The organism is Candidatus Villigracilis affinis, assembly GCF_016705895.1.
Taxonomy (GTDB): Bacteria; Chloroflexota; Anaerolineae; order Anaerolineales; family Villigracilaceae; genus Villigracilis; species Villigracilis affinis.
Genome location: NZ_JADJKT010000042.1, coordinates 57,672 through 98,716, shown reverse-complemented (window position 1 = coordinate 98,716; position 41,045 = coordinate 57,672). Strand labels below are relative to the sequence as shown.

Sequence of the window (41,045 nt, the reverse complement as noted above, 5' to 3'; positions counted from 1 at the left end):
CCAGCGCGGGTAACGCAAACCGTTAGGCGCTGGGCAATAAGAATACATCCAAACAAAATGGAAACCACATATGCAATCTGACAATCTCTTAACTCAGGCGATTGATACTTTAATACAAGAAGCCTATCAGCCAAGTGAACCTGGAGTTGCAGTAATTGTGGCAAAGAATGGTCAAGCCATTTTCCGTAAAGGTCACGGCATGGCTAATCTTGAACTTGGCGTGCCAATTGAGCCTGACATGGTTTTCCGTATTGGTTCAGTTACAAAACAATTCACCGCTGTCGCTATACTCATATTGGCTGAACAAGGCAAACTATCTCTTGATGATTCAGTCACGAAGTTTCTGCCAGATTACCCCACTCACGATTATCTCATAACGGTAAAACACCTCCTCACTCATACTTCTGGTATCAAGAGTTATACATCTATGCCAGAGTGGATCCTTTATGGAGAAAAGATTTCGTTGTTCAAGAATTGATAGATTTTTTCAAATATCAGCCAATGGTGTCTGCACCTGGAAAGCGTTGGGCTTACAACAATTCAGGATATATTCTCTTGGGAGCCATTGTCGAAAAGATAACTGGTCAAACTTATGGGGAATTTATCCAGCAAAACATATTTGAGCCTTTGGGCATGGAACATTCTTATTACGACAACCCATCACAGATAATTCCGCAACGTGTTGCTGGATACGATAAGAGCACAAATGGCTTTGTCAATGCGGCTTATATCAGCATGACACAACCATATGCGGCAGGCGCATTGGCATCCACAATAGATGATTTAGCCCTTTGGGATACAGCGTTATACACAGAAAAACTACTCAAACTTGAAACTCTAAAGCAAGCCCATATTTCATACCAACTTCTGGATGGTTCTCCAACAGCATACGGTTTTGGCTGGATGATTTCAGAGTATGCAGGGCATCGAGTTATTGAACATAGTGGCGGAATACATGGTTTCAGGTCACATACAATTCGATTGCCTGACGATCATGCTTTTGTGGCTGTTCTTTCTAACAACGGCGGAAAAAGTCCTCAGAGTTTAGTATTCAAAATTTCTGCGTTAGTCATTGGAGAACCATACCAAGAGCCTACTATTGTAGAGTTGCAACCAGAGATTTTGGCGCGATATGAAGGAATTTACGAAACCAACACTTCAGACAAGTTACAAATTTTCGTGAGAATAATCTGTTCTTTTACAATATGATGATGGTTCGCGCGTAGAAGTTGCCCCATTATCGCCTGTTGAGTTCTATTTCAAAGATATGTCGTTCAATCGTCTCCACTTCATTAGTGACGCAAATGAAGGTATTATTGCAGTAGAAATTCGTCAACGTGTCGGGATGAGCAAACTAGCGAAAAAAGTTCGCGTGTCGGTAAAAAGCGCCTAACAAAGCGTGCAGCAACTGTCTTGAAAGCCAAGAGCAAAACCACCTTGGGAGTATTTTGGCTTTGAGTTTTTCCTGCTCCCAGGCAGAGTCCACGCCCACCACGGCGACGGTCCACGGGCGGAAATCGTTGGTCCACGCCCCAGCGCCAGCCCGCGAGCGCAAATCGTTGGGCGCTTCGCCAAGTTCGAAAAAAGTGGTTTTCTCGTCTTGACATAATAGAATATACGTTCTATTATCCAATAAAGGAGAATACCCATGAAAAAGAAAATCACCATCACGCCAATCCATGTTGCTGACCTGCTCGCCGAGGGCGAGCGGATGCCGGTCTACGTGCACGTCATCGACCATCCCGATGCGCGTGTGCTGGTCGACACTGGCATGACGGATCTGCACCCGGCGGGGGCTGATCTTGATCCCCGCCTCTTTCCACTGAGCGAGCAGGACTTCGACCTGGCTGGCATTGACATCGTCGTCAACACACACCTGCACTTCGACCACTGTGGTGGCAACCACCTCTTCGCTGGCAAGCCGATCTACGTCCAGCGTCGGGAGCTCGACGACGCGCGCAGCAAGGACGACTACACTATTCGCGAGTGGGTCGATGCGCCCGGCGTGCAGTACGTGCCGGTCGACGGCGAGTTCGAACTGCTTCCCGGGCTCCGACTCGTCCCGGCGCCGGGCCACACAGACGGGATGCAGGTGGTCGTCGTTGAGACTGGTGGGCGTCCCATCGTCGTCGGCGGTGACGTGGCGGTTTGGTTCGGCGAACTCGACGAGCCGAAAACCGAAGGCCAGTTGCGGGTGTTAGCGCTCGACCCCGAGCTGGTCTGGCTCACGCACACAGACGAGCCGTGGCGACCTGGTCATGAGGCTTAATCCTTTTTAGCCAAGGCAGGGGTGGCATCGCGGCGCGGAAGTTCCATGTAATAACCACTTCGCTTGCGGGGTGGTTATTACATTTTCCATCTTCGTGACAAAATAAAATTGATATTTGATTGGCATTCTTGGGGAGAGTCCATTTCTGAGTAAATTGCAAAAGGCAGAAAGCGCCCAAAACCGCGTCCTGCACGAGCACTGGGATAACCCTTCGTCAAGCTCAGGGCTGCTGGGGATTCTCCGCGGTTTTCAAGCATTTCTCTAACTTCGTCGAGTTTTCCCTGCTCCCAAACAGAGTCCATGCCCGCCCAGTACCCAGTAACGCAAACCGCCGTGCAGTTGCCGAAAACTAGGGATTTAGTACACTTCCATCTTGACTAAATAGAATGCATGTTCTAAAATCTCTCTTATCTTAATCGAGTCAAGAAAGGATAAAAATATGACACCTCAAGATTCTGCACATCCCCGAATTGTAGGTAGAGACGAATGGCTGGTAGCTCGGGAAACACTGCTTATACATGAAAAGGAACTCACAAAACATTATGACCAAGTCAGCGCCGAGCGTCGCAGACTGCCCATGGTAAAGGTCGAAAAAACATACACATTTAACGGTTCAGAAGGAAAACGCAGCCTTTACGATTTGTTCGACGGACGTAGTCAACTCATTGTGTACCACTTCATGTTCGACCCTTCTTGGGATGATGGTTGCATGGGCTGCACTGGATTTGTAAACGATCTGGGAGATTTATCCGAACTGCAAGTGCGTAACACACAGTTTGTAATGATCTCGCGTGCCCCATTAGAAAAACTACTCGCATATAAAACACGGATGGGCTGGGAACGTCCCTGGTATTCAGCATTTGACACTGATTTCAATCAGGACTTCCAAGTTACAGTTGATGGTGGTGAAAGGCATGGATTAAGTGTTTTCTTCCGTATTGATGATGATATATTTCATACATACTCAACGTACAAACGAGGTTGCGAATCGTTAAGTGATGTTTATAGATTGCTTGATACGACTCCCTACGGACGACAGGAAGATTGGGAAGATTCTCCCGCTGGCTTTCCACAGCGCCCAACTTACGGGTAAGATTTCCCGTTTCTGGCTGGACGACTTCGCCATCCCCGCCCCAGCACAGGTAATGCAAACCGTTGCGCGGTTACTTGTAAAGAGTTATGAGGAGTTTTGAGCAGTGAACAACAAATCTAGTAATCGAATCTTTGCAATGAAGTTTGCAAATGTATACCCACTTTACGTTCAAAAAGCAGAACGCAAAAACCGCACAAAAGAAGAAGTTGATAGGACCATCTGCTGGTTGACTGGCTATAGCCAGGCGGGATTACATCAGCAAATCGAACAGGAAAATGATTTTGAAACTTTTTTTGCGCAAGCACCAGCCATGAATCCAAACCGTTCACTTATAAAAGGTATAGTGTGTGGTGTTCGTGTGGAAGAAATCGAAAATCCACTAATGCAAAACATACGTTACTTGGACAAACTGATCGATGATCTCGCAAAAGGAAAAGCGATGGAGAAGATTCTGCGACAATTATAAGAATTTTTCTGGCTTCGAGTTTTCTCTGCGCCTAAACAGAGTCCTCACCCAACCCAGTGACGGTCCACGGACGGATACCCAGCACCAAGTCCATGGATGCAAACCATCGGGTACTCGCAAAGGATTGACCACATGAATCCAAGCCAAGAAAATAATATCCTTGCACATTTACCAGAAGTTAATGTCGTGCTTCAAGATTTACTTAAAGACGTGCAACGTATTTTGGACGGACGTTTAGCAGGCATGTATCTGGAAGGGTCATTAGCAAATGGTGACTTCGATCAAGATAGCGATATTGACTTTGTCGTAGTCACTGATGACGCAATCGAAGCCGATACCTTTTCTGTACTGCAAATGATGCACGAGCGCATTAATCTTCTGGACACCCAATGGTCTACTAATTTGGAGGGTTCATACGTTTCAAAACACGCACTTCGGCGACACGATCCCGAACACACACACTTCCCTAATATCGAGCGCGGATTCGGCGAGCGTCTTAAAATGGTTCACAACGATGAAACCTGGAATATTCATCGCTATATTTTACGCAAATGCGGCATCGTAATAATGGGTCCTGATCCAACTACATTAATTGACCCTATCTCACCTGATGAACTTCGACAAGCAATGTTGCCAGCCCTACATGGTTGGGCCACACAAATCCTTAACGATCCCAACGAGATTGTTCATCAAGGATATCAGTCCTACACGGTGCTTTCCCTATGCCGCATAATTTACACACTCGAATTTGGTGATATTGTTTCAAAACGCAAAGCATCAGCCTGGGTAAAGGAGACCCAAGGTGAGAATTGGCATGGAATAATTGACCAAGCTTGGATTGGACGACATAATCCGCAACTACCAGCCAGCACAGATGCCATAAATCAAACATTAGATTTGATAAGATACACACTTGATAAAGCACGCTCGGTCCTTTAAATTGCCATAACAAAACCCGCGATTAGCACAAATTCTTAACCAGACAAAAGCATTAAACGCTTGAAAAAAATACGATTTTCAAAAATTCCCGCCTTATGAAACCTGATAGCAGCTGACCGCCTGTTATTTAATTGAATAAGCAATTGCAATAAGCGGCCAGGAATGTACGGCGATCCTAAAATACCTGCTGAAGACAGATCCGGACAGAAAGTTTGTCGATGTTATTCCGTATCTTTCAATATTGAGCAAATATGGCTTAAAAGTTTTCGCAAACCATTTTCAGGGGCATTTCTTGAAAAAGCCTGAAGTTCGTGCAATAATTTAATCGGTTCCGCGGCATTTCTCTGCCCGTCGGCAACTCGAAACAACCTGAGCGGGGAGCCTGACCTTGCGATATTTTCGAAACCTGTTTGATGAGGATGGAGGCGTATCATGTCCGTGATCACCATTTCCAGAGAATTCGGCAGCGAAGGCGATGCCATCGCCCGCAAGGTAGCTCAGGCCCTGGACTATCATTTTGTGGATCAAAAATTTATCGGTACCATTCTCACCCAGTATGGGTATGTGGAATTCGACAAAGAGTTCTCGTCCCTGCCTACGTTTTGGGAGCGTTTCGATGCGCAGCGGGAAAAGCAGCGTGATGTCATGGCGAACATGCTCAATCAGGTGATACAAGCCGTCGCACATCATGGCCATGTGGTGATCCTCGGACGCAGCGGATTTGAAGTACTAGGCGGATTTGCAGATGTCATCCATGTGCGTCTGCAGGCGCCCTTCCCTGTGCGGGTTGGACGCGTCATGGAACAGCAGGGACTATCATTCGAACAGGCGGAAACAGCGGTAAAAAAAAGTGACAAAACAAGGGTAGCCTTCGTCGAGGAATTTTACAAGATACCCTGGGATTCGATCCACGCCTTCGATATGGTCTTGAACACAGGTAAGATCTCACCCGATCTGGCGACGAATTGGCTGGTCGATATTGCGAAGGTCCCAGTCAGCAGCTTCGAGATCGACAAGCCCACCACCGACTCCATTGTGGTTGACCGCATTTTGGCAGAGACTGTTTCCGAAGTCTTGAACTGTGATCATGCTCACAGATAGACATCAATTTGAAATTTGCTCATAAAAGACGGACGAAAATACTCGCCCGTCTTTTATGTTAAACTTACCCAATACTATCCAGTTTTTACATGGAAAGACATTCGAAATTTCCAGGCGCACGAAGCCTGCAAGTTGCTGGAATCAATTCGATAAGAACTTAATGCGAACGGGATAAATGGAGAAGCATGCAAACATTTACAAACACCACGGATGGCATTAAACGAATTTGGGATGTCGAAAAGTTATGGGAAATAGCAGGCCAACTGCCCATCAAAGATGTGCCGTTGGAAAGCATATCAAATCTGGATGAAGTTTCCTGGTTTGGAGCCGCCCCCGATGAAAACCCCACTTGCCGAAGAGTGGCTGATCACGCAAAACGAATTTACGAAGCCAATTTCGATCACCCGGTGATTTTGTCCTCAGCGGGCTGGGTGATGGACGGCATGCATCGTGTTTGCAAAGCTTATTTATTGGGATGGAGCACTATAAAGGCAGTACAGTTCAACCTAGACCCGGAACCCAACGAGATCATTTATAGCCAGGAATGATCGAAGAAAACGATGATGTCCTAGCTCCCGAATTGATACAACAACACGCCAGCAGCGACAGCGAGATTTAAAGAACTGACTCGTCCCTTCATGGGCAGGGAGACGGTCACATCACAGGCGGAGGATTGTTCCCTGGTGAGTCCTTTTTGTTCATTGCCCAACATTAAAACCCATGGGGTTTGAGGGATAAAGGTGTTGTAATCCACATCTGCTTTAGCCGATGTGCCGATGAGCTGGTATTTTCCCTTGTGCGACCATTCGATAAATTCATTGAAGGAAGCTTGAACAATCGGCTTCCAGAACAACGTCCCCATGCTGGCGCGGACAACGGTGGGATGATATAGCTCCACGCCGCCTTCGAGCAGAAAGAGCACATCCGCATCGACCGCATCCATGGTTCGCAGGATGGTGCCGACATTGCCCGGGTCCTGCGGGGAAACGAGCGCAACAGCGCGGGAAAATGTTTTTATTTCAGATAGCTGTGTGCGGCGCGAATGGACCAGGGCAATGATGCCCTGCGGGTTTTCCTTGTCAGCCAGCGATTCCATCACAGAAACAGAAACAGGCTGCGGCGGAATCTTGAGACGGGAGATCAATTCACGCGCAAAAGAACTGGTTAACAAGTCTGGCGCATACAGGACGGATTCGATTTTCCAATCCGCTTCGATGGCTTCGCCGACATGATGTATGCCTTCCACGAGAAAGAGACCCGTTTCAGTACGGGTTTTCTTTTGGCGCAATGCACGCGCATGTTTAACAAGCGGATTGGCGAGGCTGGTGATCAAATCCATGCGCTGATTGTATCCGAAAACAACCGCCGAATGATGTGTATCATTCGGCGGTTGTTGCTTGATGTAATTCGATTACGGTGCAACAACGGTCAGCTTGCCAACCATGCCCGCAATAAAATGCCCTTCTGTGCCACACACGACTTGATACTCGCCTGGCTCGGTGGGCGCAGTGAAGGTTGCGGTGACGGTTTTACCGGGTTCCGCCTCGACCTCCCAATAGATATTGCCCTCATCTTCGTCGCCGAAATCATCACCGATGGTTTGACCGAAATTCATGATGACGAATTCATGAATCACCGCTCCATTATTGACAGCGGTGATGGTAATTTCCTGCCCGGCGGGGATGACAAATTCGGCTGGAGTGAAGATAAATTCCACCATATCCACTTTAAGGTTTGTGGATGGCCTGTTCCCACCACAAGCAGTAACTATGAACATACACACAAGCATGATCGTGCTGAAAACCTTTCTCATATCGAATCTCCTTTTCTGGTATTTAGGATAAAGTTAGTTTACATATTTTCCGAATCATTTTCAATGGGCAGTTTTACCAATTCTTTCACTGTGGATGGGATAGCGAAACTGCAATGATAGAGGGTAGTTTATAATTACCAAATGAAATTCCTGCGATGGCTGGCGCTTTCGTTCGCAATGTTGTTGAGCGCCTGCCAGTCAACCACTTCCCCATCCATCACAATCATTGACGGCGGCCAGGTGCAAGTCGTTGCATCCGATTCACGGGTGCCTCTGGTTTTGCTCACGCAAAACGGCATTACTCCACAACAAGCAGACCGCGTTTTGGTCAACGGCGTTTCGTTTCCCATGGATCAGCCGCTGCCCTCCGTGGATTCCATCCAGTTGCAGCTGCGTCGTGCGGTGGAACTGACCCTGACCACGCCACTGGGAACGCAAACCCTTCAAACTTCTGCGCCTACGGTGGGGCAGGCGTTGACCGAGGCGGGTTACGTCCTTGGGGCGGCAGATTTGATCGACCCGCCTGCTGAGACGCCCATCATAACCTCATTGAATGTGACCTTCACACCCGCGCGTGACCTGACCGTTCAAATTGGCGCGGACGTTGTGAACATCCGCTCTGCCGCAAGGACAGTGGGTGGAGCACTTGCCGAAGCTGGGATTCCGCTCATCGGTTTAGATACCAGTTTCCCGCTTGAGGGCGAAGCGCTGCCCGTTGATGGTCAGATCCGCGTGATGCGCGTTCAAGAGATCATCAGCGTGGCGCTCGAGCCAATCCCATTTGAAACGCAAAAGGTCAGCTCAATCGATGTACCGCTCGGGCAGGAGGAATTGATCCAGTCCGGTGTCAATGGTATTACGATGACCCGTACGCGAATCCGATATGAAGACGGGCAGGAAGTAAGCCGCCAATTGGAGGAGGAGATCGTTGCACGTGAACCGCAGCCGCGCATTGTAAAAAGCGGCGAACAGATCGTAATGTCTCCTTTGCCCGGGGTTTCAGGCGAATACTGGACCGCTGTTGAAATGTACGCAACGGTGTACTCGCCATGCGAATCTGGGACGGGCAGTTGTTCTTATGGCACAGCCAGTGGAGCGCGGGCAGGCTACGGCATCGTGGCGGTGGATTATTCGATCTATAGCTATCTTGCTGGCATGCGGGTGTATATCCCCGGATACGGTACAGCCACCATCGGCGATACAGGCGGCGGCCCGATCATCGAAACGCTGCTCGGTGTGCCGCGCACAAAATGGATCGACCTCGGATTCGATGACGGTGCGATCCAGGATATGACAGGCTGGGTCACTGTATATTTCCTCGCGCCTGCGCCCGCTGAGATCCCCTATTTTTTGAAGTAAACTCTTATCCTTCAACTACATTCCCCGAAGAACACCCGCCATTCCGCTCAGGATGAATAAGAAAACATGACACGAAGTCAAAAACAGATCATTGCCGTTCTTTCAATTGTTGCCCTTGTGCTTATCAGCGCGGCAGGAATTTATGCATTCCGAAGCTATCGGGCATTTGTAACCCAGCCGCTTGGGCCATCACTTCCCATCGCCGCACAGACCATGCCACCAACATGGACACCCGCCGCGACCTCGCCCGTGGGCATGGTGACCCTTGTGCCAACGCTTTCTTTTACCACCCCAACTCCATACGCAGGCTGCGGCGGTACAACCAGCGTCATGCACGTGGTTGCCGTTGGGGCAGACTCACGCTCAGACAATTATCAATACGGTCTTGGAGATGTGATCCGCCTTGTGCGCATCGATTTTGTCACGCCAAAGGTTTCAGTGCTTGAATTCCCTCGCGATCTCTGGGTGGAAATTCCATACATCTCAGATAACCTGAATGGGCAGGATCACGAAAAACTAAATCAAGCCTATCTCTACGGTCAGCCCGGCGATGGCTTTCATTATTGGGACGATCCCAGCGCAGGGCCTGGGCTGCTCTCGCTTACACTCAATCTCAACTTCGGCGCGCAAGTGGATCATTATGTCGCAGTCAACATGCGTACTTTCGTCAACGTCGTCAATGCAGTGGAGGGGATCGATCTCAACGTGCCCGATGACAATGCCGCTCAAAACACAGGCCTGCCCATCGGCAAGCATCATCTCAATGGCGACCAGGCGCTCAAGGTTGCGCGCAATCGTGAAGAAGGCGTATTTGAACGGGCCAGCAATCAAAACCGCGTGCTGTGCGCGCTGCGCCAAAAACTCGCCAGCCCCAAAGTCGTTACAAAGATTCCCGACCTGATCGATTCATTTCAAGATAACATCCTCACCGATTTCACGCCTGAACAGCTTGGGCAGCTTGCATGCCTCGGCACAAAACTCCCGCCTGAAAATATCACCTTCGCTAGCTTCCCCCAGGAGCTATTCAAGGAAAGCCGCATTTACGATCCCGTATTCAAAAAGAATGTCTTTTACTGGGATGTGGATTTCAGCGTCCTGCGTGATTACACTTCACGCTTTCAGGCAGGCACATGGCCCGAACCCAACGCCATCACCACCGATGAAGAAGACGAAGAAGAGATCATCTGCGAATGAGCAATTTCAGTTCCATTCCGCCGCTCGATGCCTCCGCCGTTCTCAAACGATTCAATTTGCGTGCCGATAAAAGCCTTGGCCAAAATTTTTTACAAGACTCATCCGCGCTCGAAAAGATCGCACTTGCCGCCGAGATTCAAAGGGATGACTGTGTCCTTGAGATTGGTCCCGGCCTCGGCAGTTTGACTCGGTATCTGGCAGTCTCTGCCCAAAAAGTGACGGCGGTCGAACTGGACCCTGACCTGCTTGCCCCACTACGGGCAGTTCTCAAGCCTTATCAAAATGTCCATGTCATCCACGGCGACATCCTTGAGCTCAGCATTTCAGAGATCATCGATCAACCCGATTACCTTGTCGTTGCGAACATCCCTTACAACATCACATCTGCCATCATCCGTCACCTGCTCGAAAGCGACCCCAAGCCGCGCCGTGTTGTATTGACCATCCAAAAGGAAGTTGCCGAACGCATCTGTGCCAGGCCCGGCGACCTCAGCCTGCTGGCGTTGAGCGTGCAAGTTTATGGCGCGCCCAGCATCGCTGCAAAGATCCCCGCGAATTCCTTTCACCCCGCCCCCAAAGTGGATTCCGCCATCCTGCGGATCGACATTCACAAAGAGCCGCTCATCCCTGTTGAATTGCTGGATATTTTTTTCAAACTGATCAAAGCGGGTTTTGCCCAAAAGCGGAAAACATTGCGCAACTCCCTCTCCGCTGGCTTGCACATCTCGCCGCAAAACGCCGAGATATTGCTAACTTCCGCGGGAATTGATTTCATGCGCCGCGCAGAGACCCTGTCCATTGAAGAATGGAAGGGGTTGTGTGAAAAGAGATGAGGCATTATGCAATATGGAAAGATTCCCGGGCTCAATAAACCTATAGCGCGCGTTGTGCAAGGCTCAACGATGATCGGAAGCGACCTCGATGAAACCAAAAGCTTCGCGCTTCTCGATAAGGTTTACGCATTGGGCGGCAACACCATCGACACCGCCCACGTCTACAGCGGCGGCAATAGCGAACGTATCATTGGGCGCTGGCTTCAGGCACGCGGCCTGCGCGATAAGATCGTCATTATCACCAAAGGCGCTGCCCCCTCGGCAGACCGTCAGCGCATCACACCTTTCGATATCACCGCCGACCTGCACGATTCACTTGTCCGCCTAAAAACCGATCATGTAGATCTGTATCTTCTGCATCGAGATGACCCAAGTCAGCCCGTGGAACCGATCATTGATATTTTGAATGAACACCGCCGCGCTGGGAAAATCCTTGCATTTGGCGGGTCAAACTGGTCACATCAACGCATTGAAGCGGCAAATGCTTATGCCCTTGCAAACGGGCTGGAGCCATTCGTGGCGAGCAGTCCGCAATATGGCCTCGCAGAGGCGCTCGGAGAACCGTGGCCGCTGTGTCTCAGCATCAGTGGTTCTACAGCCAGCAAAGCCAGAGAATGGTATGTTGAAAATCAACTGCCAGTTCTCGCATGGTCGCCCCTGGCGAGCGGTTTCTTCTCAGGGCGTTTCACCCGTGACAATCTCCATACCTTCGGCGATCGTGAATGGGACCGTGTCTGCGTCAGCACGTATGCATCCGAGCCAAATTTTCAAAGGCTGGATCGAGCAACAGCCCTCGGAAGTGAAAAGGGATTAACCGCCGCTCAAATTGCACTGGCCTTCGCATTAAATCAACCCATGAATATCTTCGCGGTGGTGGGCTCCACCAATATTGATACATTTAACGCGAATGTCCTCGCAAGTGAAGTGCAATTGACCCCGCAGGAAATGGATTGGCTCGATCTGAAAAGCGACAGCCGCTGATCGGCAAAATAATTATCAGCGCCTTCTACATTTTCAGCGTTTAAATTGCTCTTAAAAATAAACCTGCCCACGAAATCTTGATCTCGGGGCAGGTTTATTTTTTGGATTCAATCCGTCATGTCGGGAATTTTCTTCCCAAGATTAATAAAGATCCTCATCATCCACCAATTCAGGCGGCTCCGAATTCAGCGGATAAGCCCAGATACCCTTCTCATTCATCGCCTTTGCGATCTGATAAGGCATGGGCAGTTCATCGAATTTCTGTCCGCTCATAAAATCGAGGATCAGTTGATGGGTCGGCTTTTCGGTTTTGAAGCTTTTCTGCACACGGCCTAGAAAATACTTGGCGCTTTCCCTTGAAATCTGGAATTTCGAAGAGATGACCTCAAATGGTTTTATCTTATCCATGTTGTTCTCCTGCTTTATTGTACCCCGCCCGCACAACTGCCAGAATCATTCAATCCATTATCAAGGGATTGACTCCCAGACCCGCACATTCGAAATCTGACAATTGGACCAGTAACCGCCATTCAGGTCTGAGACTGCGCCGAAATAGATCTCACCCATTCCCAACAGCTTTGTTGTAAAAAGTGTATATTGCCCCACCAGAGCGCCATCCACAAGCACATGCGCAACATCCTTGTTGATGGTCAAGAGGAATTTCGCCTTCGTCCCGTTGCGGACGTTCACCTCCCCGGTGCCAAAGGTGGTGCCGAACAATTCGCATTGGGTCATGCCGTTCTTGCAGTACCCCATCCGCACCGCGTTGTTGGTCAGGATCGCCGTGTATCCGTCGCTGTTATTTTGCACACGATAGGCAAACCCGCACCCGGTGTAATTTGGATAGGTGGTGGAACCTTTGCTATCCAATTCGATATCCGCCCAAAGCGCAAAATCCTGAGCCTCCTGACCGGTCCGCGAAAAGTCAAAAATCTTGGAGGGCAGGGACGATCTCGAAAAATCATCCAGCACGTACAGTTTCCCATTTTGAAACGGCAGATATCCCATTTCGTAATAATTGCGCACTTCCGCTGCCAGATCGCTGGGAAGTTCCGTCGTAACTGAATCAGTTTCCAGCGTGGGAATGACCGCTTCAGTCACGGGCTGCTGCAGTTGAGCAGTCGGTATGATCTCTACGGTTGCCGGGGCGATCCCAGTCGGCAATTGAAATGGGGCTGTGGTGGGAGCTGTCTGTCCGAAATCAATGCTCAGACCACAAGACAGGGAGATCAACACAAAAACGGAAAAAGCCCCAAACACACGATGCAAGTGAAGTTTGCTCATATTTTCCCTCCCGAGAAAAGTGAAAAAAAACAAATTACCTGAACATGTTTTTATAAAGTTTGCGTGAATTCATTGTAGCATTATTGACACTGCCGGGTATCACGACGAACATCACAATTAAATAAAAAAGCCCCGCGAATTTCTTCGCGGGACCAAATTGCAACTCCAAAATCGAAGCTGACTTAGGTGCCTTCTTCCCAGGAATTCAGATAGTGCAACTGCTCATCGGAAAGGATGTCGATCCTAACACCCATCGATTCGAGCTTGAGGCGGGCGATCTCGTTGTCAATATCGGTCGGGACGGAGTACACCTTCTTTTCGAGCTTGTCGGCGTTCTTCGCCATGTATTCGGCGGAGAGTGCCTGGTTCGCAAAGGACATGTCCATCACGGAGGCGGGGTGGCCTTCGGCGGAAGCGAGGTTGATGAGGCGGCCTTCGCCGAGGATGTTGATCTTGCGGCCATCCTTGGTGAGATACTGGTCAACGAACGGGCGGACACGATTCGGTTCGCCCACGCTCATGTCAGCGAGCGAAGGAATGTTGATCTCAACATTGAAGTGACCGGAGTTGGCAACGAGCGCGCCATCTTTCATCACTTCAAAGTGTTTCTTGTCGATCACATTCAAGTCGCCTGTGACGGTGCAGAAGATGTCGCCGATCCTGGAGGCGTCCATCATCGGCATGACCTGATAGCCGTCCATGACCGCTTCGAGTGCCTTCATCGGGTCGATCTCGGTCACGATGACCTGAGCGCCCATGCCGCGTGCGCGGGAGGCGAGACCACGTCCGCACCAGCCGTAGCCAGCGACGACGAAGTTCTTGCCAGCCAGTAATACGTTGGTCGCGCGGATGATGCCGTCCACGGTGGATTGGCCAGTGCCGTAGCGATTATCGAACAGATGCTTGGTCAACGCATCGTTCACTGCGATGACGGGGAATTTCAAAACTTTGTCAGCTTCCATCGCCTTCAAGCGGATGACGCCCGTGGTGGTCTCTTCGGTACCGCCAATGACGTTCTTAAGCATCTGCTTGCGTTCCGCTTCGCTCAGGCCTTGTGCCCATGAAGCGAGGGAAGGCTCGAGTTTTTCGAAACGTCCCATTTCGATGAAGAACAATGAAGAAACGAGGTCAGCGCCATCGTCCTGGGTCATGTGAGGCATATGCTCCAACGCGGCGCGGATGTGCTTGAAGTAGGTAACTTTGTCTTCGCCCTTGATGGCATAGACAGGAATTTCGTATTGATTCACCAAAGCGGCGGCTACATCATCCTGAGTGGAAAGCGGGTTCGAGGCAGTGAGAACGATGTCTGCGCCGCCCTCCTGCAGGGTAATCATCAGGTTCGCGGTTTCGGTGGTCACATGCAAACAGCAGGAAAGGCGCAAACCCTTGAGGGGTTTCTCCTTCTTGAAGCGCTCGCGGATGGAACGAAGGACTGGCATTTCGCGTTCCGCCCAATCAATGCGGCGACGGCCACCTTCGGCTTGATTCAAATCTTTGATATCGTAATTATTCATATTGCTCCTTTATGTGCTATTCGGATCGCGGACTTCAGTCCACAACACCATTATTGTTTTAGGCTTGCGGACTAAAAGTCCGCGCTTATATTTTACTTTAAGAATACATCCAACTTGCCGCCATCGTCAAAATGCTGGCGGAAGCGTTTTACAAATTCGGCGGGAGTGTAGGAATGGTTCTGCGTGCCGCGCTGTTCAAGACAGTATACGGCGGAAAGCGAACCGATCTCACCGCACAATTTCCAATCGAAGCCGTGGGAATAGCCTGCGAGGAATCCGCCGCGGAAGGCATCGCCTACGCCTGTGGGATCGACGATCTCATCCTCAGGGACAGTTGGGATGTGAACCGAGTCACCATCTGAATACAGGTCAGCGCCATCCTTGCCGCGTGTGATGACCAGCACCTTCACGTGCTCCAGAATCTGATCCAGGCTCCAGCCTGTCTTCTTTGAGATCAAACCGAATTCATAGTCATTGCAGAAGAGGAAATATGCGCCTTCCATGTCGCGGGCGAGTTCATGCCCTTCGAGGCGCAGCACCTGCTGGCTGGGATCGTATAAATAAGGGATGCCCAACTCACGGCATTCAGCGGGGAATTTCATCATCGCATCGGGTGCGCTGGGAGAAACGATGACAAGGTCGGGCTTCTTGCCCAGTTCCTTGATGGATTGGGTGGCGGAGTGCCCCATTGCTCCGGGGTAGAACGATGCAATTTGAGCAGAGGCCTGATCGGTCGTCGCAAAGAACGAGGCAGTGAATAATCCAGGCACCACTTGCATCAGCGTCGTATCCACGCCTTTTGAGTCAAGCCAGGTGCGATAGTCGCCGAAATCCTCGCCGACGGTTGCCATCACACGCGGTTTTTCGCCGAGCAGAGCCATGGTGTACGCAATATTCGGGGCAATGCCGCCGCGCTGCTTCGACATGGATTCAACGAGGAAGGAAAGGCTGATCGAGGCCAGACGTTCGGGAAGAATTTGTTCCTTGAAAAGACCTGGGAAGGTCATCAAATAATCGTAGGCAACAGAACCAGTGAGAAGAATGTCCATCTTTATTTCCTTGAAAAAAATTTGCGCCATTTTTCGCTAAAGGAAAAATTACGCAGAAAAATGCGCCCTCTCGCGAGAGCGCACTGAAAGCGGGCAAAGTTTAACACGGGACAAGCGGATTGTAAAGAAATTTTTCAGAAAAATGATTACAGCCTTTAATATCCACCGACGCTGCTTTGCAATGCTTGATAACTTTGGAATGCGAGAAACGCGAACAGGATCGCCATGTAGGTGCTGCCCAGCAGGAAGAAACCGATCAAGGCAAAAGAGATGCCTGCGATCACCGAAACCCAAAGCGATTTGCGCACTCCATTCAACGGGTCCGCTTTGAGCAATACATATCGAGTTACATGGCCGCCATCAAGGGGATAGACAGGCACAAGGTTGAAGATGCCCCAAAAGATATTGACCCATAACAGGTTCAACACGAACGAGTTGAGAACGGCAACGCCAAATGGCAGGACAACATTCACGGGTACCGGGAGTACCAGAAGTAACGTGCCCATCGTCACTGAACCACCCACAACGAGAGTCCCCATGATCGCAAAGGCTGCCAGCAAAAACCCCGAGAAAGGGCCAGCCAACGAAATGAAGATCTCCTGATTCGGCGTGAGCGCAACACTGGCCAAACCGCTCCCCCAACGCATGGATTCGGGCACGGTCAACCCGCCTGAAAAATGCAGGATGATGTTCGACGAAATTCCATAACGCCGCATCGCCAGCGCATGCCCCAATTCGTGGATCAGGATCGAGACAAACACGACCACCACCCAGGTCACCAACTGCACGATCCCGCCAGAGGAAGACCCGAACAAAACGGCGATCACCCAAAACAACGGATGGACGCGCACGGGAATCCCAAAGAAGGAGAAATTCAAGTCAAAACGAGTGGGCGTGGGCGATTGAAATAACATATGAAACAAACCTTTCTATTCTTTGACGACTTTCTTCAAGTTGACATCGAACGGCGGATAGACCACGCCGTTTTCAGTAACGATTCCACTAAGCAGGCGATTCGGTGTGACGTCGAAAGCTGGGTTGCGCGCTTTGGCATTTTTCGGCGCGATTGGCTCGCCCTGAAATTGAATGCCGAGGACCTCGTCGGTGTTGCGCTCTTCGATGGGAATCAAACCACCGTGCGCAAGGGACAGGTCTACTGTGGAAGTGGGCACAACCGCATAAGCAGGGACATTGTTATCTTTCGCAGCGAGCGAGAGCATGTAGGTACCGATCTTGTTCGCTACATCGCCATTGGCGGCCACACGGTCCGCGCCGAAAAATACTTTTTGAGCCTTGCCTGCCTTGAGAAAATAACCAGACATATTATCGCTGATGATCTCATAAGGAATGCCGTACTGTTCCAATTCCCAGGCAGTGAGGCGCGCACCCTGCAAACGCGGACGAGTCTCATCCACCAGCACGTGAATCTTTTTACCTTGTTCATGTGCCGTGCGGATGACGCCCAATGCCGTGCCCCAGTCTACGGTGGCGAGTGCGCCTGTGTTGCAGTGATGGATGATAGTATCGCCGTCGTTGATGAGCGCCGCGCCATGTTCGGCCATGCGCTTGTTGATCGCCACGTCTTCATCGGCGAGGTTTTGTGCCTCGGTCAAAATGGCCGCGCGCACAGTATCGGCGTTTCTTTCGTCTTTCATTTTTTCTGCCACGCGCATCAAACGATCCACAGCCCAGGCAAGGTTAACCGCGGTTGGGCGCGAAGCCTTCAAAACGGCGGCAGATGCCTTTAGATCAGCAATCAGGCCCTCGGTCGAAGTGGAAGCGGATTCATATCCTGCAAGCGCGAGACCAAAGGCGGCGGCGGCTCCGATGGCGGGCGCGCCGCGCACTACCATGTCCGTAATGGCATGTGCAACTTCCTTGTGTCCGCGATAAGAAAGGACCTCGAAACGCGCGGGCAGAATGCGCTGATCGATCATTTTTAGTTCGTTGTTTTCCCAAAATACCGTACGCATGATTTATCCTTTATCGCTTGTTTAATAAACAAGTAAATTTTACCGAAAATTACGAGTGGAAAATAATTTTTCTGTTTACTCAATGATGCGATACTATGTGAAATATTTTTCGTGCAATTCGATCAGTTTTGCCTGCGCTTCGGGCGGAACCCGTTTCACTTCACCCAGCATCTTCGCGCGCCAGTAGATCTCGGAGACATGCTCGATGCGTTCAAGATGGATCAGTGCTTCATCGAGATTTTTTCCATAGGTGAGGCTGCCATGCTGGCAAAGCAAAAGCGCGTTATGGTCTTTGACGAACGGGCGGATGACAGCCGCATCTTCATGCGATGACGGAGTTGCATACGCGGTAACAGGCACATTCCCAAGCGTGAGTAAAACTTCGGGAAGCACATCCACGGGAAATTCAAGGCCCGAAACCGTGAGCGTGGTGGCGAAGATGGGATGTGCGTGCAGGACGGCACGCACATCCTTTCTTTGTTTGTACACTTCGAGATGCATGGGCGTCTCGGAGGATGGCTTGCGATCAGGGCGCGAGGAAATGATATTGCCATCCAGATCGACAACGAGCATATCATCGGCGCTCAAACGGCCTTTGGAAATACCCGAGGGTGTGATGAGGATGTTTCCATTTTCCATGCGTGCGGAAATGTTGCCATCATTGGAAGTGACCAAATGTCGTTCATAAGCAATACGTCCGCATTCGATGATGGCAAGGCGAAGATCGGCTTCACCTGCCGTGGAAGAAAAATTCAACATGGATGCGCTTATTCCTTGATCTCTGTCCAGATCTGATCGTAGAGTGAAAGTGCATTGCCGAGGTCTTCCACTTTATGTCCCTGTGCGAAAATATCAGCTGGGGTGTTGGTGATGGGCGAAGCCATGTAGGCTTCGTATACTTCGGCGTGATTCGCCTTTGCAAAATCAAGCGCGGCTTGATTTGGAATGGTGTATGGGTAATCAACCAGCGTCAACCAGAAGACATCACCCTGCATCATGTAGTTGAACCACGCATAGCTGATATCTGGATGCGGTGCGTTGGTCGGAATACCCATGCCGTCGAAGAAGATGATCGAACCTTCCTTCGGAAAGGCATACTCAAATGCGGCATTTTCCTGCTTTGCCAAAAATGCCTCGCCATTCCAGACGATGCCCAGATCCACATCACCAGCGACAAGCGGGGTCTTGGGGCTGTCGCTGTCAAAGACGCGGATGTTCGGCATGAGTTCGATGAGTTTCTGTTTCGCTTCTTCAAGCTGGGCTTCATCGGTGGTGTTGACATCATAGCCAAGCGTGAGCAATGCCATGCCAATGACCACACGGTTATCATCCACAGCGACGATTCGGCCTTTGTATTCAGGGCTCCACAGATCGGCCCAGGAGGTCGGCGGGTTGGTCACGGTTTCGCTGTTATACACAATGGCCTGCGTTCCCATCTGATAGGGCACGATAAAATCGAGCGTACTGCCGTAGGCGCTTATCAAACCGCCATCCAGATTCTTCATATTCTCGAGTTTGCCCGAGTCAAGTTTTTGCAAAAGCCCTTCGCGGATCAAAACATCGATCATGTAATCGCTTGGGTGAACCACGTCATACGGATTCACGCTCTCGCCAAATGACATCTTCGTATACAACTCTTCGTTCGACGAAAAATAATCCACATTCACATCCACGCCGTAGACCAGCCCGAAGCAATCGATGATATCGGCGGGCACGTACTCCGTCCATGTGAAAATATTGATTTCCTTGCTTTCAAATTCCACGCGCGGGCTGGGTTCGGGGCACACGAATCCAGTCGACGTCACATGCGCCGCGGATTCCTGCGGTTTGGTTCCACACGCTGCAACAGCAAACAACAAAAATGCAGACAAAATCAACCGTCCGAGATGATAAATTTTGTGCTGTATGTTCATTTTTTTACTTTTTCCTCTTTTTATTTTGATATGCCATCGCGCAAAATTTACTGCCGTGTGACATCGGTTAATATATCACACACAAACCCGGATTATCCCGCTTGACGCTCCTGTCTTTTACCAGTATAAAAATAGGATGAAATTCATCCACCCTTCGACAAATCTCCGCCGCTCAAGCCTGCGCGTCTTTCTTGGACTTTGGCTTGCTACGGCGATAACGGCTTGTTCCATCCTTCCAGGTTTCCCCACCATCCCCCCCGGCTGGACGCTGACCCCGAATGTCACCTCCACTCCTGAAGCGACCTCCACCCCGACCATCACACCAACCCCGCTGCCCATCGCCCGCGTGGACAAAGGCGATATTGCGCTATTCAACGGCGACTATGAAAACGCGTTGATCCATTACAAAACCGCGCTGACCGATTCGCCCGATCCACTGGTGCAGGCTGCTGCAAAATGGGGTGAGGCGCGAGTCTATTTTGCAGAGGAACGCTACGAAGAAACGCTGGCATCTACGCAGGCATTGATCACGGGATTTCCGCAATCCATAAATCTAGGGCAAGCCTATTTCCTGCAGGGGCTGGCAAATTATCGTTTGGGAAATTATCAAGCCGCCGCAGATGCCTGGCAGTCCTATCTTGTGGTGCGCCCCGGTCACCTGGATGCGTACGTACAGGAATTGCGCGGCGATGCATTGTATGGGGCGCTGGATTATCCGAGCGCGCTTTCCGCCTACACGGCCGCCATTCAAGCCCCAGCCCTCGGCGATGACATCACATTGGACTTGAAAGTGGCTTCGACTCAGGTCTCCATGGGAGATTACAACTCCGCGCTGGCTTTGTATGACGGCATCGCGGCACGCGCGCCGAACGATTACATCAAGGCTCAAGTGGCGTATGAGTCTGGGTTGGCGTATCAGGCCATCGGTCAAAGTGAAGAAGCGCTGAATCGATTCCGCCTGGCTGTGGAGCAGTATCCGCTTTCGTATTATTCCTATCTGAGTTTGGTGGCTTTATTGGATGCAGGCGGCACAGTCAATCAATTGGATCGCGGGCTGGTGGATTACTTCGCGGGGCAATATGATGTGGCAGTTGCGGCATTCAATCAATACCTCGTCGAAAATCCAACGAATGACGGAACGGCATATTACTATCGCGCACAATCGCATCGCGATCTCGGAAATTACGATGCGGCATTATTGGATTATTCAAAATTCATCACGGACTATCCGACACATCCGCGCTGGGCAGATGCGTGGGGTGAAAAAGCATTCATCGAATGGTACAACCTCGGTTCATATAACGTGGGTATCAAAACTCTCTTGGATTTTGTCGCAGCGGTTCCGAGCAGTGAGATCTCTGCAGATTATTTGATGAGCGCGGCGCGTATTTATGAACGCAACGGCAAGTATGAAGAAGCCATTCAAATTTGGGCGCGCGTTGCAAATGAATACCCTGGTTCCGAGCAGGCCTCCACCGCCACCTTTTTGACAGGCATCATTCATTACCGTAACGGCAACACGGTCCCTGCGCTGGATGCGTTCAATCGCAGCCTTACACTTTCTATGCTGGCAGTGGACCAGGCACGCGCCTATCTATGGATGGGAAAAGCGCAGCTGCAACTTGGGGATGGAGAGGCCGCCGTCAATGCATGGCGCGCCGCACAAGATCGTGACCCTGCGGGATATTACAGCGAACGCGCACGCGACCTTTTATTGGAACGGCAGCCGTTTCAAGCGCCGATCTCGGTCAACCTCGCGCCAAACCTGGAATCTGAACGCAAGGATGCCGATTCATGGATACGCCTCACCTTCAACCTTCCGCTGGAAACTGATCTGAACGGACTGGGTCCGCTTGCAAGTGACCAGCGCGTCATCCGCGGCACTGAATTGATGGAGCTTGGCATTTACGAAGATGCCCGCCTTGAATTTGAAAACCTGCGCGCAGATTTGGAAACAAACATGGACGCAGTGGGCAGCTATCGGTTAATGAATTACTTGCTGGATATTGGGTTGTATCGTTCTGCGATCTTCACAGGGCGGCAGGTGCTTACCATTGCAGGATTGGATGAACACACTGAATCGATGATGGCGCCGCCTTATTTCGGCCATGTGCGCTACGGTTTGTACTATGCCGACCTGGTACTTCCTGATGCGGAGGCGAATCGATTCGACCCATTGTTCATCTTCAGTGTAATTCGGCAGGAGAGCTTATTCGAGGGATTTGTAAAATCCAGTGCAGGTGCGCGCGGATTGATGCAGGTCATTCCATCCACGGGCGGGCAGATCGTTTCGCAGCTCGGCTGGCCTGTCAACTACAGCGATGAAGACCTGTATCGACCTGATGTGAGCATTGCGTTTGGGACTCATTATCTCGGCAACAATCGAGACCTGTTGGGCGGCGACCTGTACGCCGCGCTGGCGGCTTACAACGGCGGCCCAGGGAATGCAATCGAATGGAAAGAACTTTCAAATGGCGATCCCGACCTATTTTTGGAATCGGTACGCTTCGAAGAGACCCGCAATTACATCCGCAGCATTTACGAGATCTATACCATCTATCGTCGATTGTATGGGCTTTCAGAGTAGAACGGGATTATTAGCTCAGAGAGTGCGTCGCACCCATATACCGAATCAAAAAAGGAAGAAGACTTCTACTCACAGAAGCCATCTTCCTTTTGTTTATCTGCTGTTATCAATTAATCAACATGCGCGAGGACGCGTTGATGCGCTGTCTCAACATCCATATCCAGAATGGAGACCAGCTTGTCCCTGCCATTTTCGCCAGCCACCACTTCAACGCGCGAGCGGGGCACACCCAACACTTCAGCGAGGTAACCCACCAACTCCACGTTCAATACTTCATCTGCAGGCTCGGAGGCAAGATGCACCTTCACAGTACCGTCGCTAAGCACACCCACGATCTGGTTACGGCTGGCACGCGGAGTAATACGCACCGCCAAAGCAGATCCACGCTGACCACTATGTAAAACGTATTTTCTAGACATGTTTCACCTCAACTCAAAGAAATCAAGATGGCTATCAATATTCGGGAAATAAAATCGATGGCAAGAATTAAAACCAGGGGGCTGAAATCCATGGAGCCTGCAAGCGGCACAACCCGGCGGATCGGGTCAAGAAAAGGAGACACAATTCGATCCAGCGCCTCACGGACCGGGTGATACGGCGAAACGAAAAACGAAAGCAGAGACGACGCGATCACGATCCAAATAAAGAGCTGGGAGATCACTCTTATCAACAAAATCAAAATCTGAAAATCCATCAAACCTCCGTTTTGTATTGTCGCGGGCCGACGATGGCTGTGCCCACTCTTACCAGCGTGGCGCCTTCCTGTACGGCCACCTCATAATCAGAGCTGGTCCCCATCGAAAGCTCTGAAAAATCCGTGTTCGGAAATTGCGAGGAAAGATAAGCCTGCAGCCGTTTCAATTTCTGAAAGAACGGACGCGAGAACTCTGCCGTTTGGCCGAGCGGCGGCATGGTCATCAATCCGCGGATCTGCAAATTGGGCAAAGCGATCACTGCGGCAATTTCTTCCAACAGAGCGGGCCATTGCGCCTCATCCCAAGCAGACCAGCCTGATTTGCTGTCTTCGCCGCCCACGTTGAACTCCAGCAGAGTCGGGAGGACACGCCCAGCCTCAGCGCAAAAACGATCGAGCCTGCCAGCCAGTTTCAAGCCATCCAACGAATGTAAAAAGTTAAAGTTCACAGCCACGAGCTGCGCCTTGCGGCTTTGCACATGACCGATCATATGCCATTCTACCGCAGAAAACTGACCCAAATATTGTATTTTCTTTACACTTTCTTCGGGATAATTCTCCCCCAAAATCGGCGCACCCGCTTCGATCACCGCGCGCACCACTTCCACGGGTTGGGCTTTGGTAACAACAACCAGACGGACGGATTCAGGATCACGGCCTACACTTCGGGCGGCAACGGCGATCTTTTCAAGCGTTTCCAGATATCGACTACGGATGGATTCAACCAAATTACTCATACCCTAATTTTACCTGCATCTTTCCAATCCTTCGACGCGCTCAGACTCCGCCCTAAGCCTGCAACGCCATTAATGCGCCGAATCTACCCGTTTTGCCTTTTTCTGCTCGATGTGAAAACCAGTCATCCAGATGACAGGCGGTACATACCCCAGAAACCTGGATCTGATCCACGCCTGCTTTTTGAAGCTGTATGGAATTCGATGCCCACAGGTCCAGATAGGCGCTTCCATTTCTGGTTTGCAACATCTGATCGGCTTCCGTGCCAAATTTCTCCTGAAACTGTGCAACGACTTCAGCACCCACTTCGTAATGGTCCACGCCAATGGAGGGGCCGATGCCAGCGACGATGTCTTTGGGATTACTGCCATAGTGGGAGCGCATCCCTTCGACGGCGGCACCCACTACGCCGCGCAAGGTTCCCATCCAACCTGCATGGGCGATGCCGATGACTTTTTTCTTCGGGTCGTGGAAGAGGATCGGCACACAATCGCCAAAACGCATGAACAGTGAGACATTGGGATTATCGGTGAAAATGATATCGGCTTTCGCGGAGGGTTGATCGAGCGGACGCGGTGCATCCGCGTAGACAATGTCTGTTCCGTGTACCAGCCACACGTCGTGGATGGATTCGGGTTTACATCCCATGGCTTGAAAAACACGGATGCGATTCGCGGCGACATGCGCAGGGTCATCCCCCACCGATCCGCCTAGGTTGAGCGAATGCCACGGTGCAGGGCTGACCCCGCCGCGACGGGTGAAGACCGCTTGGGTCACTGCGTTGGAAAAAATGTCAAAGCGATAGTAACGAAGCCTGTCGTTTTCGTGGAAGGGCATTATTGCGAAGCCTCGTTGACAGCGAATTTCTTGATGTAATATTGGCGTGTCTCAGCCATGGATTCTTCGATGTTGGGGTAGGCAAACCACGCGGTGGCCAAACCGAAAAGAGCACCAGTGAGCGCACGCAGGAACGGTGTGCTTTCGCGATACGGAACGACTGTGGCGAGCCATGTCCAGTTGAATTGGCTGAAGAGCTGAGAGAAGCCGTCGAAGCCGATGGGCGCAATGCCGATGATCAACCACAAGACCCAATGCAATGATTTGATGCGGCGGCCTGTGATACCAAAAACGATTCCGAAAAGCAGGATGGCGAGGTAAATGGCGACATCGCGTTCGCACAATGCAACCTTGTAACCGACCGTCTCATCACCAACATAGGCACGCGCTTCAAAACGAGTGAAACTGTACGGGTCATCAAGATGGGCAATTCCCGTCACTTCTTCGAAAGTCTTTACACCTGCCACATTCGCCTCTGCCAGCGGATAAAAAGCCTGCTCCCCATACAGGAAGAATGACCTGAATCCGAATTGATGGCAGAGTGGGCTGTAAATTCGATAGATGGCTTTGGCGGGAAGTTCCGCACCCATTTTCATCAAGGTCGGCGCGAGAAGCGGCAGGCCCACATAAAACAGCATGAACAAATTCAAGATCAACAGGTAACGTTTTGCGATCCAAAATGAAACACGATCTCCAGTGGTCACAGTCTTTCCTTTCTTGACACGTATTTGATAATCAGGGTCACCAACCTGCTCCAATTGATTCTTTCTATCGGAGGCAGCGCCGAGGGTCATTTGTAAATTCTGGCGAGAGATGGGGGCTTTCAGGGTGTATGGACCAACCTCTACAACGGGAATCTCGATCCCGTATTTATCGATCAATGCGGAGTCGGTTTCAATATCCACTTCAACCAGGCGATGCGGGTATTTCGATTGCAGCTCCTGCAATTCGGTTTTCACTTCGTCGCACAGTTTGCAATTCTTGCGGGTATAGAGAGTTACATTAAGCATGAAAAGATCCTGTTAATTAATTTAGACGGCAGTGAGCCTGCCACTGCCGTCCGAGTATAAATCAGGAATGGATTGAAATTAGAGTCCAAAATCGTAAAAGAAGAACTGTCCCTGCTGCGCGATCAATTCGAATACACCAGTGAAAAGCATGACACCGATAATAACAAGAATCACGCCCATGGCAATTTCCACGTAGCGCATGGTCTTGGCATAGTTCCGCAAAATATTTGTCACCCAGCCGATGCCCAGTGCAGCGACCAGGAACGGAATTCCAAGGCCGATGGAATAGGACGTGAGCAATACAGCGCCTTGGGAAATCGAGCCGCCATTTAACACCACGGTAAGGATTGCACCAAGCACAGGTCCAACACAGGGAGACCAGCCCGCCGAGAAGAACACACCCATCAACGCAGAAGAGAAATAACCCATCTTCGGGTCCGGCGCCTGTTGAACGCGGGTGTCATACGCCAAAAAAGAAAGGTGAAACACACCAATCATATGCAGGCCAAAAACGATCACAACAATGCCGCCGATCTTTGCCAGCCAAAAACGCAATTCATAAAGCAGGCCGCCTGCAAATGCGGCAGCGACGCCCAGCAAAACAAAGACCGTGCTGAATCCCAGCACAAAAGCAAGCCCATGACTGAACGTGATCCAGCGGTTTTTGCTGTTGCTCTCACCGCCTGCAGCACGTCCGCCCAGATACCCTACATAAGCAGGCACCAGCGAAAACACACAGGGAGAAAGAAAGGAGGCCAATCCCGCGAGAAAGGCAAGCCCAACACTAATTTGGGAAAATTCCATTTTTAATACCTCAAAAATAAATCCTTCGTCCTGAGCAAAACTGCACACCCATTGTACGGTGCAGTCGAAGGACGGAGGAATTTGATTACAACTTCAATTCCTTGGTGGTCACCACAGTTCCGTGCTCGGGCCAGGTCATGCGCGCTTCACATTGCGCAAGGGAAATATACGGCGACGACCAGCGGAAGATCCATTTGGCATCTTCGGGTTTCACATTAATACAGCCGTGCGAGCGCCTTTCGCCGAAATCGTTATGCCAGAAAGCGCCGTGAATGGCAATGCCGTCACCATGAATGACCGTGCTCCATGGAACGGCAGGCGTGGAATATCCGGAGGCGGAACCGCCTCCGCTCATGTTCAATGAAATGATCTTCCAATGGGTCAGCAACTCACCCACCGGGGTTGCGCGCTCTTCAGAGAGTGCGCCTGTGGCATCAAATTTCGCGCCGCTGGAAATACGACAGAAGAAAACTTCGTTATTCCCTTCAAAGCAAGACAGATTCTGATAGGTCAGGTCTGCGACGATTCGTTTCTCGTTCGGGTCGATCTCCGGGCTGATCGGGGCAACGTCTGTTTCGGTGAGGACTTTCAATCCAGCACCATCCAACCAGAAAATATCGCCAAAGCCATATCCATGACCGGGCGATTCGTTCCAACGATATTCCGCAAAACCATTCGCGGTGCGGACCTGATCGATCCAAACCACCTGCCCATAATAGACACGCGGCGGGAAGTTATATTGAATCAGGCTTTGAATCCACGGGGAAATTGGAGGGGTCTCGAGGGTCAGGTCAACATATGGAACGGTCACCTCCGCCCAAAAACCAGGCTGCCCCGCTGGCATTTCGGTAATTGGAGTGTTCGGCAAATTTCTTGTCGGCTGTACACGCGAAGCCCATACATATCCCTGCGGGGTTTCAAGATATTTCTGATTCGTCAAACCGATGACACTGCCGATGACCTCACGTCCCCACGGCATCAAATAATCAGCGGGCATCGCTCCAATCACATTATTCAGGATCGGGTTGTTATCCGGACGGCTTCGCACATCGGTCTGATCCACAAGGCGGCCGATGATATCCCCAGCAGGAAATTGCGGCAATCGCTTCGGGGTATAAAGTTTTTCGTAATATGTTTCAGAAAAGTAGGGCTTGAACGCAAGAGCGCCCAGACCAACCCCTGCCACCTTTAGAAAATCACGACGGGAAAAATTTTGTTTCATCTTTACCTTTGTAGAAAAATCAGATCGCGGACTTCAATCCGCTTTTTTCAAAGTTAGCGGACTGAAGTCCGCATTCCAACATTCAGCAAGGATACCTGCAAACAAAATCAACGTCAACAGCCTTGTGAGAAATCATTAATCATTCAGGTAATTTTCAAGCGCACCCAGACAATTCGCGCTCAATTTGTGACCCACTTCATCTTCACAATAGATCACCCGTGCGCCAGCCTGCTCAAGTAATTCAATTGAAGCGCGGGCACGGTCAATGGGAATCATTTGGTCCTGCGTGCCATGCGCCACGAAAATATTTTTTCCAGCCAATACCTTTTGCTCTATCTTTTCATCCAACCCGGAGGGCATAAAACCAGCCAGCACCCCCATCTTGCGGACTCTGTGCGGATAGAGCATTCCCACCACATTGGTCATGGCCGCGCCCTGACTGAATCCCATCAAATCGAATTGCAGCGCATCCAACTTAACCGAAGCTGAGTACTCATCAATGAGGCGGATCAGTGCCTCAGCCGCTGGCTGAAGCATTTCGAGGCTGGGCCTGCCAAAGGTCAGGGCTTGAGACGGGCGCCAGGAGAATCCGCTTGGGTCTGTGGGGTGCGGCGCGCGCGGCGCGATCAAGTGATAATTTGTCGAGATCCTGCGGGTGAAAACCCACATCGAGTTTTCGTCGCCTGTAAAACCGTGCAGCATCACAAGCAGCCGCGGCGAAGCGGAATTCGCCTCGCGGACTCTCAACGTCCAATCGTTAAACGTGATCAAGTTTGAACTATTTGCGCCCGGCATTCTTCATGATCCAATCTGCAGCATAAAATATTCCAACGATCAAAACAACGGGAACGAGCCCGACCATGAGGCAGAAAAATCCCATCGAAGCCGCGCCGCCACCATAGATCAACCAGATCAAGCCAACCCCAACGACAAGCAGCAGAACCACAGCGCCGATGATCAGGCGCCTGTTCGTTTGTTTTTCATATTCCTTTAAATCACGACTCATTGTATTGCTCCAAAAATCTTTTTACTGATTCGAACAGGCCATGAAACCGCCCGTTTGATCTGTAGCAACATTTCTTCGGTTGCCTGCTCGCCAAGCATGGCTACATCAGCCACCACCACTTTATCCAACAGGTTGATATGATGTACCGCAGGGCGTATAAGGACATCGGGCTTATCCAATTCCAAACGGAAATGTGCCACAGCGCGGCTGCTCACATCCACTGCGCGCAGGAAAATATCGAGGGACTGGGCGAAATTCATGCGTGAAATCCGCTCCACAATGGAGCGTGGAAGGATCTGTGGCATGGGAATCGTATAGGTGGGCACGGGTTTGTCCATCGGGTCGTTGAGTATCACCGCCACCACAGGCAAATTCGGCGACAACATGCGCGCCACCGAAACAGGGACGGGATTCAACACACCGCCATCCACCAATTCCCAGCCGTTCATGCGCTGCACCGGGAAAATCCCTGGCAACGCAGTGGTGGAAAGAAGCGCATCCACCAACGTCCCCTTGGAGATGATGACCTCGTCTCCCGATTTCACATCCACCGCGGTGACGGCACAAGGGATGCGCAAGTCATCAAAAGTCTTTCCACCCACCACATGATTCAACAATTTACGGACGCCCGAAATCCCAAGCAGAGACGGGCCGTCTTCGGGGTCGCGCCCGTAAAGGCGACCTTGATCCACATCTTCAAATATTTTCTGGATATCATCGGGAGAGTACCCAGCAGCATAGAAAATGGCGACAATGCCGCCGAAGCTGGTCCCTGCCACGGAACGAATGATAAATCCTTCTTTTTCGAGGCGGCGAATTACGCCAATATGAGAGTTTCCCTTGGCTCCACCACCGCCTAATGCCAGTGTTATTTCCATTGTTTTTTCGTTTCGTCGTTATAGAGTTTGGCAGTTTGTTAGACTGCGTTGAGAATGGTTATTATACCTTTTACGCAGTTTGCAATCTTTATATACACAAGAACAGGCCACGCATGGAGCGTGACCTGTATAAAGTAATGACATTCCCTGGCAGTTAGAGGAGCAACTCCGCAAGCGTGAAGAGGCCGCTTTAATTCGGGTCGCGGATCAGCCAGACTGCCACCCCGCCACCGACAAAGGCGGCAACGATCAAAATCCCCACCAACAATCCTGATGAAGCCGTACCAGAAGAGGCTTTATCTTCAGATGGTGAATCAACGACAGCAACGATCTCAGTCGCAGTTTGCGCGGACAAAGTTACAGTTGGAGACGGCACAGGCATTTCAGATGTGGATAACTGCACAACATCTGGCGTATCCATCGCTAGAGCGCTGGTTGGTGTGACAGGTGCAGGCGGTGTGGCTCCTTTTAGAACCAGCAACTCCTGTCCCTGATACACGACCAGGTCTTCGCCAAGGCCATTCAAGGCTTGAATGGCCTTGATCGTCGTCCCATATTCGATGGCAATGCTCCACAGGGTTTGTCCATACTGTACTTTATGAAGTACATCTCCACCAGCGTTTGCGGTACTGAGTACCACTGGAACCATGAATTGACTGACCCCAGCCTGTGCCCCGCCGGGTACACTCGTCAGCAGTGTGGTTACACCATCTTGCATCTCACCACTGCCAGTTGCGGCAGCGCAATCCAACGCATAGAAATATCCGCTTGTACCTTGTGAGATGCCCGCGCCAATATGTGTGAAATTCTGCGAAAGCATAGTATTCATGTGCTGACTATCCTGCCAGCCGGGCGGCACACCATTCCACACCAGCGGACCGGAAGACTGAATCACATTCTCTGCGCGAAAGCCGCCCAAAGAAAGGTCACCGGCCAGTGGGAAACCCAAGGCAAGCAACTGCTGGGTAAAACTAATTCCGCCCGGGCGCTCGTGTGTGGAATATCCAACCGAGGCCATATAGTCGGCCTGTGATTGAGAAGATTGCATCAATACAGAGTGTACAGCCAACGCTGGTAAACCATTGGCTATGCGCAGATTATTAACCGCATCTATCAGCTGAGATGGAGTGTTGATCGTTTCACGCTGCAAGGGCTTTGCGGAACCATCGCTCGGTGAAAGCAGGAAATAAGCCAGAACGGCTATTGATAATAAGAGAAACGAAACGTATCTTTTGCGGGCTGAAATCCGCAATTTGGGCTTTTTCATGATCACTCCGCTATAAATCTATCACAAAAACGCGTAGACAAAATTACGGCATCCCTACGTTTTAGATTAAGATTTTCTCACGCTTTTCCAAGGCAGGCGGACAATGCCTTCAATAAACGGTTCATATCCATTTTTGTGTTATAGCCCTGTATTGAAACACGAAGCAATTTCACGGCCTCCCCTGCCGCAGGTGTCATTCGATCAGCTAAGCAGCAACTTGGGGTAAAAGCACCTGTAACGCCTTCGCCAATGCATCAATATCCTCCTCAGAATTGTATCCCTGTACCGAAATGCGGACAAATTGTTGATCCTGCCATTGGATCAGGGGTACTTCTATCTTGTATTCATCATACAAACGATTTTTAAGCGCTGCAAGATTAGACAAAGGGAGAGGAGCAATACCCATTTGACTATAAAGATCCGAATCGAGAGGATACAACGGGGGCATATTTACCAAGTCACAAATTTGCTCGATTCCCCGGCGCAGCAGATCATGACATTCTTTTCGCACATCATCCCAATGATTGTCCCGCAAGAATTGGATGGCAGTTGGGACAGTTAAAGCGGCAGTGGGGTCTTTGGTTCCTGTCCATTGCAGGATGTCGATAAAGCGGGAGCCTGTAGTTGTCTCTGGAGTTGGATGGTATCCCCAACTCACAATCAATGGATCAATGAGGTATTGTAATTTCTGCTTTACATACAAAAACGCGGAACCTTTTGCGTTGAGCATCCATTTATGACAATTTCCGAAAACAATGTCGGCATCAAGGGCTTGAAGATCGACGGGAATCTGCCCTGGGGAGTGGGCTGCATCAATGACCGTCAATATTCCCGCCTCTTTTGCTCGCTTACAAATCTGCTCCACTGGCATGCGCAGGGCTGTTGGAGAAGTAATATGGCTCAGATAAATGACCTTTGTTCGCGAAGTGACACCTCGCCAGAACTGTTGGACAATTTCCTCTTCAGAAGAAACTGGCAAGGGAATGGGTTGATGGATGTAGTTTGCGCCAACTTTATCGCAGATAAAATTCCAGGTGTAATCACAAGCGCCATATTCGTGGTCAGTAGTCAGAATCTCATCCCCCGGCTTGAGTTGCAAAGAGTGAGCAATAATATTTACTCCATGGGTTGCATTGGGAATATAGACCAGATCATTAGAATCGGTATTGAGATATTCCCCAAGCGCTTGGCGGGATTTTTTCAGAAGTCCATCGAGTTCGCGACCAAGAAAGAGTACCGGCTGGCGCTCCAAACGCAATTGCCAGTTTTGATAGGCTTCAAAAACAGGCCTTGGAGCTGCGCCGAAGGAACCATGATTTAAAAAGATAACGGATGGGTCGAGCAGGAAGTGTTGTTTGAGAGTAAGCATAAAGTGATTATAAAAGATTATTTTTTGAAAAAGCATGATGAGATGGGAAAGTGTTTCATTACGAGTTCCTTCTTCATATCGTAATTTTGATTACATCCGTCCTGAAAATTAAGAAACTTGTTAGTAGCAACGGGGATTTGCGCAATGCTAGAATGACGCGAAGTTGGCCATCTCCATGAAGCGCATACGCAGTCTTTTTTTTATTGTCGTTTTCGGGTTCTCTGTTTTGTCTTCCACAACCGGGCTTGCCGCACCTCCAACAGGTGCGGCTTTTGATGCTGACCTAAACTTTGCGCCCGGCAGTGTCGTTCGTTTTGAGCATCTCACAATTGAAGATGGCCTCTCTCAGAACGCCGGGCTGGCTATTTTTCAAGACAGCCGCGGTTACCTGTGGATCGGCACACAGGATGGGCTGAACCGTTACGATGGCTACGGGTTCAAGATTTACAAACACGATCCCGATGACCCCAACTCGCTCAGCCACAACAGCATCCTTTCAATGGGAGAGGACAAAAACGGCTCACTCTGGATCGGGACCTGGGGCGGCGGACTGAACCGTTACGACCCTGCGACAGAAACCTTCACTCGTTACCTAACTGACCCTGAAGCCCCGGCAAGCCTCAGTGATGGAACGATCTACTCTATAAAGAGTGATTCAAACGGAGATCTTTGGATCGCCACACTCGCCGGTCTGGACCGTTACAACCCGGAGACGGATACCTTTGAACATTTCAAGAACGACCCGAATGACCCAAACAGCCTGAGCAGTGACGCGGTCTCTTATATTTTCGAAGACTCGAACCATCAGCTTTGGATCGGTACCGGAGCAGGCGGAGTCGAAGGGTCTGGTTTGAACCGCTTTGATCCATCAAGCGGAACTTTCACGCGTTACCAGCACGATGAATCGGATCCTGAAAGCCTCGCAAGCAACAATATCGCATCCATTGTGGAAGCACCCGATGGAACATTGTGGATTGCTACTGGCGGATTTAGTCTGCATGGCTCCGGGCTTGATAATTTTGATCCGCAGACCGGAAAAGTAAAACACTTTACACACGATCCGCAAAACGAACACAGCCTGAGCGGGGACGATGTAATGAGCCTGTGGCTCGACCCCGATGGCGTTTTGTGGATCGGTACATGGGCCAACGGTTTGAGCCGCATGAACCTTGCAGACCCCGGATATTTCACGCGCTACCAGAACGACCCATATTTTCCCGACAGCTTGAGTGGAGACGAAGTTTGGTCTTTGTTCAGGGATCGCTCCGGTATTTTGTGGGTTGGCACATCGCATAGCGGCATCAACAAACTGCCCGCAAATGCGGGACAATTTAGTTTGTATCGAAACAATCCCGGCAACCCGGCCAGCCTCGGCGCGAATACTGTTGGCGCATTTGCAGAGGACAAACGCGGCAATATCTGGGTTGCCACATGGGGCGGTGGTTTGGACCGTTTTGACCCTGACACTGGAACTTTCGCACATTATCATCACGACCCCGAAAACCCCAACAGCCTGTCCGATGACCTGTTCATGGATGTATATGTTGATCCATACAATACGGTATGGGCAGGCACATTGGGTAAGGGTTTGAATCGCCTTAACTCCAATACTGATCGTGTTACACATTATCTTCATGAGCCGGAAAACCCAGCCAGCCTCGCCGACGATAATATCGCCACATTCCTGCCCGATAAAAAAGGTAATTTATGGGTTGGCACCTTCGGCGGTTTGTCGCGCTTTGACCCGAACGCCGACTCATTCACGAATTACAGTAACGACTCTGCAGACCCAACCAGCCTGAGCAGTAACACGGTGGTCAGTTTATATATCGACTCAAATAACATCCTCTGGATCGGGACCTGGGGTGGCGGGCTGAATCAATTGGATTTAAACGATCCGCGTCAAACGGACCCGAAAACTGCCACGTTTACGAGATACATTCACAACGCTGACAACACGAACAGCCTGAGCGAAGACTCGGTCTGGACCATCCACGAAACCACCGATGGCTTTATCTGGCTCGGCACACAGCTTGGGCTGAACCGCCTCGACCCGCGCACCGGTGAATTCAAACACTACACCGAAAAGAACGGACTGCCCAACAATGTTGTGCTAGGAATCCTCGAAGATAATGATGGCAATCTCTGGTTAACGACCAACAACGGCCTTGCTGAATTTGACCGGCGTACCGAAACATTCACACACTACGATACATCCGATGGACTGCAAAGTAACGAGTTCAACTCGAACGCCTACTTCCAAAGCGCCGATGGCACCATGTACGTTGGCGGCATCAACGGCTTCAACCTATTCCGTCCCGAAGATATCAAGCCAAACCCCGTTGCGCCTCAAGTGGTTGTAACCCGCTTCGATGTGTTCAACGAACCCCAGCTTGTGGATTTGACCGGCCGCACGCCTATTGAGCTTTCCTATCAACAGGATTTCATCTCGTTTGAATTTTCAGCATTCGATTTTCAGGCGCCGCAGAAGAATCAATATGCCTATAAACTCGAAGGCTTTGACGAGGACTGGATACAAGCCGGTAATCGTCGCTACGCCACTTACACCAACCTGACGGGCGGAGATTACACCTTCCATGTAAAAGCATCCAACAGCGATAGCGTCTGGAACGAGCAGGGTATTTCCATTCCCATTGTGATCACGCCGCCATACTGGCAGACCTGGTGGTTCAATGGTTCTTTGATTGTCGTGTTGAGCGTGCTCCTCGCTGGCGGATTCAAGTGGCGGTTAGATGCGATCCGTGAGCAGAATATCCACCTCGAAACACAGGTCTCAGAGCGAACATCCGAATTGCGCGAAATGAATAAACTCCTCGAAACGGAAGTGGAACAACGCAAGCGGGCAGAGGAAGCTCTGGCGAAACATGCCGCTGAGGAGCTCTATAATTCGCAGGCACGTTTTCAGGCTATTTTCGATAACGTAGCTGTGGGCGTTGCGGTAATGAGTCTTGAGCGCAGGCCGATTACCTTCAATGCGGCTACGGAAAGGATCATCGGATATAACGCAGAGGATTTACGGAACGTTGATCCGCGTTTGCTGGCTGTGCCCGAAGATCGCGGCATGGACGTGGATCTGTTCAAGGATTTGATCGAAGGCAAACGAGACTTCTTATGTAATGGAAAGGCGTTATCGCCATAAAGATGATCGTATCTTCTGGGCACGTGTCAACTATTCCCTCGTGCGTGACCTGAACGGTAAACCAGATTATCTGGTTGGGATTATCGAAGACATTGACGAACAAAAACGTGCGTCGGAACGAATGGCAGAACAGGAAGCTGATTACCTGTTAAACCTGCAACAACGGGTGCAGGAACGTACGCACGAGTTGGAGGACGCCAACCAACGTTTACAGAAAGAGATCGAACAACGCACAAAGATAGAGAAGGAACTGGCAGAGAAAGCTGCTGAAGAGGCAGTCACCGCAGACCGCACCCGCCTCGCGCGTGACCTGCATGATGCTGTCACACAAACCTTATTCTCCGCCAGTCTGACAGCAGAAGTATTGCCAGAATTATGGGAAATGGATGTAGATGAAGCAGTACGGTCAACAGAGGAGCTGCGCCAGCTCACACGCGGTGCATTGGCCGAGATGCGCACGCTTCTGCTTGAATTGCGTCCTGCCGCTTTAACTCAAACACGTTTGAGCGACCTTATCAAACAATTGTGTGAAGCCTTTATAGGCCGCTCGCGCCTGCCCATTACGTTGAGCATCGAAGGCGATTGTAAACTGCCTCCTGAGGTACAAGTTGCCGTCTATCGCATTGCGCAGGAAAGCTTGAATAACATATTCAAGTATGCGCGCGCCACACAGGTAAATGTAAGTCTGTCCCTTTTTCCGGATGGGTTGCATTTTGAAATATGCGACAACGGCATCGGCTTCGACATGTCCACCAGCAAACCGACCAGCCTGGGATTGCGCATCATGCGTGAACGCGCTGAAGCCATTGGCGCCGACTATCATATTAGCAGCACCCCCGGCTCGGGGACTTGCGTTGAAGTAATATGGAATGCAAACCCAAACATAAAGCTGAGAGTTTTATAGCTTTTTAACAAGGAGCAACAAATGCCCATCAAAATTCTTCTCGTGGATGATCATACGGTTGTCAGGAGCGGCTTATCAAAATTCCTCCTGGTTAACAAGGAATTTAAACTCGTCGGTGAAGCCTCTGATGGCGCTGAAGCAGTGCAGATGGTTTCCCTCCATAAGCCCGATGTTGTACTCATGGACTTAATGATGCCCGGCACAGACGGGATCACTGCCACACGCGAGATCCATCAAAAATATCCAAAGGTTAAGGTTATTGCTCTAACAAGTTTCGCCGAACAGAACATGGTGCAGGGAGCATTACAGGCCGGGGCCATCGGATACTTGCAAAAGAACGTCACAGCAAAAGAGTTGGGACACGCCATCCGCTCGGCGTATGAAGGCAAGATGACTCTTTCCCCCGAAGCCACACAAGTGCTGGCAAATTCCGTTGCACAACCACAGATCGCAGGTGGGCAATTGACCGAACGTGAATGTGACGTCCTCCGATGTTTGGTGGACGGTCTCAACAACAATGAGATCGCAGAGGAACTTGTGGTGAGTCTCGGAACGGTCAAATTTCACATTTCAAACATCTTCCACAAACTTGGTGTGGATAGTCGTGTGGAAGCCGTCAAACTGGCACTGGAGCAGAAGCTCGTGTAACAGACCCGCCCTGAGTTTGATCGAAGGGTTCTGAGGTCAAATGAAGCGTCCTGTCCGTTCGGCTAGGTAAAGACCATACCATAGACAGATACCCGGGGACCTCGCTTGTCATACACTACAAGCGAGGTCCTTATGATTCGTATCATCATTGCTGATCCCGATTCTGCAACACGCAAGGCGCTTATTCTTCTGCTTCAACGCAAGATGGGTATGAATGGCATCGTTGAAGTTGGAGATGTGGAGACTCTGATCCGCACTTTGGCAGATGCGTCACCCGACCTGCTGTTGTTGGATTGGAGACTCTACGGTTCTCCCGCACCCGATACCTGCCGACTACTTCAAAAGGCTTATCCACAACTGAAAATTGTCCTCCTCAGCGTGGACGCGAACGATGAAGCCGCGGCAAAAGGCGCAGGCGCAGATTTTGTTTACAAGGGCGCACCGCCTGATAAGTTGATCTCCATCTTGAAGCCGCTTCTTAACAAAAACGACTTGAATAGCTCAAAGTCAGCTTGAAATCTCAAAGGAGAAAGAAATGCAAACAAATCGTTCCAACATAGGCGCCCTCATAGGAGGCGCAATCATGATCGTCTTCGGCTTGCTATCCCTGACAGGCCAGTTATTCCACGCCTTGAACTGGGATTTCTTCTGGCCCCTCATCCTTATTGGCTTTGGTGCGCTGTTATTTGTGATGATGTTCGCAGGCGGAAAGGAATCCGCGGCACTTGCCATTCCCGGGTCAATTGTCACTGGCGTTGGTTTGATATTGTTGTTCCAAAGCATTACTCATCATTGGGTATCAATGTCCTACTTTTGGATATTGATCATTCTCTTTGTTGGCACAGGCATTTATGTAATGGGCTGGCGTGCCGATGAAGAGGCACAAAAGCAGTCTGGCGCAAAGCTGATGAAAATTGGGTTGATCCTGTTCGTGGTCTTTGGTATGTTCTTTGAAATGCTCTTTTCATCAGACAACAACATTCTTTTTCCCGCCTTCCTTGTTGTTCTTGGTGCATACCTTGTGCTTTCACGCGCGGGTTTGCTCGGCAAAAAGAAAAATAACCCAACAAACACCCTGCCGCCAGTAAATTAAATATTTCTACTCTCTGTGCTATCAGGGGCTCAATCCCTGATAACGCGTCCATGAATACAAAAAAAGGAATGATCCTTCCCAAGTATCAATGTTTGAAAATGACGGTCTGGTGATAGGCCGGGCGTGAAATGAAAACATATTTTCAAATAACCAAATAAACTCTAAAATGGAAAACGCATGAAAATCCTGATCGTCATCATTTGCATACTCATAGCACTGATCTTTCTTGGCTGGCTTGGATTCCAGGTCAAGCCTAAATCCTTTGAACCTTACCCGGAAAATACACCTGAGTTAAAAACCGTTCAGCTTCCCGCTGGTCTGCCCGCACCTGTGGAACGTTTTTACAAAACAGTATATGGCGAAGACATCCCAGTTGTTGACACGGTTGTAATCAAAGGACGAGCGGCGATCAGTCCATTTGGCATAAAAATGCCTGCGCGTTTCATCTTTGTCCACAACGCTGGCAGGGACTATCGCCATTACATCGAGGCGACATGGTTTGGCATCCCGATCATGAAAGTCAACGAAAGTTACGTGAATGGCAACAGTCATTTTGAGATTCCGATCATTGGCACGTTTGATAATGACCCAAGTACCAGCCAGGCAGCGAATCTCGCAGTATGGGCAGAAGCTGCATGGTTCCCGTCCATTTGGGTTACAGACCCACGCGTACGCTGGGAACCGATAGATGATCACACAGCTCTTTTATTCATCCCATATAAAGATCAGGAAGAAAATTTCGTCATGCGCTTCAATCCCGATACAGGTTTGCTCGATAGTATGGAAGCCATGCGCTTTAGAGACTCTGGTGATCAGGCAAAGAAAATCCTCTGGATCACTCGCAGCATGGACGGAAAAAATATTGATGGGACAAAACTCAGCGCAGTCGGTTCTGCGACCTGGCTGGATCAGGGAATCCCTTGGGCAGTATTCACGCTGGAAGAGGTGAAATACAACGTGAATGTAAGCGAATACATTCGGCAACAAGGAAAGTGACCATGGCACAAATTGGCGAAATCATCTCACAGTTGATCGGACTTCAACAAAAACCCGCCCCCTTCACTTCAGGTGAACCACTATTTTGGGATGACCCACATATCTCAGTTCATCTGCTGGAAGCACATCTAAATCCAGATATTGACGCCGCCAGCCGCAACCCAGAGACAATAGACCGTTCCGTAAAATGGCTGGTAGAAAATCTGGCTTTAAAAGCTGGAGACTCTGTATTAGATCTGGGATGCGGCCCCGGTCTGTACACTTCCCGTTTTGCGCGTGCGGGTTTGCAAGTCACTGGCGTGGATTACTCTCATCGATCAATTGAGTACGCGACAAAATTTGCAGCAGAAAACAATTTGAATATTGCCTATCGCTACCAAAACTATCTTGAGCTCAATGACAAAAATCGATATGACGTGGTCTTATTGATCTACGGTGATTTCTGCCCGCTTAATCCCGAACAACGCACAACACTGTTGAACAATGTATATCGCGCGCTCAAGCCAAACGGAAAATTCGTTCTGGACGTATCTACGCGCGAACACCGAAAAAAGCATGGCAATAAAAACCGCTGGCAAGCATTGGAGAGCGGATTCTGGAAACCAGGTCCGCATCTTGTACTGGAGGAAGGCTTTGACTATCCAGAGCAATCCATATGGCTTGACCAATATACGGTCATCGAAGCAAACGGAAAAATGTCGGTCTACCGAAATTGGTTTCAAGATTACACACCGGAGGCGATCACAAATGAACTTGCGCAAAATGGATTTGTCGTTGAAAGCCTTTGGGGAGATTTAACTGGCACGTTATTTACTCAAGAGAGCGAATGGATCGGGCTTGTCACGTACAAAAAATGAAACTATCCACTCGGATAGTACCAAACTCCCCCATTGGCAGGGGGAGATTTTGATCTAGCGCAGTATCTTATAAACGGGAAGGAGCTATCATGAGCCTATTGTCATCTAACCGTGGAAATGGGAAGAGTTTGCTAGATAACGGGGGACATCACACAGGCGCGCTCATATTTCCAATCTACAAAATTTTCGTTCATTTTCGTTCTCCTTTTTATAAGATCATTCACTTACTTCTCCGCTCGTTCCTTGACGCCTTGCATCATACGGCGCATCATGATGAATTCACCAGGACGGATGGCATCCCAAAACCATCCTTCTGCGGCACTGCGTGAACGAATGACAAGACGCGTTGTTCCGTCATCTTGAGGGACAAGATTGAACAGCCAGACTTCAACCCATGATTCGTTTTCCTTGTGCCCCAGTACAATGGTATGGTCTTGTTCAACCATAGCCACTACATAGGCAGGAGGCATGTTTTCATCGGGACACATGAGAACTTTATCGCCCACTTCCAGACCCTGCCACTCTTCATGGATGCGGTCTGCATTGGTCTGCGGGCATTGGATGAGCGCCTCCAGCCATGTGTAACTGTACATGCCGCCCTTGTCCGCGCCGAGTTGAACGATCCATGGATAGATCTCTTCGGGCAATGCGTTGATAGAAATAGCTCGGGTGTAGAAAATGCGCGGGGTTGGAACCAATTCATCACCAGCAAAAGAAGCAGCGATCTCTTCGTCGGTCGCGCCGTAACGATCCATCCACGGCAGAAGAGCGAACATCAAAAGTACGGCAAGGATTCCAAGCCCCGCCAGAATGCCAACGATTTTGAAAAATCTTTTCATGATTGTCTCCTAAAGTAAAACTTTGTTGTTTACATCATAGCTTTTGAAGACAAAAGACTCCCCCGTCGCTGGGGGAGTCTTCACTATCCAGATGGACAGGTCGGATTTAACGGAACAGATCTTGTAAAAATGACTGCATGATTCTAAATACTTCCTGCGGATATTCCAACGGCAGGATATGCGTGGATTTGGGCAGCGTTTCGATCTTAACCTTGGGCTGCTTCTGTTTAACAAGATTTGCCGCCACTTCGAGAAATGTGTCCGTCTCGGCGCCGCGGATGATGAGCGTGGGCACTTCGAGTTTGGGCAGTCCGCGCCAGAGGTCGAAGTCACGCATACCTGTCAGGTAGATACGCGA

44 protein-coding genes (1 of these 44 only partly in view) are annotated in these 41,045 nt (G+C 50.2%); 20 read left to right on the top strand and 24 right to left on the bottom strand.

The genetic code is table 11. From position 1 onward, the window contains the following. The first annotated feature begins 70 nt into the window (after nucleotides 1-70). The 8 genes from IPI86_RS24855 to IPI86_RS24820 all read left to right on the top strand — a co-directional run bounded on the left by IPI86_RS24855 (nucleotide 71) and on the right by IPI86_RS24820 (nucleotide 6,416). Nucleotides 71-478: a serine hydrolase domain-containing protein gene (locus IPI86_RS24855; RefSeq protein ID WP_345300734.1), complete on the top strand. Its 408-nt coding sequence runs from the start codon at nucleotides 71-73 to the stop codon at nucleotides 476-478. Next, nucleotides 436-1,209 carry a serine hydrolase domain-containing protein gene (locus IPI86_RS24850; RefSeq protein ID WP_345300733.1) on the top strand — a complete coding sequence of 258 codons (774 nt, stop codon included), beginning with the start codon at nucleotides 436-438 and terminating at the stop codon, nucleotides 1,207-1,209. Before IPI86_RS24855 ends, IPI86_RS24850 begins: the two co-directional genes overlap by 43 nt. A gap of 439 nt (nucleotides 1,210-1,648) precedes the next feature. Next, nucleotides 1,649-2,269 (top strand): MBL fold metallo-hydrolase, encoded by a 621-nt coding sequence (locus tag IPI86_RS24845; RefSeq protein ID WP_345300732.1) that lies wholly within the window; start codon nucleotides 1,649-1,651, stop codon nucleotides 2,267-2,269. 439 nt (nucleotides 2,270-2,708) lie between these two features. Then, nucleotides 2,709-3,362 carry a DUF899 domain-containing protein gene (locus tag IPI86_RS24840; RefSeq protein WP_345300731.1) on the top strand — a complete coding sequence of 218 codons (654 nt, stop codon included), beginning with the start codon at nucleotides 2,709-2,711 and terminating at the stop codon, nucleotides 3,360-3,362. Nucleotides 3,363-3,498: 136 nt separating this feature from the next. Next, nucleotides 3,499-3,828, top strand: a complete 330-nt coding sequence (locus tag IPI86_RS24835) for a DUF2200 domain-containing protein (protein WP_345300735.1) — start codon at nucleotides 3,499-3,501, stop codon at nucleotides 3,826-3,828. Between the two features lie 132 nt (nucleotides 3,829-3,960). After that, nucleotides 3,961-4,767: an aminoglycoside adenylyltransferase domain-containing protein gene (locus IPI86_RS24830; protein ID WP_345300730.1), complete on the top strand. Its 807-nt coding sequence runs from the start codon at nucleotides 3,961-3,963 to the stop codon at nucleotides 4,765-4,767. 432 nt (nucleotides 4,768-5,199) lie between these two features. Continuing rightward, a complete protein-coding gene (locus IPI86_RS24825) occupies nucleotides 5,200-5,868 on the top strand; it encodes a cytidylate kinase-like family protein (protein WP_345300729.1) in 669 nt (222 codons plus the stop codon). Between the two features lie 185 nt (nucleotides 5,869-6,053). Continuing rightward, nucleotides 6,054-6,416, top strand: a complete 363-nt coding sequence (locus tag IPI86_RS24820; RefSeq protein ID WP_345300728.1) for a chromosome partitioning protein ParB — start codon at nucleotides 6,054-6,056, stop codon at nucleotides 6,414-6,416. 20 nt (nucleotides 6,417-6,436) lie between these two features. Here the strand turns inward: IPI86_RS24820 and IPI86_RS24815 are convergent, their stop codons facing one another. Further along, a complete protein-coding gene (locus IPI86_RS24815) occupies nucleotides 6,437-7,207 on the bottom strand; it encodes an RNA methyltransferase (protein ID WP_345300727.1) in 771 nt (256 codons plus the stop codon). 72 nt (nucleotides 7,208-7,279) lie between these two features. Beyond that, entirely contained in the window at nucleotides 7,280-7,681 is a 402-nt protein-coding gene (locus IPI86_RS24810; RefSeq protein WP_345300726.1) for a cupredoxin domain-containing protein, read from the bottom strand. 141 nt (nucleotides 7,682-7,822) lie between these two features. On the opposite strand from IPI86_RS24810, the gene IPI86_RS24805 reads away from it, so the two are divergent. The 4 genes from IPI86_RS24805 to IPI86_RS24790 all read left to right on the top strand — a co-directional run bounded on the left by IPI86_RS24805 (nucleotide 7,823) and on the right by IPI86_RS24790 (nucleotide 12,048). Then, the gene (locus tag IPI86_RS24805; protein ID WP_345300725.1) at nucleotides 7,823-9,040 is read left to right on the top strand and encodes a G5 domain-containing protein; all 1,218 of its coding nucleotides are present in this window, start codon (nucleotides 7,823-7,825) and stop codon (nucleotides 9,038-9,040) included. Nucleotides 9,041-9,106: 66 nt separating this feature from the next. Further along, the gene (locus tag IPI86_RS24800) at nucleotides 9,107-10,234 is read left to right on the top strand and encodes an LCP family protein (protein WP_345300724.1); all 1,128 of its coding nucleotides are present in this window, start codon (nucleotides 9,107-9,109) and stop codon (nucleotides 10,232-10,234) included. Further along, a complete protein-coding gene (rsmA, locus tag IPI86_RS24795) occupies nucleotides 10,231-11,067 on the top strand; it encodes a 16S rRNA (adenine(1518)-N(6)/adenine(1519)-N(6))-dimethyltransferase RsmA (RefSeq protein ID WP_345300723.1) in 837 nt (278 codons plus the stop codon). The genes IPI86_RS24800 and rsmA overlap by 4 nt, the downstream gene beginning before the upstream one ends. Nucleotides 11,068-11,073: 6 nt before the next feature. Next, on the top strand, nucleotides 11,074-12,048 hold the full coding sequence (locus IPI86_RS24790; protein WP_345300722.1) for an aldo/keto reductase: 975 nt from the start codon (nucleotides 11,074-11,076) through the stop codon (nucleotides 12,046-12,048). Between the two features lie 141 nt (nucleotides 12,049-12,189). On the opposite strand, the gene IPI86_RS24785 is transcribed toward IPI86_RS24790, so the two are convergent. The 8 genes from IPI86_RS24785 to IPI86_RS24750 all read right to left on the bottom strand — a co-directional run bounded on the left by IPI86_RS24785 (nucleotide 12,190) and on the right by IPI86_RS24750 (nucleotide 19,781). Further along, nucleotides 12,190-12,456, bottom strand: a complete 267-nt coding sequence (locus IPI86_RS24785; protein WP_345300721.1) for a hypothetical protein — start codon at nucleotides 12,454-12,456, stop codon at nucleotides 12,190-12,192. Nucleotides 12,457-12,516: 60 nt separating this feature from the next. Beyond that, complete coding sequence (locus IPI86_RS24780) at nucleotides 12,517-13,332, bottom strand: hypothetical protein (protein WP_345300720.1); 816 nt, start codon at nucleotides 13,330-13,332, stop codon at nucleotides 12,517-12,519. 182 nt (nucleotides 13,333-13,514) lie between these two features. After that, a complete protein-coding gene (gene ahcY, locus IPI86_RS24775; protein ID WP_345300719.1) occupies nucleotides 13,515-14,846 on the bottom strand; it encodes an adenosylhomocysteinase in 1,332 nt (443 codons plus the stop codon). Between the two features lie 92 nt (nucleotides 14,847-14,938). Next, nucleotides 14,939-15,895, bottom strand: coding sequence for a carbohydrate kinase family protein (locus IPI86_RS24770; protein ID WP_345300718.1), 957 nt, complete (start codon nucleotides 15,893-15,895; stop codon nucleotides 14,939-14,941). Nucleotides 15,896-16,050: 155 nt separating this feature from the next. Then, on the bottom strand, nucleotides 16,051-16,809 hold the full coding sequence (locus IPI86_RS24765; protein ID WP_345300717.1) for a site-2 protease family protein: 759 nt from the start codon (nucleotides 16,807-16,809) through the stop codon (nucleotides 16,051-16,053). A gap of 15 nt (nucleotides 16,810-16,824) precedes the next feature. Further along, complete coding sequence (gene mtnA / locus IPI86_RS24760) at nucleotides 16,825-17,868, bottom strand: S-methyl-5-thioribose-1-phosphate isomerase (protein WP_345300716.1); 1,044 nt, start codon at nucleotides 17,866-17,868, stop codon at nucleotides 16,825-16,827. Nucleotides 17,869-17,961: 93 nt separating this feature from the next. Continuing rightward, nucleotides 17,962-18,627 carry a class II aldolase/adducin family protein gene (locus tag IPI86_RS24755; protein ID WP_345300715.1) on the bottom strand — a complete coding sequence of 222 codons (666 nt, stop codon included), beginning with the start codon at nucleotides 18,625-18,627 and terminating at the stop codon, nucleotides 17,962-17,964. Between the two features lie 8 nt (nucleotides 18,628-18,635). Beyond that, nucleotides 18,636-19,781, bottom strand: coding sequence for a spermidine/putrescine ABC transporter substrate-binding protein (locus IPI86_RS24750; RefSeq protein WP_345300714.1), 1,146 nt, complete (start codon nucleotides 19,779-19,781; stop codon nucleotides 18,636-18,638). Between the two features lie 136 nt (nucleotides 19,782-19,917). Here IPI86_RS24750 and IPI86_RS24745 point away from each other — a divergent pair, with 136 nt between their 5' ends. Beyond that, nucleotides 19,918-22,368 carry a tetratricopeptide repeat protein gene (locus tag IPI86_RS24745; RefSeq protein WP_345300713.1) on the top strand — a complete coding sequence of 817 codons (2,451 nt, stop codon included), beginning with the start codon at nucleotides 19,918-19,920 and terminating at the stop codon, nucleotides 22,366-22,368. A 110-nt stretch (nucleotides 22,369-22,478) separates the two neighbouring features. Here IPI86_RS24745 and IPI86_RS24740 read toward each other — a convergent pair whose 3' ends face one another. The 12 genes from IPI86_RS24740 to IPI86_RS24685 form a co-directional block, all read right to left on the bottom strand. Continuing rightward, a complete protein-coding gene (locus IPI86_RS24740) occupies nucleotides 22,479-22,787 on the bottom strand; it encodes a DUF167 domain-containing protein (protein ID WP_345300712.1) in 309 nt (102 codons plus the stop codon). An 8-nt stretch (nucleotides 22,788-22,795) separates the two neighbouring features. Beyond that, nucleotides 22,796-23,062, bottom strand: a complete 267-nt coding sequence (locus IPI86_RS24735; RefSeq protein ID WP_345300711.1) for a YggT family protein — start codon at nucleotides 23,060-23,062, stop codon at nucleotides 22,796-22,798. Further along, nucleotides 23,062-23,799 (bottom strand): YggS family pyridoxal phosphate-dependent enzyme, encoded by a 738-nt coding sequence (locus IPI86_RS24730; RefSeq protein ID WP_345300710.1) that lies wholly within the window; start codon nucleotides 23,797-23,799, stop codon nucleotides 23,062-23,064. Before IPI86_RS24730 ends, IPI86_RS24735 begins: the two co-directional genes overlap by 1 nt. Before the next feature lie 52 nt (nucleotides 23,800-23,851). Further along, nucleotides 23,852-24,634, bottom strand: a complete 783-nt coding sequence (gene pgeF / locus IPI86_RS24725; protein ID WP_345300709.1) for a peptidoglycan editing factor PgeF — start codon at nucleotides 24,632-24,634, stop codon at nucleotides 23,852-23,854. Beyond that, the gene (locus IPI86_RS24720) at nucleotides 24,634-25,644 is read right to left on the bottom strand and encodes a glutaredoxin family protein (protein WP_345300708.1); all 1,011 of its coding nucleotides are present in this window, start codon (nucleotides 25,642-25,644) and stop codon (nucleotides 24,634-24,636) included. Before IPI86_RS24720 ends, pgeF begins: the two co-directional genes overlap by 1 nt. Before the next feature lie 78 nt (nucleotides 25,645-25,722). Next, nucleotides 25,723-26,448: a cytochrome c biogenesis protein CcdA gene (locus IPI86_RS24715; RefSeq protein WP_345300707.1), complete on the bottom strand. Its 726-nt coding sequence runs from the start codon at nucleotides 26,446-26,448 to the stop codon at nucleotides 25,723-25,725. 85 nt (nucleotides 26,449-26,533) lie between these two features. Further along, the gene (locus tag IPI86_RS24710) at nucleotides 26,534-27,670 is read right to left on the bottom strand and encodes a L,D-transpeptidase (protein WP_345300706.1); all 1,137 of its coding nucleotides are present in this window, start codon (nucleotides 27,668-27,670) and stop codon (nucleotides 26,534-26,536) included. Nucleotides 27,671-27,805: 135 nt separating this feature from the next. Beyond that, entirely contained in the window at nucleotides 27,806-28,465 is a 660-nt protein-coding gene (locus tag IPI86_RS24705) for a hypothetical protein (protein WP_345300705.1), read from the bottom strand. Next, a complete protein-coding gene (locus tag IPI86_RS24700) occupies nucleotides 28,449-28,676 on the bottom strand; it encodes a hypothetical protein (protein WP_345300704.1) in 228 nt (75 codons plus the stop codon). The genes IPI86_RS24705 and IPI86_RS24700 overlap by 17 nt, the downstream gene beginning before the upstream one ends. Continuing rightward, on the bottom strand, nucleotides 28,673-29,554 hold the full coding sequence (locus tag IPI86_RS24695) for a patatin-like phospholipase family protein (RefSeq protein WP_345300703.1): 882 nt from the start codon (nucleotides 29,552-29,554) through the stop codon (nucleotides 28,673-28,675). The genes IPI86_RS24700 and IPI86_RS24695 overlap by 4 nt, the downstream gene beginning before the upstream one ends. A 190-nt stretch (nucleotides 29,555-29,744) precedes the next feature. Then, nucleotides 29,745-30,821: a CAP domain-containing protein gene (locus IPI86_RS24690; protein WP_345300702.1), complete on the bottom strand. Its 1,077-nt coding sequence runs from the start codon at nucleotides 30,819-30,821 to the stop codon at nucleotides 29,745-29,747. 205 nt (nucleotides 30,822-31,026) lie between these two features. Continuing rightward, nucleotides 31,027-32,226, bottom strand: coding sequence for an aminotransferase class V-fold PLP-dependent enzyme (locus IPI86_RS24685; RefSeq protein WP_345300701.1), 1,200 nt, complete (start codon nucleotides 32,224-32,226; stop codon nucleotides 31,027-31,029). Between the two features lie 139 nt (nucleotides 32,227-32,365). On the opposite strand from IPI86_RS24685, the gene IPI86_RS24680 reads away from it, so the two are divergent. The 7 genes from IPI86_RS24680 to IPI86_RS24650 all read left to right on the top strand — a co-directional run bounded on the left by IPI86_RS24680 (nucleotide 32,366) and on the right by IPI86_RS24650 (nucleotide 39,848). Further along, a complete protein-coding gene (locus IPI86_RS24680) occupies nucleotides 32,366-35,350 on the top strand; it encodes a two-component regulator propeller domain-containing protein (RefSeq protein WP_345300700.1) in 2,985 nt (994 codons plus the stop codon). Next, nucleotides 35,328-36,254: a histidine kinase gene (locus IPI86_RS24675; RefSeq protein WP_345300699.1), complete on the top strand. Its 927-nt coding sequence runs from the start codon at nucleotides 35,328-35,330 to the stop codon at nucleotides 36,252-36,254. The genes IPI86_RS24680 and IPI86_RS24675 overlap by 23 nt, the downstream gene beginning before the upstream one ends. 21 nt (nucleotides 36,255-36,275) lie before the next feature. Beyond that, a complete protein-coding gene (locus IPI86_RS24670; protein ID WP_345300698.1) occupies nucleotides 36,276-36,902 on the top strand; it encodes a response regulator transcription factor in 627 nt (208 codons plus the stop codon). A gap of 132 nt (nucleotides 36,903-37,034) precedes the next feature. Continuing rightward, on the top strand, nucleotides 37,035-37,418 hold the full coding sequence (locus IPI86_RS24665) for a response regulator transcription factor (protein WP_345300697.1): 384 nt from the start codon (nucleotides 37,035-37,037) through the stop codon (nucleotides 37,416-37,418). 19 nt (nucleotides 37,419-37,437) lie between these two features. Further along, nucleotides 37,438-37,995 (top strand): hypothetical protein, encoded by a 558-nt coding sequence (locus IPI86_RS24660; RefSeq protein WP_345300696.1) that lies wholly within the window; start codon nucleotides 37,438-37,440, stop codon nucleotides 37,993-37,995. 177 nt (nucleotides 37,996-38,172) lie between these two features. Then, nucleotides 38,173-38,991, top strand: coding sequence for a DUF6544 family protein (locus IPI86_RS24655; RefSeq protein WP_345300695.1), 819 nt, complete (start codon nucleotides 38,173-38,175; stop codon nucleotides 38,989-38,991). 2 nt (nucleotides 38,992-38,993) lie between these two features. After that, nucleotides 38,994-39,848 (top strand): class I SAM-dependent methyltransferase, encoded by an 855-nt coding sequence (locus tag IPI86_RS24650; protein ID WP_345300694.1) that lies wholly within the window; start codon nucleotides 38,994-38,996, stop codon nucleotides 39,846-39,848. A 224-nt stretch (nucleotides 39,849-40,072) separates the two neighbouring features. On the opposite strand, the gene IPI86_RS24645 is transcribed toward IPI86_RS24650, so the two are convergent. Then, nucleotides 40,073-40,687, bottom strand: a complete 615-nt coding sequence (locus IPI86_RS24645; RefSeq protein ID WP_345300693.1) for a hypothetical protein — start codon at nucleotides 40,685-40,687, stop codon at nucleotides 40,073-40,075. Between the two features lie 106 nt (nucleotides 40,688-40,793). After that, nucleotides 40,794-41,045 carry the 3' end of an alpha/beta hydrolase gene (locus tag IPI86_RS24640; protein ID WP_345300692.1) on the bottom strand. It continues 606 nt past the right edge of the window, so 252 of the gene's 858 nt are visible here — the last part of the coding sequence; its start codon lies beyond the right edge, outside the window; it ends in the stop codon at nucleotides 40,794-40,796.

Excerpts from the sequence above, each read along its gene's own strand:
- IPI86_RS24650 (WP_345300694.1), top strand. The coding sequence starts at position 38,994 with ATGGCACAAATTGGCGAAATCATCTCACAGTTGATCGGACTTCAACAA.
- IPI86_RS24670 (WP_345300698.1), top strand. The coding sequence starts at position 36,276 with ATGCCCATCAAAATTCTTCTCGTGGATGATCATACGGTTGTCAGGAGC.
- IPI86_RS24845 (WP_345300732.1), top strand. The coding sequence starts at position 1,649 with ATGAAAAAGAAAATCACCATCACGCCAATCCATGTTGCTGACCTGCTC.
- IPI86_RS24695 (WP_345300703.1), bottom strand. The coding sequence starts at position 29,554 with ATGGAAATAACACTGGCATTAGGCGGTGGTGGAGCCAAGGGAAACTCT.
- IPI86_RS24735 (WP_345300711.1), bottom strand. The coding sequence starts at position 23,062 with ATGGATTTTCAGATTTTGATTTTGTTGATAAGAGTGATCTCCCAGCTC.
- IPI86_RS24745 (WP_345300713.1), top strand. The coding sequence starts at position 19,918 with ATGAAATTCATCCACCCTTCGACAAATCTCCGCCGCTCAAGCCTGCGC.
- IPI86_RS24790 (WP_345300722.1), top strand. The coding sequence starts at position 11,074 with ATGCAATATGGAAAGATTCCCGGGCTCAATAAACCTATAGCGCGCGTT.
- IPI86_RS24825 (WP_345300729.1), top strand. The coding sequence starts at position 5,200 with ATGTCCGTGATCACCATTTCCAGAGAATTCGGCAGCGAAGGCGATGCC.
- IPI86_RS24690 (WP_345300702.1), bottom strand. The coding sequence starts at position 30,821 with ATGAAAAAGCCCAAATTGCGGATTTCAGCCCGCAAAAGATACGTTTCG.
- IPI86_RS24755 (WP_345300715.1), bottom strand. The coding sequence starts at position 18,627 with ATGTTGAATTTTTCTTCCACGGCAGGTGAAGCCGATCTTCGCCTTGCC.
- rsmA (WP_345300723.1), top strand. The coding sequence starts at position 10,231 with ATGAGCAATTTCAGTTCCATTCCGCCGCTCGATGCCTCCGCCGTTCTC.
- IPI86_RS24835 (WP_345300735.1), top strand. The coding sequence starts at position 3,499 with ATGAAGTTTGCAAATGTATACCCACTTTACGTTCAAAAAGCAGAACGC.
- ahcY (WP_345300719.1), bottom strand. The coding sequence starts at position 14,846 with ATGAATAATTACGATATCAAAGATTTGAATCAAGCCGAAGGTGGCCGT.
- IPI86_RS24830 (WP_345300730.1), top strand. The coding sequence starts at position 3,961 with ATGAATCCAAGCCAAGAAAATAATATCCTTGCACATTTACCAGAAGTT.
- IPI86_RS24815 (WP_345300727.1), bottom strand. The coding sequence starts at position 7,207 with ATGGATTTGATCACCAGCCTCGCCAATCCGCTTGTTAAACATGCGCGT.
- IPI86_RS24700 (WP_345300704.1), bottom strand. The coding sequence starts at position 28,676 with ATGAGTCGTGATTTAAAGGAATATGAAAAACAAACGAACAGGCGCCTG.
- IPI86_RS24720 (WP_345300708.1), bottom strand. The coding sequence starts at position 25,644 with ATGCTTAATGTAACTCTCTATACCCGCAAGAATTGCAAACTGTGCGAC.
- IPI86_RS24765 (WP_345300717.1), bottom strand. The coding sequence starts at position 16,809 with ATGTTATTTCAATCGCCCACGCCCACTCGTTTTGACTTGAATTTCTCC.
- IPI86_RS24740 (WP_345300712.1), bottom strand. The coding sequence starts at position 22,787 with ATGTCTAGAAAATACGTTTTACATAGTGGTCAGCGTGGATCTGCTTTG.
- IPI86_RS24855 (WP_345300734.1), top strand. The coding sequence starts at position 71 with ATGCAATCTGACAATCTCTTAACTCAGGCGATTGATACTTTAATACAA.
- IPI86_RS24655 (WP_345300695.1), top strand. The coding sequence starts at position 38,173 with ATGAAAATCCTGATCGTCATCATTTGCATACTCATAGCACTGATCTTT.
- IPI86_RS24675 (WP_345300699.1), top strand. The coding sequence starts at position 35,328 with ATGGAAAGGCGTTATCGCCATAAAGATGATCGTATCTTCTGGGCACGT.
- IPI86_RS24680 (WP_345300700.1), top strand. The coding sequence starts at position 32,366 with ATGAAGCGCATACGCAGTCTTTTTTTTATTGTCGTTTTCGGGTTCTCT.
- IPI86_RS24810 (WP_345300726.1), bottom strand. The coding sequence starts at position 7,681 with ATGAGAAAGGTTTTCAGCACGATCATGCTTGTGTGTATGTTCATAGTT.
- IPI86_RS24785 (WP_345300721.1), bottom strand. The coding sequence starts at position 12,456 with ATGGATAAGATAAAACCATTTGAGGTCATCTCTTCGAAATTCCAGATT.
- IPI86_RS24685 (WP_345300701.1), bottom strand. The coding sequence starts at position 32,226 with ATGCTTTTTCAAAAAATAATCTTTTATAATCACTTTATGCTTACTCTC.
- IPI86_RS24660 (WP_345300696.1), top strand. The coding sequence starts at position 37,438 with ATGCAAACAAATCGTTCCAACATAGGCGCCCTCATAGGAGGCGCAATC.
- IPI86_RS24820 (WP_345300728.1), top strand. The coding sequence starts at position 6,054 with ATGCAAACATTTACAAACACCACGGATGGCATTAAACGAATTTGGGAT.
- IPI86_RS24780 (WP_345300720.1), bottom strand. The coding sequence starts at position 13,332 with ATGAGCAAACTTCACTTGCATCGTGTGTTTGGGGCTTTTTCCGTTTTT.
- IPI86_RS24665 (WP_345300697.1), top strand. The coding sequence starts at position 37,035 with ATGATTCGTATCATCATTGCTGATCCCGATTCTGCAACACGCAAGGCG.
- IPI86_RS24730 (WP_345300710.1), bottom strand. The coding sequence starts at position 23,799 with ATGAGTAATTTGGTTGAATCCATCCGTAGTCGATATCTGGAAACGCTT.
- IPI86_RS24770 (WP_345300718.1), bottom strand. The coding sequence starts at position 15,895 with ATGGACATTCTTCTCACTGGTTCTGTTGCCTACGATTATTTGATGACC.
- IPI86_RS24750 (WP_345300714.1), bottom strand. The coding sequence starts at position 19,781 with ATGAACATACAGCACAAAATTTATCATCTCGGACGGTTGATTTTGTCT.
- mtnA (WP_345300716.1), bottom strand. The coding sequence starts at position 17,868 with ATGCGTACGGTATTTTGGGAAAACAACGAACTAAAAATGATCGATCAG.
- IPI86_RS24840 (WP_345300731.1), top strand. The coding sequence starts at position 2,709 with ATGACACCTCAAGATTCTGCACATCCCCGAATTGTAGGTAGAGACGAA.
- IPI86_RS24715 (WP_345300707.1), bottom strand. The coding sequence starts at position 26,448 with ATGGAATTTTCCCAAATTAGTGTTGGGCTTGCCTTTCTCGCGGGATTG.
- IPI86_RS24805 (WP_345300725.1), top strand. The coding sequence starts at position 7,823 with ATGAAATTCCTGCGATGGCTGGCGCTTTCGTTCGCAATGTTGTTGAGC.
- IPI86_RS24710 (WP_345300706.1), bottom strand. The coding sequence starts at position 27,670 with ATGAAACAAAATTTTTCCCGTCGTGATTTTCTAAAGGTGGCAGGGGTT.
- pgeF (WP_345300709.1), bottom strand. The coding sequence starts at position 24,634 with ATGCCCTTCCACGAAAACGACAGGCTTCGTTACTATCGCTTTGACATT.
- IPI86_RS24705 (WP_345300705.1), bottom strand. The coding sequence starts at position 28,465 with ATGCCGGGCGCAAATAGTTCAAACTTGATCACGTTTAACGATTGGACG.
- IPI86_RS24800 (WP_345300724.1), top strand. The coding sequence starts at position 9,107 with ATGACACGAAGTCAAAAACAGATCATTGCCGTTCTTTCAATTGTTGCC.
- IPI86_RS24645 (WP_345300693.1), bottom strand. The coding sequence starts at position 40,687 with ATGAAAAGATTTTTCAAAATCGTTGGCATTCTGGCGGGGCTTGGAATC.